49 protein-coding genes, 1 rRNA gene and 1 pseudogene are annotated in these 56,223 nt (G+C 71.7%); 27 read left to right on the top strand and 24 right to left on the bottom strand.

The annotated features are described in order from the left end of the window. Nucleotides 1–38: 38 nt before the first annotated feature. A 5S ribosomal RNA gene (gene rrf / locus SM611_RS36385) occupies nt 39–155 on the top strand. Nucleotides 156–427: 272 nt separating this feature from the next. Here rrf and SM611_RS36380 read toward each other — a convergent pair. Beyond that, nucleotides 428–1,402 carry a helix-turn-helix transcriptional regulator gene (locus tag SM611_RS36380; protein ID WP_371954957.1) on the bottom strand — a complete coding sequence of 325 codons (975 nt, stop codon included), beginning with the start codon at nt 1,400–1,402 and terminating at the stop codon, nt 428–430. A gap of 138 nt (nt 1,403–1,540) precedes the next feature. Between SM611_RS36380 and SM611_RS36375 the strand changes: the two genes are divergently transcribed. Both SM611_RS36375 and SM611_RS36370 read left to right on the top strand, forming a co-directional pair. After that, nucleotides 1,541–1,936 carry a RidA family protein gene (locus SM611_RS36375; protein WP_371954956.1) on the top strand — a complete coding sequence of 132 codons (396 nt, stop codon included), beginning with the start codon at nt 1,541–1,543 and terminating at the stop codon, nt 1,934–1,936. Nucleotides 1,937–2,145: 209 nt separating this feature from the next. Next, nucleotides 2,146–2,352 (top strand): DUF397 domain-containing protein, encoded by a 207-nt coding sequence (locus SM611_RS36370; protein ID WP_371954955.1) that lies wholly within the window; start codon nt 2,146–2,148, stop codon nt 2,350–2,352. 93 nt (nt 2,353–2,445) lie between these two features. Here SM611_RS36370 and SM611_RS36365 read toward each other — a convergent pair whose 3' ends face one another. Next, nucleotides 2,446–2,994 carry a 2-thiouracil desulfurase family protein gene (locus tag SM611_RS36365; protein ID WP_371954954.1) on the bottom strand — a complete coding sequence of 183 codons (549 nt, stop codon included), beginning with the start codon at nt 2,992–2,994 and terminating at the stop codon, nt 2,446–2,448. 165 nt (nt 2,995–3,159) lie between these two features. Between SM611_RS36365 and SM611_RS36360 the strand changes: the two genes are divergently transcribed. Beyond that, the gene (locus SM611_RS36360) at nt 3,160–4,362 is read left to right on the top strand and encodes a PP2C family protein-serine/threonine phosphatase (RefSeq protein WP_371954953.1); all 1,203 of its coding nucleotides are present in this window, start codon (nt 3,160–3,162) and stop codon (nt 4,360–4,362) included. Here SM611_RS36360 and SM611_RS36355 read toward each other — a convergent pair. The 4 genes from SM611_RS36355 to SM611_RS36340 all read right to left on the bottom strand — a co-directional run bounded on the left by SM611_RS36355 (nt 4,337) and on the right by SM611_RS36340 (nt 8,564). Continuing rightward, on the bottom strand, nt 4,337–5,155 hold the full coding sequence (locus tag SM611_RS36355; RefSeq protein WP_371954952.1) for an SDR family oxidoreductase: 819 nt from the start codon (nt 5,153–5,155) through the stop codon (nt 4,337–4,339). The genes SM611_RS36360 and SM611_RS36355 overlap by 26 nt on opposite strands. A gap of 133 nt (nt 5,156–5,288) precedes the next feature. Then, nucleotides 5,289–6,830 carry a flavin-containing monooxygenase gene (locus tag SM611_RS36350; protein WP_371954951.1) on the bottom strand — a complete coding sequence of 514 codons (1,542 nt, stop codon included), beginning with the start codon at nt 6,828–6,830 and terminating at the stop codon, nt 5,289–5,291. Between the two features lie 2 nt (nt 6,831–6,832). Further along, nucleotides 6,833–7,834 (bottom strand): AurF N-oxygenase family protein, encoded by a 1,002-nt coding sequence (locus tag SM611_RS36345; RefSeq protein WP_371954950.1) that lies wholly within the window; start codon nt 7,832–7,834, stop codon nt 6,833–6,835. Nucleotides 7,835–7,892: 58 nt separating this feature from the next. Beyond that, a complete protein-coding gene (locus SM611_RS36340) occupies nt 7,893–8,564 on the bottom strand; it encodes a TetR/AcrR family transcriptional regulator (RefSeq protein ID WP_371954949.1) in 672 nt (223 codons plus the stop codon). A 202-nt stretch (nt 8,565–8,766) separates the two neighbouring features. On the opposite strand from SM611_RS36340, the gene SM611_RS36335 reads away from it, so the two are divergent. From SM611_RS36335 to SM611_RS36325, 3 genes are all read left to right on the top strand, one after another. Then, complete coding sequence (locus tag SM611_RS36335; RefSeq protein ID WP_371954948.1) at nt 8,767–9,576, top strand: ABC transporter ATP-binding protein; 810 nt, start codon at nt 8,767–8,769, stop codon at nt 9,574–9,576. Further along, on the top strand, nt 9,573–12,083 hold the full coding sequence (locus SM611_RS36330; RefSeq protein ID WP_371954947.1) for an ABC transporter permease: 2,511 nt from the start codon (nt 9,573–9,575) through the stop codon (nt 12,081–12,083). Before SM611_RS36335 ends, SM611_RS36330 begins: the two co-directional genes overlap by 4 nt. A 110-nt stretch (nt 12,084–12,193) precedes the next feature. Beyond that, complete coding sequence (locus SM611_RS36325; protein ID WP_371954946.1) at nt 12,194–13,405, top strand: pyridoxal phosphate-dependent aminotransferase; 1,212 nt, start codon at nt 12,194–12,196, stop codon at nt 13,403–13,405. A 48-nt stretch (nt 13,406–13,453) separates the two neighbouring features. On the opposite strand, the gene SM611_RS36320 is transcribed toward SM611_RS36325, so the two are convergent. Beyond that, entirely contained in the window at nt 13,454–15,514 is a 2,061-nt protein-coding gene (locus SM611_RS36320) for an ATP-dependent DNA helicase (protein WP_371954959.1), read from the bottom strand. A 155-nt stretch (nt 15,515–15,669) separates the two neighbouring features. On the opposite strand from SM611_RS36320, the gene SM611_RS36315 reads away from it, so the two are divergent. Next, nucleotides 15,670–16,659, top strand: coding sequence for a DUF4192 domain-containing protein (locus tag SM611_RS36315; RefSeq protein ID WP_371954945.1), 990 nt, complete (start codon nt 15,670–15,672; stop codon nt 16,657–16,659). Nucleotides 16,660–16,816: 157 nt separating this feature from the next. On the opposite strand, the gene SM611_RS36310 is transcribed toward SM611_RS36315, so the two are convergent. After that, nucleotides 16,817–17,188: a hypothetical protein gene (locus SM611_RS36310; RefSeq protein WP_371954944.1), complete on the bottom strand. Its 372-nt coding sequence runs from the start codon at nt 17,186–17,188 to the stop codon at nt 16,817–16,819. Nucleotides 17,189–17,338: 150 nt separating this feature from the next. Here SM611_RS36310 and SM611_RS36305 point away from each other — a divergent pair, with 150 nt between their 5' ends. From SM611_RS36305 to SM611_RS36290, 4 genes are all read left to right on the top strand, one after another. Then, nucleotides 17,339–18,202 (top strand): polysaccharide deacetylase family protein, encoded by an 864-nt coding sequence (locus tag SM611_RS36305; RefSeq protein WP_371954943.1) that lies wholly within the window; start codon nt 17,339–17,341, stop codon nt 18,200–18,202. A 35-nt stretch (nt 18,203–18,237) separates the two neighbouring features. Further along, nucleotides 18,238–18,762, top strand: a complete 525-nt coding sequence (locus SM611_RS36300) for a DUF1707 domain-containing protein (RefSeq protein ID WP_371954942.1) — start codon at nt 18,238–18,240, stop codon at nt 18,760–18,762. Nucleotides 18,763–19,015: 253 nt separating this feature from the next. Then, nucleotides 19,016–20,383, top strand: coding sequence for an FAD-binding oxidoreductase (locus tag SM611_RS36295; RefSeq protein WP_371954941.1), 1,368 nt, complete (start codon nt 19,016–19,018; stop codon nt 20,381–20,383). A 75-nt stretch (nt 20,384–20,458) separates the two neighbouring features. Beyond that, nucleotides 20,459–21,724, top strand: coding sequence for a class I SAM-dependent methyltransferase (locus SM611_RS36290; protein ID WP_371954940.1), 1,266 nt, complete (start codon nt 20,459–20,461; stop codon nt 21,722–21,724). An 87-nt stretch (nt 21,725–21,811) separates the two neighbouring features. Here the strand turns inward: SM611_RS36290 and SM611_RS36285 are convergent, their stop codons facing one another. Both SM611_RS36285 and SM611_RS36280 read right to left on the bottom strand, forming a co-directional pair. Further along, a complete protein-coding gene (locus SM611_RS36285) occupies nt 21,812–21,964 on the bottom strand; it encodes a hypothetical protein (protein ID WP_371954939.1) in 153 nt (50 codons plus the stop codon). Between the two features lie 133 nt (nt 21,965–22,097). Next, a complete protein-coding gene (locus SM611_RS36280; protein WP_371954938.1) occupies nt 22,098–22,466 on the bottom strand; it encodes a DUF4267 domain-containing protein in 369 nt (122 codons plus the stop codon). 86 nt (nt 22,467–22,552) lie between these two features. Between SM611_RS36280 and SM611_RS36275 the strand changes: the two genes are divergently transcribed. Both SM611_RS36275 and SM611_RS36270 read left to right on the top strand, forming a co-directional pair. Further along, nucleotides 22,553–23,125: a TetR/AcrR family transcriptional regulator gene (locus SM611_RS36275; RefSeq protein WP_371954937.1), complete on the top strand. Its 573-nt coding sequence runs from the start codon at nt 22,553–22,555 to the stop codon at nt 23,123–23,125. 94 nt (nt 23,126–23,219) lie between these two features. After that, nucleotides 23,220–24,227, top strand: coding sequence for an ATP-dependent DNA ligase (locus SM611_RS36270; protein ID WP_371954936.1), 1,008 nt, complete (start codon nt 23,220–23,222; stop codon nt 24,225–24,227). Between the two features lie 26 nt (nt 24,228–24,253). Here the strand turns inward: SM611_RS36270 and SM611_RS36265 are convergent, their stop codons facing one another. Beyond that, a complete protein-coding gene (locus SM611_RS36265) occupies nt 24,254–25,138 on the bottom strand; it encodes an alpha/beta fold hydrolase (protein ID WP_371954935.1) in 885 nt (294 codons plus the stop codon). Nucleotides 25,139–25,299: 161 nt separating this feature from the next. Here SM611_RS36265 and SM611_RS36260 point away from each other — a divergent pair, with 161 nt between their 5' ends. Both SM611_RS36260 and SM611_RS36255 read left to right on the top strand, forming a co-directional pair. After that, complete coding sequence (locus SM611_RS36260; RefSeq protein ID WP_371954934.1) at nt 25,300–26,691, top strand: aspartate aminotransferase family protein; 1,392 nt, start codon at nt 25,300–25,302, stop codon at nt 26,689–26,691. Between the two features lie 147 nt (nt 26,692–26,838). Then, on the top strand, nt 26,839–28,086 hold the full coding sequence (locus SM611_RS36255; protein ID WP_371954933.1) for a cytochrome P450: 1,248 nt from the start codon (nt 26,839–26,841) through the stop codon (nt 28,084–28,086). Nucleotides 28,087–28,125: 39 nt separating this feature from the next. Here SM611_RS36255 and SM611_RS36250 read toward each other — a convergent pair whose 3' ends face one another. Beyond that, entirely contained in the window at nt 28,126–28,857 is a 732-nt protein-coding gene (locus tag SM611_RS36250) for an SDR family oxidoreductase (RefSeq protein ID WP_371954932.1), read from the bottom strand. Between the two features lie 113 nt (nt 28,858–28,970). On the opposite strand from SM611_RS36250, the gene SM611_RS36245 reads away from it, so the two are divergent. After that, entirely contained in the window at nt 28,971–29,813 is an 843-nt protein-coding gene (locus SM611_RS36245; RefSeq protein ID WP_371954931.1) for a helix-turn-helix transcriptional regulator, read from the top strand. A 22-nt stretch (nt 29,814–29,835) separates the two neighbouring features. Here SM611_RS36245 and SM611_RS36240 read toward each other — a convergent pair whose 3' ends face one another. Next, nucleotides 29,836–31,380 carry a long-chain-fatty-acid--CoA ligase gene (locus SM611_RS36240; protein ID WP_371954930.1) on the bottom strand — a complete coding sequence of 515 codons (1,545 nt, stop codon included), beginning with the start codon at nt 31,378–31,380 and terminating at the stop codon, nt 29,836–29,838. A 352-nt stretch (nt 31,381–31,732) separates the two neighbouring features. Between SM611_RS36240 and leuS the strand changes: the two genes are divergently transcribed. Further along, a complete protein-coding gene (gene leuS, locus SM611_RS36235; protein WP_371954929.1) occupies nt 31,733–34,201 on the top strand; it encodes a leucine--tRNA ligase in 2,469 nt (822 codons plus the stop codon). Between the two features lie 106 nt (nt 34,202–34,307). Here leuS and lexA read toward each other — a convergent pair whose 3' ends face one another. Next, the gene (lexA, locus tag SM611_RS36230) at nt 34,308–35,006 is read right to left on the bottom strand and encodes a transcriptional repressor LexA (protein ID WP_371954928.1); all 699 of its coding nucleotides are present in this window, start codon (nt 35,004–35,006) and stop codon (nt 34,308–34,310) included. 176 nt (nt 35,007–35,182) lie between these two features. On the opposite strand from lexA, the gene SM611_RS36225 reads away from it, so the two are divergent. The 3 genes from SM611_RS36225 (at nt 35,183) to SM611_RS36215 (ending at nt 41,466) form a co-directional block, all read left to right on the top strand. Further along, on the top strand, nt 35,183–35,518 hold the full coding sequence (locus SM611_RS36225; RefSeq protein ID WP_371954927.1) for a LysM peptidoglycan-binding domain-containing protein: 336 nt from the start codon (nt 35,183–35,185) through the stop codon (nt 35,516–35,518). Between the two features lie 281 nt (nt 35,519–35,799). After that, nucleotides 35,800–36,273, top strand: a complete 474-nt coding sequence (nrdR, locus tag SM611_RS36220) for a transcriptional regulator NrdR (protein WP_371954926.1) — start codon at nt 35,800–35,802, stop codon at nt 36,271–36,273. Nucleotides 36,274–36,393: 120 nt separating this feature from the next. Next, on the top strand, nt 36,394–41,466 hold the full coding sequence (locus SM611_RS36215; RefSeq protein ID WP_371954925.1) for a vitamin B12-dependent ribonucleotide reductase: 5,073 nt from the start codon (nt 36,394–36,396) through the stop codon (nt 41,464–41,466). Nucleotides 41,467–41,529: 63 nt separating this feature from the next. Here the strand turns inward: SM611_RS36215 and SM611_RS36210 are convergent, their stop codons facing one another. Beyond that, nucleotides 41,530–42,216, bottom strand: a complete 687-nt coding sequence (locus tag SM611_RS36210; protein ID WP_371954924.1) for a DoxX family protein — start codon at nt 42,214–42,216, stop codon at nt 41,530–41,532. A gap of 102 nt (nt 42,217–42,318) precedes the next feature. Here SM611_RS36210 and SM611_RS36205 point away from each other — a divergent pair, with 102 nt between their 5' ends. Continuing rightward, on the top strand, nt 42,319–42,780 hold the full coding sequence (locus SM611_RS36205; protein ID WP_371954923.1) for an OsmC family protein: 462 nt from the start codon (nt 42,319–42,321) through the stop codon (nt 42,778–42,780). Nucleotides 42,781–42,796: 16 nt separating this feature from the next. On the opposite strand, the gene SM611_RS36200 is transcribed toward SM611_RS36205, so the two are convergent. Further along, nucleotides 42,797–43,765: a pirin family protein gene (locus SM611_RS36200; RefSeq protein WP_371954922.1), complete on the bottom strand. Its 969-nt coding sequence runs from the start codon at nt 43,763–43,765 to the stop codon at nt 42,797–42,799. A 105-nt stretch (nt 43,766–43,870) separates the two neighbouring features. Between SM611_RS36200 and lplAB the strand changes: the two genes are divergently transcribed. Together lplAB and SM611_RS36190 are read left to right on the top strand one after the other, a co-directional pair. Next, nucleotides 43,871–44,920, top strand: coding sequence for a lipoate-protein ligase LplAB (lplAB, locus tag SM611_RS36195; RefSeq protein ID WP_371954921.1), 1,050 nt, complete (start codon nt 43,871–43,873; stop codon nt 44,918–44,920). A gap of 127 nt (nt 44,921–45,047) precedes the next feature. Next, nucleotides 45,048–46,475, top strand: a complete 1,428-nt coding sequence (locus SM611_RS36190) for a TerD family protein (protein WP_371954920.1) — start codon at nt 45,048–45,050, stop codon at nt 46,473–46,475. A 27-nt stretch (nt 46,476–46,502) separates the two neighbouring features. Here SM611_RS36190 and SM611_RS36185 read toward each other — a convergent pair whose 3' ends face one another. The 3 genes from SM611_RS36185 to SM611_RS36175 all read right to left on the bottom strand — a co-directional run bounded on the left by SM611_RS36185 (nt 46,503) and on the right by SM611_RS36175 (nt 48,901). Beyond that, nucleotides 46,503–47,135, bottom strand: a complete 633-nt coding sequence (locus SM611_RS36185; RefSeq protein ID WP_371954919.1) for an HhH-GDP family DNA glycosylase — start codon at nt 47,133–47,135, stop codon at nt 46,503–46,505. Between the two features lie 48 nt (nt 47,136–47,183). Continuing rightward, nucleotides 47,184–47,888 carry a ribonuclease HII gene (gene rnhB / locus SM611_RS36180; RefSeq protein ID WP_371954958.1) on the bottom strand — a complete coding sequence of 235 codons (705 nt, stop codon included), beginning with the start codon at nt 47,886–47,888 and terminating at the stop codon, nt 47,184–47,186. Nucleotides 47,889–47,971: 83 nt separating this feature from the next. Next, nucleotides 47,972–48,901 (bottom strand): haloalkane dehalogenase, encoded by a 930-nt coding sequence (locus SM611_RS36175; RefSeq protein ID WP_371954918.1) that lies wholly within the window; start codon nt 48,899–48,901, stop codon nt 47,972–47,974. 202 nt (nt 48,902–49,103) lie between these two features. Between SM611_RS36175 and SM611_RS36170 the strand changes: the two genes are divergently transcribed. Genes SM611_RS36170 through SM611_RS36160 form a run of 3 tightly spaced genes read left to right on the top strand, consistent with a single transcriptional unit; the run spans nt 49,104 to nt 52,641 of the window. Beyond that, a complete protein-coding gene (locus tag SM611_RS36170) occupies nt 49,104–51,662 on the top strand; it encodes an AAA family ATPase (protein ID WP_371954917.1) in 2,559 nt (852 codons plus the stop codon). Continuing rightward, nucleotides 51,659–51,892 (top strand): hypothetical protein, encoded by a 234-nt coding sequence (locus SM611_RS36165; RefSeq protein WP_371954916.1) that lies wholly within the window; start codon nt 51,659–51,661, stop codon nt 51,890–51,892. The genes SM611_RS36170 and SM611_RS36165 overlap by 4 nt, the downstream gene beginning before the upstream one ends. A gap of 53 nt (nt 51,893–51,945) precedes the next feature. Then, entirely contained in the window at nt 51,946–52,641 is a 696-nt protein-coding gene (locus SM611_RS36160; RefSeq protein WP_371954915.1) for a histidine phosphatase family protein, read from the top strand. Here SM611_RS36160 and SM611_RS36155 read toward each other — a convergent pair. The 5 genes and pseudogenes from SM611_RS36155 to SM611_RS36135 form a co-directional block, all read right to left on the bottom strand. Continuing rightward, nucleotides 52,638–53,486: a 5-oxoprolinase subunit C family protein gene (locus SM611_RS36155; protein ID WP_371954914.1), complete on the bottom strand. Its 849-nt coding sequence runs from the start codon at nt 53,484–53,486 to the stop codon at nt 52,638–52,640. The two genes, SM611_RS36160 and SM611_RS36155, sit on opposite strands and share 4 nt — an antisense overlap. After that, nucleotides 53,483–54,097 (bottom strand): 5-oxoprolinase subunit PxpB, encoded by a 615-nt coding sequence (gene pxpB, locus SM611_RS36150; RefSeq protein WP_371954913.1) that lies wholly within the window; start codon nt 54,095–54,097, stop codon nt 53,483–53,485. The genes SM611_RS36155 and pxpB overlap by 4 nt, the downstream gene beginning before the upstream one ends. Next, the gene (locus tag SM611_RS36145; protein ID WP_371954912.1) at nt 54,094–54,846 is read right to left on the bottom strand and encodes a LamB/YcsF family protein; all 753 of its coding nucleotides are present in this window, start codon (nt 54,844–54,846) and stop codon (nt 54,094–54,096) included. Before SM611_RS36145 ends, pxpB begins: the two co-directional genes overlap by 4 nt. Before the next feature lie 64 nt (nt 54,847–54,910). Next, nucleotides 54,911–55,279 (bottom strand): UCP033725 family protein, encoded by a 369-nt coding sequence (locus tag SM611_RS36140; protein ID WP_371954911.1) that lies wholly within the window; start codon nt 55,277–55,279, stop codon nt 54,911–54,913. Next, nucleotides 55,276–56,223 (bottom strand): annotated as a pseudogene (locus SM611_RS36135) (hypothetical protein); the annotation flags it as partial. The pseudogene SM611_RS36135 and the gene SM611_RS36140, both read right to left, overlap by 4 nt.

Genomic DNA, 56,223 nt, shown 5'->3' with positions numbered 1-56,223 from the left:
GATTTGCCCGCCCCCGCGTGGGGTGGTGCGTTGAGACGTTCGGTGGTTTTGGCGAAGGGGAAACACCCGGTCCCATCCCGAACCCGGAAGTTAAGCCCTTCAGCGCCGATGGTACTGCATGGGGGACTGTGTGGGAGAGTAGGACACCGCCGGACTCATATTGCAGGAAGGGCCCCGCCGACACCGGCGGGGCCCTTCCTCATTTCACCTGTACAAGGACCTGGGTCGCGTTGCCGGGCCGGCCGGTGAAGCCTTGCGCTCACGGTTGTGTTGGCGTCCATCGGCGTCGCGTGGGATGAGCTTTGGCCAGATCAGCCGTCTGAAGCGCTGCGTGCTGCGGCTGCTGTCGGTTTCGGCACGGTGTGGGCGGTGCGAAGGGTAGCGAGCAGAGGCCGATCGCGTTGCCGCCGGTGGTGATGGTGGAGGTTCAAGGGGAGTCCTCGTAGCGGGTGGCGATCGCGGCGGCGCGATTGTGCAGGGTGGTGCGCAGCCACTGCGGGGCCAGGGCTTCTGCGCTTGTGGAGAGCTGCCAGAGTGCCCATTCGGCGTGTCGGGAATCCTGGAAGGTCAGTTCCATTCGTAGTCGGCCGTCGGCGTCGGCATCCTCGGCGAGGACGGTCAGAGCGGTGGCCACCAGCTCGTCCCGCCTCGACGGGTGCAGCCGTACCAGCACGGCGACCTGGTCGCCACCGGTCCGGAATCGCGTGCTGCGTTCCTGCCACGCCTGGCCCAGGTCGACGCGGTCCGGTCGCTGTGCGGGTTCGTCGAGTTCCTCGGCGGCCAGGATCCTGGACAGCCGGTAGGTGCGGTCGTCGCCGGACCGTGTCGCCAGCAGGTAGCCCTGATCGCGGACGGTGACGAGCCCGATCGGGTCCACCGTGCGCCACTTCGGGGGCTGGTCCACGGCCGCGTAGTGGATGCGCAGTTTGTGTCCGGCGAACACCGCTCGCCGGACTTCGGCCACGATGGCGTCGGGCACGTCCTCGGCGGCCGTGCGGCGCGAGAGGAGGTCGGTGTCCGGGTCGATGAGCAGGCGCTGGGCCGCACCGGCGGCGGTGTCCCGATGGCTTTCGGGTAGCGCGTCGACCACCTTGAGCATGGCCGAGGCGAGAGCCGAGCCGAGGCCGAACGCCTGCGCGCCGCGCCGTGATCCGGCGATCAGCAGGGCGAGGGCCTCGTCGTGGTTCAGGCCGGTGAGCTCCGTCTGGAAACCGGGCAGCAGCGCGAAACCGCCGTACCGGCCGCGTTCGGCGTAGACCGGGACGCCGGCCGCGGACAGCGCCTCGATGTCGCGCAGCACCGTGCGGGTGGACACCTCCAGCTCGCGAGCCAGCGCCGCCGCGGACATCCGACCTTGCCGGCGCAGCAGCAGCACCAGCGAGACCAACCGGTCAGCGCGCATGCGAGAACGCTATCCGAATACATGACAGAGGATGTCGTGATTCGTTGGAAGGCTTATCGGCACGTCCCCGGCAGCCGGTGGTCATCGGGCCGGTGGTCGTACGCAACTGTCGACGAATCGAATGGAGCTGGTGTGGTCATGGAGCGAACGGCGGTCAACCCGTGGGCGTGGTCGGTGGAGATGGGCTACAACCAGGGGGAGATCGTCTCCGGGCAAGGCCGGACCCTGTACTGCTCCGGGCAGACCGCGATGAGCGGTGACGGCAAGCCCCAGCATGCCGGTGACATGGCGGCGCAGTTGGCGCTGAGCATCGACAACCTGGAGGCCGTGCTGGCGGAGGCCGGCATGTCCCTCGCGAACCTCGTCCGGCTCAACGTCTACGCGACCGACGTCGATCGGCTCTTCGAGCACTACGGCGTGCTGGCGTCGAGGCTGGGCGCCGCCGGGGTGGCGCCGACCACGACGATGCTCGGGGTGACGCGGCTGGCGATCCCCGACCTGATGGTCGAGCTCGAAGGGACCGCCGTCGCGTGATGTGACCCCGCCGCCTCCGGCGGCTGTGCCGGAGGCGGCATGAGGGCGGGATGGCACGTGGAATCGTCAGGTGCGGTATTGCTGCTGGTGAACGAAGGAGAGCGGGTTCCGATCGCGCCGGCGGGTGAGTTTTGAACGTCCCAAAACAGGTCTCTTGAATGAGCCGGGCGAGGGGGGTAGGAATTTTCGGGAATCCAGGGAGGACATGGATGAAGCGCCCCGCGCCCATGCGTGCCGCATGGCGTAAGAGTTCCCGAAGCAACGGCTCCAGTAACTGCGTCGAAATCGCCGGGCTGCCGGCCGGCATCGGAATCAGAGACAGCAAGGCGCCGGCACAGTCCGTGCTGGTCATCGCAGTGGGATGTTGGGCGGCGCTCGCCGATGCCATCAAGGCGGGGGAGCTCGATCTGAGCTGACCCGGGATTTTCGGCTATCCGTGGCACGTTGGGACGGCTCGGCGCACCCAAGCGCCGGCCGTCCGGTGAGGACTCGGTCGACCAGGGCGGCGGCTAATGGTGGGTGCCGCTCTTGTCGGCGGTGCCGTGCGGTGCCTTTTCCGGGTGGGACGCGCGTTCCAGGGCCGTCAGGTGGGCCTGGACGGCTTCCAGTTCGCTTTCGCTGAACACCGTGATGCCGGCGCGTTGGAGGAGGGCGGTCGTCACGCCCGTGCCGGGCCTTTTCGCGCCCGTAAAGGTGCCGTCGTAGATCCGGTGGCTGCCGCAGGACGGGCTGCCCTCCTTGAGGAGGGCCGTGCGTGCGCCGGTGCGGCGGGCGGTCTCCAGGGCCAGGCGTGCGCCGCGGAGGAACTCGTCGGTCACGTCAGTGCCCGTGCCGGTGAGGATGCGGGCCGTCCCGTCGAGGACGTCGCCGCCGGTGCCGCCGACGATTTCGGCGGGTGCGCGCGGAACGGCCAGGCCACCCGAAATTTCAGGGCAGAATGGGACAAGGCGTCCCTCCTTGCGCCAGCGTTCGAAGTGGCCGCCTGCGACTGGTTTGGCCGCGCCGTCGTAGCGGACGGGCCGTCCCGCCATGCAGGAGCTGACCAGGATGCGTTCCACGCCGTCCAGCGTACGTCGACCGCTCCGCCGGGGCGTCGCCTGTGATCCGCGTCACCACCAGGATCGGCGTTCCGACCTGGGGTAATAGTGGGCAGACCGGTGAATATTACAGACATAGGTGGCGGATTGGAGGACTCGGTGCGCGCAGCGATGAGCGCGGCCCGCATGCTCGAGAACATCCGTGCGATCACCGACGACGCGTTCGCCCATATGGACCTGGACGAGTTCCTCGACACGCTCCTCGAACGCGTGCAGGAGATCCTGGACGTGGACACCGCCGTCGTGCTGCTCCTCGAACGGCAGGGCCGGTTCCTGGTGGCGACGGCCGCCAAGGGCCTCGAGGAGGAGGTCAGCCAGGGGGCCCGCGTCCCGGTCGGGGAGGGGTTCGCCGGGCGCGTCGCCGCCGAGCGGCGGCCGGTCTACATCCCGGAGGTGGCGAGCGCCGGAGTGTTCAACCCGCTGCTCGTCGAGCGGGGGCTCCAGTCCCTGCTGGGCGTGCCGCTCATCGGCGGCGGCGCGCTCGTGGGCGTCCTGCACGTGGGGACGCTCGCGCCGCGCCGGTTCACCGCGGACGAGACCGAGTTCCTGGGGCTCGCCGCCTCGCGCGCCGCGATGGCGGTGCAGGCGCTGCTGAGCCGCGCCGAACGGGCCGGGGCCGTGGAGTTGATGCGCAGTCTCGTGCCGACCGCGCTTCCGGACATCCCCGGCGCCGAGCTGAGCGCGCGCTACCGGCCCGGCAAGGCGAGCGTCGGCGGCGACTGGTACGACGTGTTCACGCTCCCGTCCGGGGAGATCGGCATCGTCATGGGGGACGTGGCGGGGCACGGCCTTCCGGCCGCCGTCGTGATGGGGCGCATGCGCAGCGCGCTGCGAGCCTACGCCCTGGAGACGACCGATCCCGCCGAGGTACTGCACAAGCTCGACAGGAAGATGGAGCATTTCGAGCCCGACGCGACGGCGACCGTCGTGTACGCGGTGTGCCACCCTGACCTGAAGCAGGTCCGGGTGTCGTCGGCCGGCCATCTTCCGGTGGTGATCGCCATGCCCGGGGAGCCCGCGACCACCCTCGACGCCAAGCCCGACGTCCTCATCGGCCTGGCGGTCGAGCTTCCCCGCCGGACGCTGACCCTCGACCTTCCGCCGGGGGCGCTGCTGTGCTTCTACACCGACGGCCTGGTGGAGCGGCGGGACAGCTCGCTGAACACCGGCATCGACCGGCTGTGCGACGCGGTGTACGCCGGCCCGCCCGAGGAGGTCGGCGCCGCCGTGATGGCGGCGCTGATCGGCCGGGAGCGGGCCGACGACGATATCGCGCTGCTGCTCATCCGCCGGCTGGCCGAGGTCACTGACCGGCGCGGATCCGGTTGACGGCGAGCTGTGCGACGCGGACGGCGGCGCCGGGGTTGAGGCGGACGCCGCGCCACGCGAGGCGGCCGTGCGCGGGGGCGACGATGAGCGCCTGGTTCTTCGCGACGCCGCGCATGATGTCGCGGGCCAGCTTCTCGGCCGTGTAGAGCCGCGGGGACGCCTTGGCGATGTCGCCGGTCGCGTCGCCGCTCATCGGGGTCTCGGGCAGTTCGGGGTTGACGTTGTGCAGCAGCGGGGTGTCGACGAAGGACGGGCAGACGACGCTGACCTTGACGCCGCGTCCGGCCCCCTCGGCGCGCAGCCCGAGGGACAGGCCGACGACGGCGTGCTTCGTGGCGGTGTAGGGGATGCCGATCGGCATCGGGACGAGCCCGGCGAGCGACGCCGTGTTGACGATGTGGCCGCCGCCCTGCTCCAGCATGATCGGGTAGGCGGCGTGGACGCCGTGGACGACCCCCTTGAGGTTGATGTCGATGGCGCGGTTCCAGTGGTCGAGGCTGAGCTCCTCGGCCAGGCCGCCGATCGCGATGCCGGCGTTGTTGAAGACGAGGTCGAGCCGTCCGTGGTCGGCCGCGACGTGCTTGTAGAGGTCGATGACGGCCCCGGCGTCGGTGACGTCGAGGGCGGCGGAGGTCGCCTGGCCCTTGCCGAGCGTGTTCAGCCTGTCGGCGACCTGCGCGGCGCCTTCGGCGTTGATGTCGGTGACCACGACGGTGTCGCCGCGCGTCACCAGGGACGTGGCGATCGCACGGCCGATACCGGATGCGCCTCCGGTCACGATCGCGATGCTCATTAAGCGCTCCGCTCGATGGACCGCTGGTCCGGACCCGGAGGGGGAGCGGGGCCCGGACCGCGGTGGCTCATTGGATTTCGTGTTTAATTAGGGGGATTCTAGAGGTGCGTGCGACCCGCAGGTAGTCGTGCTTCTACAAGGCGGAGCCCGCCGTTTCGTCCCGCGCCACAGTGCGGTCGATCTGGAAGTCGCCCGGGTCCAGCCTGCGGGTCCGCAGCCAGAAGTTCAGCGTGGACGCCGGCCACGCCGCCCGGTTCACCCCGTTCCGGTCGAGGTACCAACTGTCGCAGCCCCCGGCGACCCAGACGGCGCCCTCGGACTTGCGCTGCACCCACTGGTTGAACCGGTCCTGCACGGACGGCTTCACCGAGATCCGCGCGCCGCCCGCCGCGTCCAGCATCGCCAGGCACTGCAGGACGTACCGGACCTGCGCCTCGATGATGAAGATCATCGAGTTGTGGCCGAGCCCGGAGTTGGGCCCGAGCAGCAGGAACAGGTTCGGGAAGCCCGCAACCGCGACGCCGAGATGCGCCTCGATCCCGTCCTTCCAGGCGTCCCGGATCCTCAGCCCGTTCCGGCCGACGATGTGCGCGCCGTCGAACGCGTCCGTCACATGGAAGCCGGTGCCGAAGATGATCGCGTCCACGTCGTGCGTACGGCCGTCCCGCGTGACGATCGAGTGCTCGCGCACCTCGGCGACGGCCTCGGTGGTCAGTTCCACGTTGGGCCGCATCAGCGCCGGATAGTAGTCGCTGGACACCAGCGTCCGCTTGCAGCCCATCGTGTAGTCGGGCGTCAGCTTGCGGCGCAGGTCGCGGTCTGGGACCTGCCGGGCGAGATGCCACTTGGCGAGCGAACTGGCCGCCCTGAGCAGCCGCGGGTTCTTGAACCCGAGGACGAAGCTCTCCTGCACCAGGTAGATGCCGTTGCGGTACCCCCGCTGGACGGCCGGGACGCGGCGGAACAGCGTCCGCTCCACGCCGGTGATCCGGCGGTCGGGCTTCGGGAGGATCCACGGCGGCGTCCGCTGGAACACCGTCAGGTGCCCGGCCCGCTTCGCGATCTGCGGGACGAACTGGATGGCGGACGCGCCCGTCCCGATCACCGCCACCCGCCTGCCGGTCAGGTCGTAGGAGTGGTCCCACTCGGCGGAGTGGAACGTCCGCCCCGCGAAGGAGGAGAGCCCGGGCAGGTCGGGGATGCTCGGATGGTGCAGCGGCCCCATCCCGGCGACCAGCGCCCGCCCCCGCACGACCTCGTCCCCGTTGACGGTCACCCGCCACGTGTCGGTCGCGTCGTCGTACTCCGCCCCGGTCACCTCGGCGTTGAACCGGATGTGCTGCGCCAGCTCGTACTTGCCGACGATGTCCTTGATGTACCGCAGCAGCTCCTCCTGCTCGGGGAACATCCGCGACCAGTCGGCCTTGGGCTCGAAGGAGTAGGAGTACAGCAGCGACATGATGTCGCATGCGCAGCCCGGGTAGGTGTTCTCCCGCCACGTTCCGCCGACCTCGTCCGCCTTCTCCAGGACGACGAAGTCGTGCACGCCGGCCTTCTTCAACCCGATCGCCATTCCGAGGCCGGAGAAGCCCGTCCCGACGATGACGACCTTGTACGGGCCGCCCGGGCCCGCCGCCGGCGTGACGACCGCCGGCGCGGGCTGCGCGTCCGCCATGGTCAGGCGGCCCTGGGGGCTTCGAGGGCGCGGCGCTGCTTCGGCTCGTCCCAGATCCCGAAGGCCTTCCAGACCTGCTTGCTCACCGGGCTGATCACGCCCAGCTCCGCCATCAGGTCGCGGATCTTGCCGACCGAGTTGGAGATCTCCGCCTGCGACACGTCGTTCTTGTAGGCGGCGCGGACGACGTCCTTCGGGATGTTGAAGTGCCGCACCATCGGCCCGGGCGGGGACAGCATGATGCGCGCCATCACGCCGAGCACGACCGGGGTCGCGACGCCGAGGATCCGGCGGCGCAGCGGGTTCATGTTCGGCACCCGGTGCTTCAGGTAGTGCCGGGCGAACGAGATGTGGCGGGCCTCCTCCGCGATGTGGATCTTCATGATGGTCTCTTCGAGCGGGTGCTTGATGTGCCCGCCCTTCAGGGACTTGCGCTGGACGTAGTCGATCGGGTCCTCGCCGCCGAGCACGAAGACGAAGAACATCTCCGTGTTGATCAGCGGGATCCAGGGGGCGGCCTGCGCGATGAGGCTGAGCGAGCGCGGCATGCCGCGGATCGGCATCTTCGTGCGGTTCACGAACTCCTGGAACATCATCCCGTGATGACATTCCTCGGTCGTCTCGTGGTAGACGTACCGGAACTCCGGCCGCCCGTTCGGCAGCCGGTAGGCGTAGTTGAGCAGCCCGCGCTTGAGCAGGTTCTCGAACTGCAAGCCGATCTTCATGGCGGTGGCGACGCGCCACAGCCCGATCTGCGCCTGGATCTCCGGCGGCTGCGACTGGTACCAGGCGGTCTCGCCGAGCCGGTCGAACGGGGGCAGGACCCAGCGCGGGTCGTTCTTGTCGACCTTGAACTCGGGGTCGTCCCAGGGGATGTCGGCGTAGGCCTCCCAGTGCTTCTCCACCGACGCCTTGTTCAGGCGGTCGATGACGCCGAGGTAAGACTTCTTGTCCTTGACCTGCTCGCGGAACTCGTCGGCGAGCTCGGTGGGGGCTTTCGGCATGTGGGGCGCTCCCTCGGGGGTCGTGCGGGCCGGGTGGGGCCGATGGTGCGGCTAGGGGTCAGAGGTCGGTTCGCCGGGCGTCCGGCTTGCCCTGTTCGGGGACGATGAGCTGCGCGACGTCCTTGACCTGGCGCAGTACGGCGGCATGGTGGCCGTCGGCGTCGTCGTCCAGCGCGTTCTGTATGGACAGCCCGACGAACATCGCGAACACGCCGCGCAGCATCGTCGGGGCGAAGTCGGGGGGCAGCGTGTTCTCCGGGAACAGCCGCTCGAACGTCTCCAGGATCACCTGCAGGACCCGCTCGTTCAGGTCGCGGCACAGCGGCCGAAGCTCGTCGTCGGTGCGGGCGGCCACGGCCAGCTCCGTCAGGGCCTTGGCCGGACGGCCGCGGAACACCTCCCACAGCAGGTCGAGGGCGCCCGAGACGTTGCGCCGTGCGGGCGGCAGCACCGCGAACGCCGTCTCGTACGCCAGCCGCTGCGCCTCCAGCAGATGCTCCAGCGCCGCCGCGACCAGCACCATCTTCGTCGGGTAGTGGTGCTGCTGCGCGCCGCGGGACACGCCGGCGCGGCGGGCCACCTCCGTGGTGGACGTCCCGGACCAGCCGAGGTCGACCAGGCACTCCACGGTCGCCTCCAGGAGCCTTGCCCGAGTGCGCGACCGGCGCTCCTGCTGGGTGCGGCGGCTCGAAGAGCCGTACCGGTGCCGTCGCCGGCCGCTTACTGCCATGGTCAGACCGTACGAGCGCACATACAAGCAAGCAAGCCTGCATGTATGTTGCCCGCATCACAATTGGACATCGGATCTCATCGGCTCGTCCGAGTACCGCGCCGGACGTAGCCGGGGCCGGCCGGCTGCGTCCGGGGGAGCAGCGCGGGTGCCTCTCCTGGCCCGACGACGGCCGCCCTACCGCCCGGCCACGATCCGGGGCATGGGAAACGCAGCAGAAGCAAGGCGAACGAACAGCGAAGCGAACGAGGCGGCGCCCGGCGCCGTCCCCCCGCGGGGAACCGCCGGCGGCGCCCGCACGCTCGGCCTCGGGAAGGTGTACGGGTCCGGCGACATGGCGGTCCGCGCGCTCGACGACGTCACCGTGGAGTTCCCGGCCGGACGGTTCACCGCGATCATGGGGCCGTCCGGCGCCGGCAAGTCCACGCTGATGCACTGCGTGGCCGGGCTGGAGGCCGCGTCGTCCGGCAAGGTCTACGTCGGCGGCCAGGAGCTCGGGGCGCTGTCGGACCGGCGGCTCACCCGGCTCCGGCGCGAGCGCATCGGGTTCGTGTTCCAGGCGTTCAACCTGATCCCGACCCTGACCGCGCGCGACAACATCGTCCTGCCGCTGACGCTGGCGGGCAGGAGCCCGGACACCGAATGGCTGGACACCGTCGTCCGCGTCCTGAAGCTGGGCGACCGGCTGACGCACCGCCCGTCGCAGCTGTCGGGCGGGCAGCAGCAGAGGGTGGCGCTGGCGCGCGCGCTCGTCACCCGCCCGCAGATCGTGTTCGCGGACGAGCCGACCGGCAACCTCGACTCCCGCACCGGCGCCGAGGTCCTGGCGCTGCTCCGCAACGCGGTGGACGACCTCGGCCAGACCGTCGCGATGGTCACCCACGACCCGGTCGCCGCGGGGCACGCCGACGCGGTCGTGTTCCTCGCCGACGGCCGCGTCGTCGACGTCATGAACGCCCCCACGCCCGACCGGGTGCTGGACCGCATGCGAGGGCTGGGAGACCACTCATGATCGGGCTCGTCTTCAAGGAACTGTGGGGGCGCAAGCGCAGGATGGCCGGCTCCCTGGTGGCCGTCTTCCTGGGCGTGACCTTCCTGACCGGAACGCTCGTCCTCGGCGACACGCTCGCGGCGAGCATCGACGGATACTTCTCCAAGGCGTACGGCAACACGGACGTGACCGTTCGGAACGCGACCAAGGTGAGCGACGCGCCGTGGGGCGCGCGCGGGCAGATCGACGCGTCCGTCCTGGACAAGGTCCGTCAGGTGGACGGCGTCGCCAACGCCGAACCCACCATCCAGGGGTCGGGGCAGCTGCTCGCCAAGGACGGCACCACGATCCAGTCGCGCGGCCCGCGGACCGCCGGCAACTGGGTGACCGATCCCGACCTCAACCCCTACCACCTCGTGTCGGGACGGGCTCCGCGCGCCCCCGACGAGGTCGTCGTCAACAAGATGTTCGCCGACGAGGGAGACCTGAAGGTCGGCGACCGGACGGCGGTGCTCACGCCGCGGAAGGTCCCGGTGACCGTCGTCGGGATCAGCAAGTTCGGGGACGAGGACGCCTTCGGCGAGACGTCCTTCACCGCGTTCTCCCTGGACGGCGCCCGCGAGCACGTCGCGATGGGCGGCGACCGCGTCAGCGGCATCGCCGTCCGGGCGGACGACGGCGTCGGCCAGGCCGAGCTGGCGTCGCGCATCAGGCCCGTCCTGCCCGCCGGGGCCGAGGCCATCACGAACAAGGCGCAGGTCGAGGAGGGCATGAGCCTCGTCGAGAGCGGATTCCTGCGCGTCTTCCGGATCGTCCTGGCGTCGTTCGGCGGCGTCGCCCTGCTCGTCGCCGCGTTCTCGATCCACAACACGTTCGCGATCACGATGGCGCAGCGGACCCGCGAGTCGGCGCTGCTGCGCGCCCTCGGCGCCGGGCGCCGCCAGGTCGTCACGATCGTCGGGTTCGAGGCCCTGGTCGTGGGCGGCGCCGCCACCCTCGCCGGGCTCGCCGGCGGGCTCGGGTTCGCGGCGCTGCTCCGGCAGCTGTTCACGCGGTTCCGCATCGGCATCGCGATGGAGGGGCTCACCGTCGCCGCCACCTCGATCCTCATCGCGGTGCCGGTCGGGCTGCTGGTCACCCTGGTCGCGGCGCTCGGCCCCGCGCTCAAGGCGTCGCGGGTGGCGCCGCTCGCCGCGCTGCGCGAGGTCGCGGCCGAGGCGTCCCGCCCGACGGAGACGCGGCTCATCGTCGGCGGCGTCTTCGCGGCGGTCGCCGTCGGGACCGTCGTGTTCGGCGCCGTCACCGAGCAGATGGCGATGGCGGTCGCGGGCGCGCTGGTCACCGTGGTCGCGATGGTCGCGCTCGGGCCGGTCGCCGCCCGTCCCGTCGCGGCGCTCCTCGGCGGACCCGCGGCGCGGCTGCGCGGCGTGCCGGGGACGCTCGCCCGCGACAACGCGTCCCGCAGCCCCGCGCGCACCGCCGGCGCCGCGACCGCCCTGATGATCGGCGTCGGCGTCGTCACGCTGATGACCGTGTTCATCGGGTCGCTGCGCGCGTCGCTGGAGGACGGCGTCGCCGGATCGTTCAAGGGCCCGATCGTCGTGAACGCGGGCAACAACGAGACCGGCGGGTTCAGCACCGCCCTCGTCCAGGAGGCGGCCGGTCTGCCGCAGGTCCGCGAGGTCGCGGGGATGGGCACGGGCAGCATGCGGGTGGACGGCTCACCGTCCACGGTCAGCGTGGCCGACCCGTCCAGCCTGCGGCGCGTCCTCGACCTGGACGTCAGGGACGGCGGCCTGACCGGCGCCGGCACGTTCGCCGTGTCGGCGAAGGCCGCGGACGACAAGGGCTGGCACGTGGGCACGCCGGTCGCCGTGACGTTCGCGGACGGCGCCTCGCAGAAGCTCACCGTGGGGGCCGTCTACCGGAACACGGACCTGACCGGCGACTACCTCGTCCCGCGGGCCGTGTGGGACGCCCACACCAGGCAGCCCCTGGACACGCGCGCCTTCGTCGAACTGGACTCCGGCGCGTCGGCCGCGTCCGCCCGGCAGGCCCTGACGGACCTCGCCAAGCCGTACGGGGCGCCCGAGGTCCAGTCGCGGGACGAGTTCGTCGCCGCGCAGACCGAGGAGATGTCCGGCTTCATCACCGTCGTCTACGGGATGCTCATCCTCGCCATCGTGGTCGCGCTGCTCGGCATCGCCAACACGCTGTCGCTCGCCGTCCACGAGCGGACCCGCGAGCTCGGGCTGCTCCGGGCGGTCGGCGCGACCCGCCCGCAGATCAGGTCGATGGTGCGGTGGGAATCGGTCATCGTGGCGCTGTTCGGCACCGGCGGCGGGCTCGGCCTCGGCGCGTTCCTGGGCTGGGGCCTCGGCACGGCCCTCGGCAACCCGTTCGCGCCGTCCGCCGTGCAACTGGCGGTCATCGCGCTGGTCGGAGCCGTTGCGGGCGCGCTCGCCGCGATCCGCCCGGCGCGCCGCGCGGCGCGGCTGGCGATCCTGTCCGCCATCTCCGCCCCGTGACCCGCAGCTCCGGTCCCCCGCGGGGGCGGGGGACCGGAGCGTCCAGCCCCGGCCACGGGCGCGGCGGGGCGCCGCGCGTTTCGCGGCCGTCTCGCGGTTATGGTGACTCCATGCAGGTCAACCAGTCGGGCAAGCTCATCAACGTCTGTTACGACATTCGCGGGCCGGTGCTGAAGCGCGCCAAGCAGTTGGAGAACGAGGGGCACAACATCCTCAAGCTGCACATCGGCAACCCGGCGCCGTTCGGGTTCGAGGCCCCGCCCGAGCTCCTCCAGGACATGATCCGCAACCTGCCGGAGGCGCACGGCTACAGCGACTCCAAGGGCATCCTCCCCGCGCGCCGCGCCATCGTGCAGCGCTTCGAGGACAACGGCGTCACCGGCATCGACGTCGAGGACGTCTACCTCGGCAACGGCGTGTCCGAGCTCATCGTCATGACCCTGCAGGCGCTCCTCAACGACGGCGACGAGGTGCTCATCCCCGCGCCCGACTACCCGCTGTGGACGGCGTCGGTCTCCCTCTGCGGCGGCACGCCCGTCCACTACCTGTGCGACGAGGACGACGGCTGGCAGCCGAGCCTCGACGACATCGAGTCCAAGATCGGCGACCGGACCCGCGCCCTCGTCATCATCAACCCCAACAACCCGACCGGCGCCGTCTACTCGCGCGAGATGCTGGCCCGGGTCGTCGAGGTCGCCCGCCGCCGGAACCTGATCATCTTCGCGGACGAGATCTACGACCGGATCCTGTACGACGACGCCGAGCACGTCCCGATCGCGTCCCTGGCGCCCGACCTGCTGTGCCTCACCTTCGGCGGGCTGTCGAAGAACTACCGGGTCGCCGGGTTCCGCTCGGGATGGGTCGTGCTGTCCGGGCCGAAGGAGCACGCCGAGTCCTACATCGAGGGCCTCGACATCCTCGCCAACATGCGGCTGTGCCCGAACGTCCCCGGCCAGCACGCCATCCAGGCCGCGCTCGGCGGCTACCAGAGCATCGACGACCTCGTCCTGCCGACCGGCCGCCTCGGCGAGCAGCGCGACCGCGCCTGGAAGCTGCTCAACGACCTGCCGGGCGTCAGCTGCGTCAAGCCGCAGGGCGCCCTCTACGTCTTCCCGCGCCTAGACCCCGAGATGTACCCCATCGAGGACGACATGCGCTTCGCCCTCGACCTGCTCGAACAGCAGAAGCTCCTCGTCGTCCAGGGGACCGGCTTCAACTGGCCGTCCACCGACCACTTCCGCGTCGTCACCCTCCAGTACGCCGACGACCTGGAGGACGCCGTGGGCCGCATCGGCGAATTCCTGAGCGCCTACCGGCGCTGACGCCTGCGCCGCCCGGCGCTGACGGCCTGCGCCGCCCGGCCAGGGGCGCTAGCCCTCCTCCGCCGCGGCGGCGTCCAGGCGGCGGAGGGCTCCGCGGACCACGGCGGGGTCGGTCGTGGCCCAGAACGGCGGCAGCGAGTTCTTCAGGAACCCGCCGTAGCGGGCCGTGGCGAGGCGCGGGTCGAGGACGGCGACGACGCCGCGGTCGTCCATCGAGCGCAGCAGGCGGCCCGCGCCCTGCGCGAGCAGCAGCGCGGCGTGCGTGGCGGCCACCGACATGAACCCGTTGCCGCCGCGCGCCGCGATCGCCCGCGACCGCGCCGACGACACCGGGTCGTCCGGGCGCGGGAAGGGGATGCGGTCCATGATGACGAGCTGCAGCGACGGGCCGGGGACGTCCACGCCCTGCCACAGCGACAGGGTGCCGAACAGGCACGTCCGCTCGTCGTCGGCGAACTGCTTGACCAGCAGGGACGTGGAGTCCTCGCCCTGGCACAGCAGCGGGTGGGACAGGTGGTCCTTCAGCTCGTCGGCGGCCTGCCGCGCGGCCCGCATCGAGGAGAACAGGCCGAGCGTCCGGCCGCCCGCCGCCTCGATCAGCTCGGTGATCTCGGTGAGGTAGGCGTCGGCGAGACCGTCCCGGCCGGGCTGCGGCAGATGCCGCGCGACGTACAGGATGCCCGCCTTCGGGTGGTCGAACGGCGAGCCGGCGTCCAGCCCGGACCACACGACCTCGGCCTCCCCGTCCTTCTCGTCCTTCTCCGTCGCGGTCTGCGCGAGGCCCTCGGCGGCGGTCTTGGCGTCCCTGGGGCCCTTCTCGTCCAGCGGCGGCAGGCCCCACTGGCGCGCGAGCGGCTCGAACGACCCGCCCAGCGTGAGCGTCGCCGACGTCAGGATCGCGGTGCGCCGCTCGAACAGGGTGGTCCGCAGCAGGCCGCCGACACCGATCGGCGCCACGTGCAGCGCCGGCGGACGCTTCGGCCGCCCGTCCTGGACGAACGGCTTCTCCAGCCAGACCACGTCGAACCGCTGCGCCATCTCGGGCTTGAACGCCTCCAGTATCCGCACGGCCGTGTCGTGCAGTTCCTCCAGCGATGACCGTGCGGCCTTGCGCGCGGCCATGTCGCCAGGGTCGGAGTCCTTCTTCTCCGGCCCGAGCCCCGTGAGGCAGGCGTGCGCGGCGTCCCGGACGACGGCGAGGGTGGTGCCAAGGGCGGACGACAGGACGTCCATGCGTCCTTGGGGCAGATCCTCGAGAAGGATGCCGAGCCCTTCGGCGGCCTCCTTCAACCGGTCCGCGACGGACTCCTCGAGCAGCCGCCCGCAACGCCGCGCCGCGGTCTCGACCCCGACCGCGCTCAGGTCCCCCGTGGCGACGGACGTGACCCGGTCGACCAGCTCATGCGCCTCGTCCACGATGACGACGTCGTGCTCGGGCAGGACCTGGAACTCCTCCAGGGCGTCGATGGCCAGCAGCGCGTGATTGGTGACCACGATGTGCGCCTCGCCGGCCTCCGCTCGCGCCAGCTCCGCGAAGCACTCCGTGCCGTGCGGGCACCGCTGCGCGCCCAGGCACTCCCTCGCCGTGACGGCCACCTGCCGCCACGCCTGCTCGTTCACGCCCGGGACCAGCTCGTCCCGGTCGCCGGTGCCGGTCTCCTCGGCCCACTCGTTCAGGCGCTTGACCTGCCGTCCCAGCGAGGAGAGCTGCTGGGGGTCGAAAAGGCTCGGCCCGTCCTCCTCCTCGGGCACGCCCGTCTGGACGCGGTGCAGGCACAGGTAGTTGCGGCGGCCCTTGAGGATCGCGAACTTGAGCTCCGTCCCGAGCAGCGGCCCGAGGGCCTCCGCCAGCCGCGGCAGGTCGCGGTCGACGAGCTGGCGCTGCAGCGCGATCGTCGCCGTCGAGACGACCACGGTCGTCTGCTTCTCCACCGCGTGCCGGATCGCGGGCACGAGGTACGCCAGCGACTTCCCCGTCCCCGTCCCCGCCTGCGCGGCGAGGTGCTCCCCGGACTCGATGGACTTCTCCACCGCCCGCGCCATCTCGACCTGTCCCGGGCGCTCGGCGCCCCCGATGGACGCGACGGCTGCGGCGAGAAGGGTCGCCATGTCCGGAATCTGGGTGTCGCTGGAGGTCAGCAGATCAGGGGCGGGCACGCCGCCCAACGCTACCGCCCGCGGCGGACACCCGCGTCCCGCCGCGAGTTATCCACAATCGCGGGACCGGTCGCGGCGCCGGTACCGGGGCTGCGACCGTCGACGGCATGGCACCTCTCGTGATCCGCAGCGCCCAGGACGCCATCGCGGCCGTCCCGTACCTGCTGGGCTTCCACCCGTCCCGCAGCCTCGTCGTCATCGGCTTCGAGGGCCGCGACCACGGCACCTGCGCGATCCGGCTCGACTTACCGGCGGCGGAGGCCGCCGGGCGTGTCGCCGCGCTCCTGGCGGCCAACGGCTTCACCCGCTCGCTCCTGCTCGGGTACGGCCCGGCCGCCGAGGTGGCGGAGTCCGCCGCCCCCGTGCGCGCGGCGCTGTCGTCCGCGGGCGTCCCCGCCGCCGAGGCGATCCGCGTCGCCGACGGCCGCTGGTGGTCGCTCACCTGCCACGACGACTGCTGCCCGCCCGAGGGCACCCCGTACGACATCTCCGCCAGCGTGGTCGCCGCGCGGGCGACCTTCGCGGGCCACGTCGCCCTGGCCGACCGCGCCGAACTCGTCCGCTCCGTCCAGCCCCTCGAAGGCCCCGTCCGCACCGCCATGCGCCGCGCCACCGCCCGAGCCGAGCGGCGCCGCCTCGCCCGCGTCCCCTCGCCCGCCACCGCCGGCGAAGACGTCGCCTACCTCCTCGCCCTGCTCACCCGCGCCCGGAACGGCAGCCCGCCCACCGACGACGAGGTCGCCCGGCTCGGCATCCTGCTCACCGACCTGCGTCTGCGCGACGAGGCGTGGATCCGCATCGACGAGGAGGCCCCCGCCGCCGACATCGCCTTCTGGCGCGACGTCCTCCGCCGCGTCGAGGACGCCTACGCCCCTGCCCCCGCGTCCCTCCTGGCCTTCGCCGCCTACTCCACGGGCGACGGCGGGCTCGCCAACGTCGCCCTCCAACGCGCGCTGGACGCCGACCCCGGCTACTCGATGGCCGCCATCCTCCGAGAGGTGATCAACGCCGGCATCCCACCGTCCCAACTCCGCTTGCGCATGACCTCCGACCAACTGGCCGCCGCCTACGACGACCCTCCACAAAAAGCCAGCTGACGACCCCACGCCCGCCCCTGCATGGAGCAGAAGGAACCCGCAGAAGAACTCATGCACGCGCCGCGTCCCCCGCGTCCAGCGAAGGCCGGCCGACGACCTCGGCCGCGCGTCCCCTGCGGCGCATCCGTCTCCGCAACTGGTGCGGGTGGTGGGTGGGTCAGGGGGCCACCGCTTCGCCGGGGGTGCCGGGGTCTATCCGGCGGCCGGGATTGCGGGCGTTCCAGGCGCGCATGCGGGGCGGGTAGCCGACGACCTGGACGTCGTAGACGGGGAGGCCCAGGCCGCGGGCGACCTTGCCGATGACCTTGGGGGAGCCGACGCGGCGGCGGGTCCACTCGCCGTCGTGCGCGACGGCGACGGCGGTGGTGTCGGTGGCGAACGTCTCCGGCTCGACGAAGAACTCGACGCCGCGGCGGGAGCGGGCGAAGGCGATCAGCGCCTCGATGTCGGTGTCGGTCGCCTCACGGTCGAGCTTCGTCACCGTGGACCCGCGGTTCTTGCGGATCCCGAACCGGTCCCGAAACCTCATCGTCCATCCCCGTCGTCTCGTGCGGAAGCGGTGTACGACGATAACGACATCTCGGGCGCGCCGGTTCCCGACACAGCGGCGGAATCCCGGGCTGGCAAGGGCGTGCGCCCTAGACTGGCGGACCTTGGGGGATCAGCAGCGGGGGTGTTGATGGACGGGCCGAACCTGGTCCGGCGGGGGGCCGCCGCCGTGCTCGCGGCCGCCGTGTTCGGGGGGTTGAGCACGTGGACCCCGGACCCCGGACGGGTGGAGCTCGCCGCCGCGCCCGTCCCGGCGCGCGAGCGACCGAAACCGAAACCGAAGCCGGAATCGAACGCGAAACCGAAGCCGGAATCGACGCCGAAGCCCCCGCCGCCGGACTGCTCACGGGTGAAGTGCGTGGCGCTGACGTTCGACGACGGGCCGGCGGAGAGCACCGGGGAACTGCTCGACGTCCTCGCGGCCAAGAACGTCAGGGCGACGTTCTTCCTGGTGGGGGAGAACGTCGTGAAGCATCCGGAGCTCGTCCGGCGGGAGCTCCAGGCCGGGCACGAGATCGGCGACCACAGCTACACGCACGCCGACCTCGGGACGGCGTCCAAGACGACGGTCATGTCCGAGCTGACGCGGACGCAGGACGCCATCCGGCGGGCGGCCGGGTTCACGCCGGTGCTGCTCCGGCCGCCGTACGGGTCGGTGTCGAAGCGGCTGACGAAGCTCGCGAGAAGCATGGGCCTGGCGCAGGTGCTGTGGACGGTCGACCCGCTCGACTGGGAGCACCGCGACACCGGGTACGTGGAGAAGCGGGTGCTGAAGCGGGTGAGGCCCGGCTACGTCGTGCTGATGCACGACATCCACCCGACGACGGTGCGGGCCGTCCCGCGCATCATCGATCGGCTGGCCGCCGAGGGGTACGCGTTCGTGACGGTGTCGGAGCTGTACGGGGGGCGGCTCGTCCCCGGGAGGGAGTACGGCCGGACTGGGAGGACGATGCGGCAGGGGGAGGATTCAGGGGCGGCTCAGGGTCTTCCCTGATGGTCCGGCGGCGGGGCCGTGTCCAGCATGGAGACATGGACACCAGCGGAGACCTGAGGGTTTCGGACGCCGAGCGCGAACCTGTCATCCAGCGTCTTCAGGACGCGTACGCCGAGGGGCGGCTCGACGAGGACGAGTTCGACATGCGCGTGCAGCTGGCGATCACGGCCAGGACGCGCCGGGACCTGGGGGCCGTGACGCAGGACCTGGTCCCCGCGCCGGCCCGGCTCGTCGCCTGGGACGGCGGGTCGCCGACGGGCGGGCCGCCGACGGGCGAGGACCGGATGCTCGCCGCGGCGGCGCACGCCGTGGCGGTCCCGACGCTCTTCGTGGGGCCGCTCGTCCTGATGCTGCTGAGCGGCAAGCGGTCGGAGTACGTCCGGCGGCAGGCGGCGGAGGCGGTAAACTTCCAGCTCACGCTGCTGCTGGTCACGATCGTCACGCTCGGGATCGGCGGGGTCGTGTACGCGGTGGCGTGGGTGCTGGCGGCGGTCGCGGCGGTCTTCGCGCTGACCGGCCAGACGTTCCGCTACCCGTGGATTCTGCGCCTGGTGAAGTGACGCCGCGCGCGTCCCTGGCGTCCGTGCGGCGATGCCGTCGCGGGTGATGCGTCCCGGCGGGTTTGTCGGCATGCACCTCCGGGGAAAGGTTGACGTGGCCGCCCTGTAGCGGTTCTGTCGCCTCCAGGAGACGAAACGACGCCGATGTATACGCCTGTGGCTTTATTCCCCTCCCGACCTGTGACACCTGCAACGTCCGAATTACGTGGACCGTGCATGGGATGATCGATTAACTGTGTCCGGGGAGGGGTAGATGACGGAGCTTGCGGTCAAGGGCGACCACCAGCGGGCGGTCGACGCGCTCAGAAGATCCTACGAGGCGATCCCGGCGGGCACGCCGGTGCGGCTCGCGAAGCGGACCTCGAACCTGTTCCGGTGGCGCGACCCCACGGACGCGCCTGGCCTGGACGTGTCCGGGTTCGACAAGGTGCTGAGCGTCGACGCCGCCGAGCGCACCGCGCAGGTCCAGGGCATGACGACCTACGAGGACCTCGTCGACGCGACGCTGCCGCACGGGCTGATGCCGACGGTCGTCCCGCAGCTGAAGACGATCACGCTGGGCGGGGCGGTGACGGGGCTCGGCATCGAGTCGACGTCGTTCAGGGACGGCCTGCCGCACGAGGGCGTCCTGGAGATGGAGGTCCTCACCGGCAACGGCGAGATCGTCACGGCGACGCGCGACAACGAGCACGCCGACCTGTTCTTCGGGTTCCCGAACTCCTACGGGACGCTCGGCTACAGCCTGCGGCTGAAGATCGAGCTGCGGCCGGTCAGCCCGTACGTCCGGCTGCGGCACCTGCGGTTCGCCGGCGCCGCCGAGCTGGCCAAGGCGATGGGCGAGATCACCGAGTCGGGCACGTTCGAGGGCGAGTCCGTCGACTTCATGGACGGGACGGTCTTCAGCGCCGGCGAGCAGTACATCACGCTCGGCTTCTTCGCCGACTCGGTGCCGTACACGTCCGACTACACCGGCCAGCAGATCTACTACCGCTCGATCCAGGAGCGGTCGGTCGACTTCCTGACGGTCCGCGACTACATCTGGCGCTGGGACACCGACTGGTTCTGGTGCTCGGGCGCGTTCGGCGTGCAGAACCCGGCCGTCCGGCGGCTGTGGCCCGACAGGTTCAAGCGCTCCGACGTGTACCGCAAGCTCGTCGCCTACGACCGCCGGTACCACGTCGTCGCGCGCGCGGAGCGGTGGCGCGGCCTGCGTCCCCGCGAGGACGTCATCCAGGACATCGAGGTGCCCGTCGAGCGGCTGCCCGAGTTCTTGGAGTTCTTCCACGACAAGGTCGGCATGAGCCCGATCTGGCTGTGCCCGCTCCGGGCGAAGGAGCGGTGGCCGCTGTACCCGCTGGAGGTGGGGCGGCCGTACGTGAACGTGGGCTTCTGGGGGACGGTCCGGATCCCGCCCGGCCAGATCCCCGAGTACCACAACCGTCTCATCGAACGTAAGGTCGCCGCCTTGGACGGGCACAAGTCCCTCTACTCGACCGCCTTCTACGGCCGGGATGAGTTCTGGCGCTACTACGACGGGGAGACCTACCGGCGGCTCAAGGGGACCTACGACCCCGGCGAGCGGCTGCTCGACCTCTACGACAAGTGCGTGCGCGGACGCTGACATGCGGCCGCCGTATCGGGGGAGCCCAACGGGCCGGCAGGCACCGGCCGGGGCGGAGAGACAGGAGGGAACAAGATGACGCTGGCCAGGGTCTTCGAGCGGCTCGCCGGGGCTGAGGCGCCAGTGGAGTTCACGGCGTACGACGGATCGCGGGCGGGGGTGCCCGGCGCCGACATCCGGTTCGACGTCCGTTCGCCGTACGCGGTGTCGTACCTGCTGCACTCGCCGGGCGCGCTGGGCCTCGCCCGCGCCTACGTCACCGGGATGATCGACGTCGACGGGGACATGATCAAGGCGCTGACGACGATGCAGCAGGTGCTGAGCGACGTGACGCCGCGGGACAAGGCGCGGATCGCGGGCGCGGTCCTGGGCGACCCGCTGCTGCGCGGCGCGGTCTCCCGCCGGCTGGACCCGCCGCCGCAGGAGGCGCCGTTCAGCCGGATCCCGTCGTGGCTGCGGCACTCCAAGAAGCGCGACGCGAAGGCGATCTCCCACCACTACGACGTGTCCAACACCTTCTACGAGTGGGTGCTCGGCCCCTCCATGGCGTACACGTGCGCGTGCTACCCGCACGCGGACGCGACGCTGGAGGAGGCGCAGTTCGCCAAGCACGACCTGGTCGCCAAGAAGATCGCGCTCAAGCCGGGGATGCGGCTGCTGGACGTGGGCTGCGGCTGGGGCGGCATGGTGATGCACGCCGCGAAGGAGTACGGCGTCAAGGCGCTCGGCGTCACGCTGTCGAAGCAGCAGGCCGAGTGGGCGCAGAAGGCGATCGCGGACCGGGGCCTGTCCGATCTCGCGGAGGTCCGCCACATGGACTACCGCGACGTGACCGAGACCGGCTTCGACGCGGTCAGCTCCATCGGCCTCACCGAGCACATCGGCAAGGCGAACCTGCCGTCGTACTTCTCGTTCCTGTACGGGAAGCTGCGCAAGGGCGGGCGGATGCTGAACCACACCATCACGCGTCCGGACAACACGGCCCCGTCCCGCAAGGAGAACGGGTTCATCAACCGCTACGTGTTCCCGGACGGTGAGCTGGAGGGGCCCGGCTACGTCCAGATGCAGATGAACGACGCGGGGTTCGAGATCCGGCACCAGGAGAACCTGCGCGAGCACTACGCCCGCACGCTGACCGCCTGGTGCGAGAACCTCGACGAGCACTGGGACGAGGCCGTCGCCGAGGTCGGCGAGGGCATCGCCCGCGTGTGGCGCGTCTACATGGCGGGCTGCGTGCTCGGCTTCGCCCAGAACTGGATCCAGCTGCACCAGACGCTCGGCGTCAAGCTGGACGACGACGGCACGAGCCACATGCCGCTGCGTCCCGACTGGGGTTCGTGACGCGCGGACCGTTCCCGAGGGCGAGCCGGCCGGATCATCCGGCCGGCTCGTCGCCGTTTCAGGGCGGGCGTTTCACGGGCGGCCGTCTCAGGCGCGGGCGTCGTCCCAGGCCGCGCTGCCGAGGAAGTAGGTGTCGTAGACCTCCTGGACGTCCAGGAGGCTCTCGGGCGGCACCGCCCCGTAGGCGATGCGCTCCAGGTGCCGGAAGTACTCGAACCGCTCGACGCCCGGCGTGATCACGATGAGGATGTCGGCGTCCTCGCCGGGCCCGCGGAACGGACGATGACGGACTCGTCGAAGTCCGGCGCGATCAAGGACATGTTCACTCCCGGTGCAGAACGGACGATCAGAGAACGCTTGCCGGAACGCGCGGTCAGACGGCGAAGAGCAGGGCAGCGCTGAGCAGGACGACGACGGCGGTGGCGAAGTGGATGCCGAAGGCGGTGGCCTTGGTCCCGCCGTGCCGCAGGACGATGAGCGTGTCGCCGAGCGGTGCGAGGGCGACGACCAGCATGTACCAGCCCGCGGCGTGCGCGCCGGCGAAGGCGATCAGGGCGAGGCCGAGGACGCCGAACGTCAGGTCGCGCAGGCCCTTGATCTCCAGGTAGGCCGTGCCGCCCTCCGCGGAGGGGACGCCGTAGCCGGCCGCCGCCGGCCGTGGCGAGATCAGGAAGCGCGCGCCGATGAAGGCGACGAACAGGGCGAGCGCGGTGGCCAGGGCGTAGGCGGTGATGCTGAGCATGATCTCTCCGATGCTAGCGGTGCTAGGAACAAGAACGACGCTAGCATAGCGATGGCAACTTCGCTAGCACTGCTAGAATCGCTGCCATGTCGATCCAGACGCGCCGGGAGCGTGAGCGGGCCGAGCGGGAGCGGTTGATCGTCACGGCCGCACGGGAGCTGGCCGAGGCCGAGGGGTGGGACGCGGTGACGACGCGGCGGCTCGCCGCGGAGATCGAGTACAGCCAGCCCGTCCTCTACCGCCACTTCAAGGGCAAGGACGCCATCATGGCGGCGGTCGCGGTCGAGGGGTGCGCCGAGCTCGCGGCGGAACTCCGCGAGGTGCGCGCCGGGTCCGCGGGCCCGGCGGAGGCCCTCGCGAACGTCGCCGCGTGCTACGCCGGCTTCGGCGACCGCAGGCCCGCCCTCTACGACGCGATGTTCACCCACGCCGTCGACCTGCCGTTCGCGACGCCCGAGGCGCCCGCCCCGCTGCGGGAGGCGTTCGGCGAGCTGCGCGACACCCTCCGGCCCTTCGCCGGCGAGGACGACCTGGAGGTGCTCACCGAGACCTTCTGGAGCGCGCTGCACGGCCTCGTCACCCTGATGCGCGACGGCCGCATGCGCCGCGAGCACCACGAGCGGCGCCTCGCCGTCCTGATCCGGCGCTTCTCGAACTGACCTCCCGCCGGTCAACATTCGTCCTGTCCCGATATCGGCGCAGGTCAGCGCGGGTAGTCGTGCACCAGGAGCGCGCGAGGGGGGACGGACGGCCATGCACATCCGGTCCCCGGTCAAGCCGATGCTGGCCACGACGGTCGACCGCGTCCCGCCGCCGCAGTCGTGCCCGGGCGGCTGCCGGTACGAGCCGAAGTTCGACGGGTTCCGCGCGGTCGCGATCGTGGACGAGGCGGGCGCGGTGCACCTGTCCTCGCGCCGCCGGGTCCGGTTCAACGACGCGTTCCCCGAGGTCGTGACGGCCGTCCGCGAGCGGGTGCCGCCGGGCACGGTCGTCGACGGCGAGATCGTCCGCTGGGGGCCGGACGGGCGGCTCGACTTCGGCGCGCTGCAGCGCCGGCACGTCGCGGGACGCCGCCGCGGCGAACTCGCGCGGGCCGAGCCGTGCCACTACGTCGTCTTCGACGTCCTCGAATCGGACGGCGCCGACCTGCGCCCGGAGCCGCTGCGCGAACGGCGCCTCGTCCTGGAGGCGCTGCTCGGCGACGAGCCGCCCGGCGCGCTGGTGGTCGTCACGCCGCAGACGCCCGACGTCGAGGAGGCGCGGATCTGGTTCGACGCCCTCGCGGGCCAGGGCATCGAGGGCCTGGTCGTGAAGGACGCCGACGGCCCCTACCTGGAGGGGCGCCGCCGCTGGTGGAAGGTGAAGCGCCGCGTCACCGCCGAGGCGGTCGTCGGCGGGGTGACCGGCACGCGGCAGGCGCCCGAGTCGCTGATCCTCGGCCGCTACGACGCCGAGGGACGGCTCCGCGTCGTCGCGCGGACGACCCCGCTGGCGCCGGCCGCCCGCACCGGCCTCGCCGCCGTCCTGCACCACGCCGGGCCGGACCATCCGTGGCCGCCCGAGCTGCCCGCCGGGTTCGCGGGCGGGCCGTACGGGGCGCATCCGCCGATCCGCTACGTGCGGACCGAGCCGGAGGCCGTCGTGGAGTTCAGCGGCGACGCCGCCGTCGAGGGCGGGCGATGGCGGCACGCCGTCCGCTACGTCCGCCTCCGGACGGACCTGTCGCCGGCCCAGGTCCCCGCGTTCGGCACCGTGCCCTGACCGCGGCCGTCCTCAACGCGCGGCGTCTAGGCCGAGGCGAGCCATTCGAGGATGCGGGCGTTGACCTCCGCCGGGTTGTCGAGCTGGAGGAAGTGGCCGGCCTCCGGGACGAGCCGGGCGCGGGAGCCGGGCGGCAGCGCGGCCTCGACCGCGCCCATGTCGACCACGTCGGCGCCGAGGCAGCCGTCGTCGGCGCCGTGCAGGTAGAGGACGGGCAGCTCGCCCACGGCGGAGGCGGCCTCCTGCTCGGCCGCGTAGCGCTCGATGAGGCGGGACGGGTCGAGCATCGCGCGGTAGTAGCCGATCGCCGCCTCGACGTTGGCGGGCGTGGCGAGGCAGTCCATGACGTGGTCGACGTCCTCGGTGCGGTCGCGGCCGTCCTGCGGTGACCAGTCCCGCCAGAGGCCCTCGACGAATGCGCGGTTCAGCGCCATCCCGGCGAGCGGCGTCTGGAAGACGAAGATGTAGAAGGAGCGCTTGAGCTGCTCGTAGTCGAAGAACGCGGTGCCCATCACCGACATCGGCGGGACGGACATGGCGACGACCTTCCGCCACCGGCCGGGGGCGACGTTGGCGGCGCCGTAGGTGGTGAAGGCGCCCCAGTCGTGGCCGATGACGACGGCGTCGGAGCCGCCGCCCAGGGCCTCGTGCAGGGCGACGGCGTCGGCGGCGAGCGCGCCGGTCTGGAAGGCGCCGTCCGCCGGGACGGACGTGGGCGCGTAGCCGCGCATGAACGGGGCCACCGCGCGGTATCCGGCGGCGGCGAGCTCGGGCATGAGGTGCCGCCAGGTGTGCGGGGAGTCGGGGAAGCCGTGCAGGAGCAGCGCCAGGGGGCCGTCCGCGGGGCCCGCCGTGAGGTATCCGAAGTCGAGCCCGTTCGCCCTGACCGATCCGGTCGTGATGTCGCTCATGTCCGCCTCCTCGGTTCGCGGCGCACGCTACCCGGCGCCGCCGCGGGGCCGGCAGTCGGGGCGGCTAACCTTCGGATATCGGTGTCTCACTATCTATTTACAGCGGATTCCGCACTCACTTAGCATCGAGACAACTGGATCGATCGCACTGAGGGAACGTGATGACGGAGCCGGACGTGACCAGCCAGCAGCACGACACGATGCAGAGGGCGGCGCGCGACCATCTGTGGATGCACTTCGCGCGCCACGCGGGGTCCCAGGGCGGCGCCGAGATCCCCATGATCGTCCGGGGCGACGGCCCGTACGTGTACGACTCGGCCGGCCGCCGCTACCTGGACGGGCTGTCCGGGCTGTTCACCGTCCAGGCCGGGCACGGCCGGGAGGAGCTGGCGCAGGCCGCGGCCAAGCAGGCCGCCGAGCTGGCCTACTTCCCGATCTGGTCGTACGCGCACCCGAAGGCCGTGGAGCTGGCCGAGCGGCTGGCCGGCCTCGCGCCCGGCGGCCTGAACCGCGTCTTCTTCACCACCGGCGGCGGCGACGCGGTCGAGAGCGCCTGGAAGCTCGCCAAGCAGTACTTCAAGATGACCGGCAAGCCGGCGAAGCACAAGGTGATCAGCCGCGCGGTCGCCTACCACGGCACCCCGCACGGCGCGCTGTCGCTGACCGGGCTGCCCGACCTGAAGGCCCCGTTCGAGCCGCTCGTGCCGAGCGCGTTCCGGGTGCCGAACACCAACATCTACCGGGCGGCCGAGCACCGCGACGACCCGGAGGCGTTCGGCCGCTGGGCCGCCGACCGCGTCGAGGAGGCCATCGAGTTCGAGGGCCCGGACACGGTCGCCGCCGTGTTCCTGGAGCCGGTGCAGAACGCGGGCGGCTGCTTCCCGCCGCCCCCCGGCTACTTCGAGCGCGTCCGGGAGATCTGCGACCGGCACGACGTGCTGCTGGTGTCGGACGAGGTGATCTGCGCGTTCGGCCGCCTCGGCACGATGTTCGGCGCGCAGCGCTACGGCTACACGCCGGACATCATCACCTTCGCCAAGGGCGTGACCTCGGGGTACGCGCCGCTCGGCGGCATGATCGTCACCGACCGCCTCTTCGAGCCGTTCCGGCACGGGACGGAGATGTTCGCGCACGGCTACACCTTCGGCGGCCACCCGGTGGCGGCGGCCGTCGCGCTCGCCAACCTCGACCTGTTCGAGCGCGAGGACCTGACCGGCCACGTCACGCGCAACCGGGACGCGTTCCGGGGCACGCTGGAGCGCCTCCTCGACCTGCCGATCGTCGGGGACGTCCGCGGCGAGGGCTACTTCTACGGCATCGAGCTGGTGAAGGACCGGGACACCCGGGAGACGTTCGGCGACGACGAGTGCGAGCGGCTGCTGCGCGGCTTCCTCGACAAGGCGCTCTACGAGGCCGGGCTGTACTGCCGCGCCGACGACCGCGGCGACCCGGTCGTGCAGCTGGCGCCGCCCCTGGTCTGCGACCAGTCCCACTTCGACGAGATCGAGCAGATCCTGCGGTCGGTGCTGACGGAGGCGTGGGCCCGGATATGACCGGGACGCCGGGTCCGGGGCGTTCCGGGCCCGGCAGGGCTAATGTGAGGCGGGTCACCATCTCGATCAGTGTGCGTTCATGGCTTTACTCTGAGAGGCTACATGTAAACCGAATGGCGTTCGGAAAGTGACGAGGTGGTGGGGCGCGTGCTCAAGGTCGAGGACATCAACCTGACCGACTGGGAGTTCTGGCGGCGGCCGCACGAGTACCGGCACGAGGCGTTCAAGGCCCTCCGCTGGCACTCGGAGCTGGTGCACTTCGAGGAACCCGACATCGTCATCATGCCGCAGGGGCCCGGCTACTACGCGCTGACCCGGCACGCCGACATCGTCGAGGCGTCCCGCCGCCCGCAGGACTTCTGCTCCGGCAAGGGCGCCATCAGCATCCCGGACATGCCCGGGGACATGCACGAGTACTTCGGCTCGATGATCAGCATGGACGACCCGCGGCACGCCAAGATCCGCCGGATCGTGTCCCGGGCGTTCTCCCCGCGCATGATCCAGCGGTTCGAGGACAAGGTCGAGAGCGTCGCGGGCGAGATCGTCGAGAACATGGCGGCGGGCGGCGGCACCGGCGACTTCGTCTCCGACGTCGCCGCGCGCCTCCCGCTGCGGATCATCTGCGACATGATGGGCATCGGCGAGGAGCACTACCAGACCGTCCTGGACGCCACCAACGTCATCCTCGCCGGGAACGACCCCGAGTTCGTCCCGTCCGGGAGCGCCGAGCAGATGGCGATGGCGCTGCTCGGCGCGGGCGAGACGCTCAAGGGCATCGTCGAGGACCTCGGCCGGCAGCGCCGCGAGAAGCCCACCGACGACCTGACGTCCGCGCTGGTGAATGCCAACGTCGACGGTGAGTCCCTCAGCGACCAGGAACTCGGTTCCTTCTTCATCCTGCTGGTCGTCGCGGGCAACGAGACCACGCGCAACGCCATCGCGCACGGCCTCGACCTGTTCACCCGCAACCCCGACCAGCGGGCGCTGCTCACCGCGGACTTCGACGGCCGCATCGCGGGCGCGATCGAGGAGATCGTCCGGTACGTGTCGCCGGTCATCTGGATGCGCCGCACGGCCACCCGCGACACCATGCTCAACGAGCACGAGATCAAGGAGGGCGACAAGCTCGTCCTCTACTACTGGTCGGGCAACCGCGACGAGTCGGTGTTCACCGAGCCGGACAAGTTCGACATCCTGCGCGACACCAGCTCGCACGTCGGGTTCGGCGGGCCCGGTCCGCACTTCTGCCTCGGGGCCCACCTGGCCAGGCGCGAGATCACCGTGATGTTCCGCGAGCTGCTGCGCCGGACGCCGGACATCCGCGCCTCCGCCGAGCCCGACCGGCTGGAGTCCAACTTCATCAACGGGATCAAGCGCCTGCCCTACACCTTCTAGCCACCACCGGCTAGCCGCCACCGGCCGGTCGGGCTCCTGTCACCAGGGGAGGGGGCCGTCCTCGGCGAGATACGCACCCGTCGGGCCGTCCGCGCCGAGCACGGCCACTCCGGCGATCACGGAGGCGCCCTGCGCGGCCGTCCGGTGCCCGGCGTGCTCGTTCAGGTCCGTCGCGCAGTAGCCGGGCGTGGCGGCGTTCACCGTGACCGAGGTGCCGGCCAGTTCCTTGGCATAGGCGACGGTGACGGCGTTCAGCGCCGACTTGGACGCGTTGTAGGGCAGCAGGTTCACGCCGTGGACGGCGCTGGACGGGTCGCTGTGCAAGGTCAGCGACCCGAGCTCGCTGGAGACGTTCACGATCCGCCCGGCGGGGGAGCGGCGCAGCAGCGGCAGCATCGCGTTGGTGACCGCGACGACGCCGAACACGTTGACCTCGAACGCGGCCCGGACCAGGTCCGGCGCCGTCCGGCTCGGCGCGTGGCCGGTCGCGCCCGTCGTCGTGATCCCGGCGTTGTTGATCAGGATGTCGAGCCGTCCGAACTCGGCGTCGATCAGCTTGGCGGCGGCCTCGACGGTCCCGGCGTCGGTGACGTCGAGGCGGACGAAGCGGGCGTCGATCCCCTCCCCGCCCAGCGCGGCCGCCGCCCGCTCGCCGTGCTCGGCGGAACGGGCCCCGAGCAGGACGGTGATCCCGTCCCGGCCGAGGATGCGGGCCGTCTCCAGGCCGATGCCCTTGTTGGCCCCGGTGATGAGTGCGATCTCGGTCGTCATGCCGTCCAGCCTCACCGGCGGCTCCGGCGCCGAGGAGAGACCGGCCGAGGCTGGGACCGGCGGTACCACCCTCGGCCTGGCGGCGCCGCCGCGCCGTCGGACATGCTGGACGCATGGACCGCAAGGAGATGGCGGCGTTCCTGCGCTCCCGCCGCGCCCGCATCCGCCCCGCGGACGTCGGGCTCCCCGGCGGGACGCGGCGCCGCACCCCGGGCCTGCGCCGGGAGGAGGTCGCCCAGCTCGCGGGCATGTCGGTGGACTACTACATACGGCTGGAGCAGGGGCGCGGCCCGCGCCCGTCCCGGCAGATCCTGGGCGCGCTGGCACGTGCGCTGAGGCTGACCGACGACGAGCGCGGCCACCTCTACAACCTGGCGGGCGAGCCGCCGGAACCGCCGAACGGACCCTCGCAGGACGTCCCGCCGGGCATCCTGCACCTGCTGGAACGGCTCGACGACACACCCGCCTACGTGCTGAACGCCCGGGGGGACATCCTCGCCTGGAACCCCCTCGCCGCGGCGCTCATGACCGACTTCGCCGCGATGGAGCCCCGCGACCGCAACGTCGTCCGCTGGATGTTCACCGGCCCCGCCGCCGAGCGGTACGAGACCGACGAGTACGTCAGGGAACTCGCGCGCGAGCTCGTCGCGGACCTGCGCGCGGCGTCCGGCCGCTACCCCGGCGATCCCGGCATCGCCGGGTTGGTCGCCGGGGTCTCCGCCCGCAGCCCGCTGTTCGCCCGCCTGTGGGACGAGGGCGAGGTCGGGATCAGGCGCGGCGGCCGCAAACTCATGACGCATCCCGTCGCCGGCGCGCTGGAGATGCACTGCGACGTGCTCTACGTGCCCGAACGCGACCAGCGGGTCGTCCTCTACACCACCGCGCCGGGCACGCCGTCCCACGAGGCGATGAAGCTGCTGCGCGTCGTCGGGACCCAGGACCTCAGCGTGCGCTGAGGCCCCGGCCCCCGCCCGCCGGCTAGCGCAGCTCGCGCTTGAGGATCTTGCCGGTGGCGGTCATCGGCAGCTCGTCGCGGAACTCCACGATCCGCGGGTACTTGTAGTTGGCGAACTGCTCCTTGCCCCACGCGACCAGCTCGTCCTCGGTGACGGTGGCGCCCGGCTTGCGGATCACGTACGCCTTGATCTCCTCCCCGTGCGAGGGGTGCTCGACGCCCACGACCGCGGCCAGCGACACGTCCGGGTGGGTCAGCAGGACCTCTTCCAGCTCGCGCGGGTACACGTTGTAGCCGCCCCGGATGATCATGTCCTTGGAGCGGTCGATGATGTAGTAGTAGCCGTCCTCGTCGCGGCGGGCCACGTCGCCGGTGCGGAACCAGCCGTCCCTGATGGACGACTCGGTCGCCTCGGGCCGGTTGTAGTAGCCCTTCATGATGTTGTGCCCCCGGATGGCGATCTCGCCGGGCCCCTCGCCCTCGATCTCCTTCCAGTCGTCGTCGATCAGCTTCATCTCGACGCCCCAGACGGGCAGGCCGATCGAGCCGGGCTTGGTCGGGCGGTCCGGGCGGTTGAACGAGGCGACCGGCGACGTCTCCGACAGGCCGTAGCCCTCCAGGACGTCCACGTCGAACTTCTGCTTGATCCCCTTCAGGACCTCCATCGGCAGCGCCGACCCGCCCGACACCGCGACCCGCAGGTTCTCCTTGATCGTCGCGACGTCCTCGGCGGACGTGTCGTCGGTCAGCAGCCCCCAGTACATCGTGGGGACGCCGGCGAAGATGTTCACCTTCTCCTTCACCATCAGCTCGACCGCCTGCCTGGCGTCGAACCGCGGCTGCATCACCAGCGTCGCGCGCCGGTAGAAGCCCACGTTCATCACGCAGGTCTGCCCGAAGATGTGGAACAGCGGCAACGTCACGAGCGAGGTGTCGTGCAGCGTCCGGTAGAAGAGCGTGTCGTCCACCATGGCGTTGGACAGCAGGTTGCTGTGCGTCAGCTCCGCGCCCTTGGGCTGCCCGGTCGTCCCGCTGGTGTAGATGATCACGGCGGTGTCGTCCGGCCCGGTCAGCGCGGTGTCGAACGTGCCCGGCTGCCCGGCGAGGGCCGCCCAGAACAGCTCGGCGCCCTCGATCGGCGATTCGGTCGCCGCCGGGTTCGCGGGCAGCAGGAAGTAGTGCTCGCACCCGTCGGCCTGCCCGAAGCCGGCGTACCCCATCTCGCCGAGCGGCAGCTCGGGCGTCCCCTCGAAGCAGAAGAGCGCCTTGGCGTCCGAGTCGTCCAGGTGGTAGGCGATCTCGCGCGGCTTGAGCAGGACGTTCAGCGGGACGACGACCGCGCCCGCCTTCAGCGCGCCGAAGTACACCATCGGGAAGTAGGGGAGGTTGGGGGTCGACAGGGCCACCTTGTCGCCCGGTCCGATGCCCCGCGACCGCAGCAGGTTCGCGACCTGGTTGGCGACCGAGTCGATGAACGCGTAGGAGAGCCGCAGGTCGCCGAACACCACGGCGTCCCGGTCGGGCGTCTCCCTGGCGGCGTCCTCCAGCAGCACGGACAGGTTGAGCATGGTACTCCTCGCGCGGAAAGGTGACCGGCCGGTTAGTTACCGCCGAGTCTACGAACGGTTCCGCACATCTTGCTGTACTGGACCACGTGAAGGCCATCTTTTCCGGCGCCTTGACGTGCCGTTTCACCGTTCCGCCCCGCCGGCGCGGCGCCGTGCGCGGTTAACCACCGGCGGAAGGGCTTGCGGCTGCGCTACTCTTGATGTATGTCAGCCAGGCTGCTCCTCGAAGGACCGCGTTGACGCACTGACGTCAGCGCGGTGGCCCCTCCTGTGCGAGGGGCCGTTTCATGTCGGCGGACGGCCCAGGCCCGAGAAAGCACGAGCCCAGAAGCACGAAGCGGAGTCTGTAAGCGTGAGCAGCGACGAGCAGTACGACCCACGGGCGGTTCAGGACAAGTGGCAGGCCCGCTGGGCGGAGCTCGACCCGTTCGCGGCCGATGAGAAGGACACCGGCACCGAGCGGCGCTACGCGCTGGACATGTTCCCCTACCCCAGCGGCGACCTGCACATGGGGCACGCCGAGGCCTTCGCCATCGGGGACGTCCCCGCCCGCTACTGGCTGCAGCGCGGCTACAACGTCCTGCACCCCATCGGGTGGGACTCCTTCGGCCTGCCCGCGGAGAACGCCGCCATCAAGCGCGACTCGCACCCCGCCGAGTGGACGTACGCCAACATCGAGACGCAGGCGGCCTCGTTCCAGCGGTACGCGCCGTCGTTCGACTGGTCGCGGCGCCTGCACACGTCCGACCCCGAGTATTACAAGTGGACGCAGTGGCTGTTCCTGCGCTTCTACGAGCGGGGCCTGGCCTACCGCAAGGGCGGGCACGTCAACTGGTGCCCGAAGGACCAGACCGTCCTGGCCAACGAGCAGGTGGTCGGCGGGCACTGCGAGCGGTGCGGCGCGCTGGTCGAGAAGCGCGTGCTGACCCAGTGGTACTTCAAGATCACCGACTACGCCGACCGGCTGCTGGACGACATGGCGCAGCTGGAGGGCAAGTGGCCCGAGCGCGTCCTGCTGATGCAGCGCAACTGGATCGGCCGCTCCACCGGCGCCGACGTCGACTTCGTGATCGAGGGGCGCGACGAGCCCGTCACGGTCTACACCACCCGCCCCGACACCCTGTACGGCGCCACGTTCATGGTCGTCGCCGCCGACGCGCCGCTGGCCGAGGAGATCTGCCACCCCGACCACCGGGCCGCGTTCGAGGCCTACCGCGAGGAGGTCTCGCGCGAGAGCGAGATCGAGCGGCTGTCCACCGAGCGCGAGAAGACCGGCGTGTTCCTGGGCCGCTACGCGGTCAACCCGGTCAACGGCGAGCGGCTGCCGGTCTGGGCGTCGGACTACGTGCTGGCCGAGTACGGGCACGGCGCGATCATGGCCGTCCCCGCGCACGACCAGCGCGACCTGGACTTCGCGCTGAAGTTCGGGCTGCCCGTCCGCGTCGTCGTCGAGACCGGGCTGGACGACCCCGCCGAGACCGGCGTCGCCACCCCCGGCGACGGCGCCATCGTCAACTCCGGGCCCATCGACGGGCTGACCAAGACCGCCGGCATCGCCCGCATCACCGAGATCCTGGAGGAGCGTGGCACCGGCCGCGCGTCCGTCAACTTCCGGCTGCGCGACTGGCTGGTGTCCCGGCAGCGGTTCTGGGGCTGCCCGATCCCGATCGTGCACTGCGAGGCGTGCGGCGAGGTCCCCGTCCCGGACGATCAGCTGCCGGTGCGGCTGCCCGAGGGCCTGCGCGGCGCCGACCTGGCCCCGAAGGGCACCTCGCCGCTGGCCGCCGCGTCCGACTGGGTCAACACCGAGTGCCCCAAGTGCGGCGGCGCCGCCACCCGCGACACCGACACCATGGACACGTTCGTCGACTCGTCCTGGTACTACTTCCGCTACTGCTCGCCCGGCTACGAGGGCGGCCCGTTCGACGTCGACCAGGTCCGCCGCTGGATGCCCGTCGACCAGTACACCGGCGGCGTCGAGCACGCCATCCTGCACCTGCTGTACAGCCGGTTCTTCACCAAGGTCCTGTACGACATGGGCATGGTCGAGTTCACCGAGCCGTTCCGCCGGCTGCTGAACCAGGGCCAGGTGATCAACCAGGGCAAGTCGATGTCGAAGTCGCTGGGCAACGGCGTCGACCTGGGCGAGCAGATCGGCGAGTTCGGCGTGGACGTCGTCCGGCTGGCGATCCTGTTCTCCGGTCCGCCCGAGGACGACATCGACTGGGCGGACGTGTCCCCGCACGGCATGTCGAAGTTCCTGTCCCGCGTGCACCGGATCGCCGCCGAGGTCTCGTCCGCGCCGGGCGCCGACCCCGCGACCGGCGACACGGCGCTGCGCCGCGTCACCGCCCGCACCGTCGACGAGGCCACCACGCTGGTCGAGACGGAGCGGTTCAACGTCGCGATCGCGCGGATCATGGAGCTGGTCACCGCGACCCGCAAGGCCATCGACTCCGGCCCCGGCGCCGCCGACCCGGCCGTCCGCGAGGCCGCCGAGACGATCACGGTCCTGCTGTCGCTGTTCGCGCCCTACACCGCCGACGAGGCGTGGGAGCTGCTGGGCCGCACCGCCCCGGTGATCCGGGCGGGCTGGCCGTCGGCCGACCCGGCGCTGCTGGTGGAGGAGTCGGTCACCTGCGTCGTCCAGATCGCCGGCAAGGTCCGCGACCGGCTGGAGGTGCCGCCCGGCATCGCCGAGGAGGAGCTGGAGCGCCGCGCGCTGGCCTCCGCCAGGGTCCAGGACGCGCTGGGCGGCGCCGAGATCATGAAGATCATCGTCCGCGCCCCCAAGATCGTCAACATCGTTCCCAAGCGCTGACCGCCGGCCCCGCGCCCCCACCCGGGGGCGCGGGGGAGGCTCGCGAGCGCCGGAGGGCATGCCGACGGGCCGCCGGAGAGCCTCCGGCGGCCCGTCGGCATGCCCGCTACATCTTGCGGAGGACGGCGACGACGCGGCCGAGAACGGACGCCTCGTCGCCGGGGATCGGCTCGTAGGCGGAGTTCTGCGGCATGAGCCAGATGTGGCCGTCGCGGCGCTTGAACGTCTTCACGGTGGCCTCGCCGTCGATCATGGCGGCCACGATGTCGCCCTGCTCGGCCACCGGCTGCTGCCGGACGACCACCCAGTCGCCGTCCGCGATCGCGGCCTCGATCATCGAGTCGCCGGTGACCTTCAGCAGGAAGTGGGTGCCCTCGCCGACGAGCTGCTTGGGCAGCGTGAACACGTCCTCGACGGCCTCCTCGGCGAGGATCGGGCCGCCGGCGGCGATCCGGCCGACGAGCGGGACGTAGGCGGGCGCGGGCTGCGCCGTGGCCGGCTGGCCACCCGCGGCCTCGAAGGCGTCCTCCTCGGTGCGCACCGGCGTCGTGCCCGGCACCCGCACCTCGACCGCGCGCGGGCGGTTGGGGTCGCGCCGCAGGAAGCCCTTGCGCTGGAGCGACCGGAGCTGGTGCGACACGCTGGACGTGCTGGTCAGCCCCACGGCCTCGCCGATCTCGCGCATCGACGGCGGGTATCCGCGGCGCTGGACCGAGTCGCGGATCACCTCCAGCACCATGCGCTGCCGCTGCGTCAGGCCCGTCTCGTCCATCGGCCCGTCGGGCAGCTCCCGGACCTTGCTCATCGCTAGTCGCCTCCCGGGCGCCTCGATCGGTCACTCCTTGTCATGAGACGCTATCGCGTCCCGGCCTAATGATCAAACAATTGTTCGAAGATGTACTCGCTTTTCGCGGCCGCCTCCTGGTAGAACATCGTACAGGCGTTCGATCGAAAATTCATTCGACGTCGAGGAGGGGAGAGATGTCCGGTTCACCGCACAGTGACCGTCCCCCGATCCGCCTGACCCGCCGCGGCCGCGTCGTCCTGGTGGCCTTCACCGCCGCCGTCACCCTCGTCGGGCTCTGGCTCACGGTCGGGCCGGGCGCCTTCGCCGGCTCGGGCGGAGGGCGCGACGGCACGGACCGTCCCGCCAGGACGGTCGTCGTCGAACCCGGCGAGACCCTGTGGGTCATCGCGTCCGCCGCCGACCCGGGCGCCGATCCGCGCCGCACCGTCCAGCGCATCATGGACCTCAACGGCCTCGGGGGCGATCCCACCCTCCGGCCCGGCCAGGAGATCCGCCTGCCCGCGGAGTGACCGCGCGGCGGGCCGCCCCGAGTGCGGCGCGACCGCGTCCGACCAGGCGATCCGTGCCCGCCGCGGACGTCGTGTGGCGACACGCCCGGGATGAAATCGGAGACGCGTGAGGTGACCTGCGCGGACGCGGCGGATGTGACCGGAGAGGCTCCCGATCAGGTTGCGAAGCCCTGCGGTGAGCCGTACGGTTGACCACAACATCTAGTAGTCACATCGATGTAGTTCCCTATATATGGCACTCACATCGGTGTAAGTCGTTTACGTCAGGGGAGGTATCGAGCGTGCACTGCCCGTTCTGCCGCAACCCCGACACCAAAGTGATCGACAGCCGTGCCACCGACGACGGCGGCGCCATTCGGCGGCGGCGCTCGTGCGCGGAATGCGGCAAGCGATTCACCACGCAGGAGAATGTGCTCGTCATGGTGGCCAAGCGCAGCGGGGTCACCGAGCCGTTCTCCCGGGAAAAGATCATCGCCGGGGTGCGCAGGGCCTGCCAGGGCCGCCCGGTCGACGAGGATGCGCTCGCGAAGCTGGGACAGCGGGTCGAAGAGGCGATCAGATCGTCCGGATCCGCGGAAATCCCCTCGCACGAGATCGGCCTCGCGATTCTGGGGCCGCTCGGCGAACTCGACGAGGTCGCCTATCTGCGATTCGCCTCGGTCTACCGGAGCTTCGAGTCGCTGGACGACTTCGCCAAGGAGATCGAGGCACTGCGGAAGGCCGGTTCCTCGGGGGAGCCCGGCCCGTCCCGATAGGGGCGGTTCCGGCACCACACATCAGCACATTGAAGGCGCCTCCGCACGGGCATGTCCCATGCGGCGGCGGAGTTGTTCCTGAACAGGGTCCGGCGGGAGGGCCCGAGAAGGGGGAAGGCCATGACGGAGACGGTGAGCGGCTCGGCGGCGCGGCGCGGCAAGGGGGGCCGCAAAGGGCTGAAGATCGAGCGCATTTTCACCACGCCCGGCGTGCACCCGTACGACGAGATGCGCTGGGAGCGTCGTGACGTCGTCATGACCAACTGGCGCGACGGCTCGGTGAACTTCGAGCAGCGCGGCGTCGAGTTCCCCGACTTCTGGTCGCTGAACGCCGTCAACATCGTCACGTCCAAGTACTTCCGCGGCGCGGTCGGCACCCCGCAGCGGGAATGGAGCCTGAAGCAGCTCGTCGACCGGGTGGTGCGGGTCTACACCGAGACCGGCGTCAAGGAGGGCTACTTCGCCTCCGAGCAGGACGCCGAGATCTTCGACCACGAACTGAAGTACGCCCTCGTCCACCAGCTGTTCAGCTTCAACTCGCCCGTCTGGTTCAACGTCGGCACGAAGTCGCCGCAGCAGGTGAGCGCCTGCCTTCCCTATGAGTCGCTGGTGAGCACACCCGCCGGCCTCATCCCGATCGGCAAGCTGGTCGAAGACGACGCCGTCGGCACCAAGGTCTACGACGCGACCGGCCTCACCCGCATCGTCGCCACCAAGGCCAACGGTGTCCGCGACGTCCTCCGAGTCCACACCAAGGCCGGTTATACCTTGGACGTCACCCCTGACCATCTGGTCTGGAAGGCGACCGGTGAAGGCACGGGACGTTTCGTCCCTGCGGGCGAACTCGCCGTCGGCGACCAGGTCGAATGGCATCGGCGCGACGCCTTCGGCGAGGCCGAGATCTCTCCGCGTGAGATGTCGGAGGCCGCCCTCGCCGGGTGGCTGCAGTCCGATGGTTTCGTGGGACGGTACGAGACCGGCACGAACCGTTCGCTGACCATCGAGGCCATGACCGTGACCGACGCCGAACTCGAGTGGGTCGGCGGTCACCTGGACGTGGTGTTCCCCGGCGTCCACCGTCACGAGCGCGGTGTCGAGACGAAGGGCGCCGCTCTCGACCGCCGCCGGACCCGGCTCCACGGCAAGGTCCTAGAGGAGTACGTCAACGACTGGGGGCTGCTGGCCCGGGGCATCGACATGACCGTCCCCGAGCGCCTCTTCACCGCGCCGCTCCCGGTCGTCGCCTGCTATCTCCGCAGCATCTTCCAGGCCGAAGGCTTCGTGTCCGAGCGCGAGACGTCCACGGTCATCGAGGTCGGCATGATCTCCGAGCGGCTGATTCGGGGGATGCAGCGCCTGCTGCTGCGTTTCGGCGTCTTCTCCCGAGTCGGCGTCAAGCAGCCCAACCGGTCGGACCAGAAGCCGCTCTGGACGCTGCGCATCCAGAGTGGCGGCGACCGCCGTGTCTTCGCCGACGAGATCGGTTTCATCGACCCGGCCAAGGCGCTCAAGATGCACCAGGGCTTCGAGAAGCCGGGGCGTCCGGCGCACCCGACCAAGCGGTTGGAGATCGCCAAGATCGAGAAGCTCGGTGCGATGGAGGTCTACGACATCCAGACCGAGAGCGGCGAGTTCCTCTGCGACAACATCCGGGTGCACAACTGCTTCATCCTGTCCGTCGACGACACGATGGAGTCGATCCTCGACTGGTACAAGGAGGAGGGCGTCATCTTCAAGGGCGGCTCCGGCGCCGGCCTGAACCTCTCCCGCATCCGCTCCAGCCGCGAACTGCTCTCCTCCGGCGGCACCGCCAGCGGCCCCGTCTCCTTCATGCGCGGCGCCGACGCCTCCGCCGGGACGATCAAGTCCGGCGGCGCGACCCGCCGCGCCGCGAAGATGGTCGTCCTGGACGTCGATCACCCCGACATCCAGGAGTTCATCGAGACCAAGGCGCGCGAGGAGGACAAGATCCGCGCGCTGCGGGACGCCGGGTTCGACATGGACCTCGGCGGCAAGGACATCGGCAGCGTCCAGTACCAGAACGCCAACAACTCCGTCCGCGTGTCGGACGAGTTCATGCAGGCCGTGGAGTCCGGCGGCGAGTTCGGGCTGCGCGCCCGGATGACCGGCGAGGTCATCGAGACCGTCAAGGCCAGGGACCTGTTCCGGTTGATGGCCAAGGCCGCGTGGGAGTGCGCCGACCCGGGCATCCAGTACGACGACACGATCAACGACTGGCACACCAACCCCGAAACCGGACGTATCACCGCGTCCAACCCGTGCTTCCCCGCAGACCAGCGGGTGGTCACCGACAAGGGCCTGGTCCGCATCGGCGACATGGTGCGCCGCGCCGCGATCGGGGAGACCTACGGGATCTACACCAACGACGTGACCTCCGAGTCCGACGCGCAGGACCGTATCGTCGCGACCGACCCGGTGCGCTACATGGTGACCGGCACCAACGAGATCCTCGAACTGCGGTTCTCGGACGGCTCGCGGCTGCGTTGCACCCCGGGTCACCGTGTCTGGACGGCCAACCGAGGCTGGGTGCACGCTGAGGAGTTGACCGGGGACGACCGGGTAGTCCGGTCCTTCCACCGCGCGAGCCGGGCGGGGGCGACGGGTGAGATGCCTGTGGCCGCGCTTCACGCGGCGCAGGCGGCAGCGTCCCGGCACGCGCTGGAACTGCCGGAGAAGTGGGACGAGGAATTCGCTCACTACCTTGGGTGGCTGACCGGTGACGGATGTGTCACCGATGTCAACGCGATCACGGTCTACGGCACTGAGCGGGAGCAGGAGACCGTGATGCCGAGGCATGAGGCGCTCCTGCGTCGCATTACCGGTAGCGAGCGCAAGCCCAGCGTCCAGGCGAACGGTACGCAGCAGCTTCGCGTGGGTCACGAGGCATTCCGCGCCTTCCTCCGCGCTCTCGGCGTCTCGGACGGAAAGGCCCCCGAGAAGACCGTCCCGGCCGCTGTCTACGAGGCGCCGGAAGCGGAACTCGTGGCGTTTCTCCAGGGACTCTTCGACGCGGACGGGTGCGTCGTCAGCATGGAGAACGGCACCCGCTACGTCGGGCTCGGCAGCCGGTCCGAGGAACTGCTCCTCGGCGTCCAGGAACTGCTCGCGTCGCTGGGCATCTCCGGGCGGATCTACCGGACGGGGCTCAAGAAGGAGAGCTTCCGCTACACCCGTAAGGACGGGAGCGAGGCGACCTACGGGTCGAACGGGCCGAGCTTCGACCTGCGGGTCAGTGGCCAGGGCATGGTGGAGTTCGCAGCGGTGGTCGGGTTCGGACTGCAGGCGAAGCAGGCCGCGCTGCTCGGCATCCTCGACACGACGAAGCGCTACAAGAAAGACCTCTCGGTCCGCATGGTGTCCCGCGAGTCCAAGGGCTTCGAGACCACCTACAACCTCACCGAGCCCCGCAACCACTCCTACATCGTGAGCGGGTTCGTGGTCGCGAACTGCTCGGAGTACATGAGCCTGGACAACTCGTCCTGCAACCTGGCCAGCATCAACCTGCTGAAGTTCCTCACCGAGGCGGGCACGTTCGACGTCGCGAGGTTCGTCAAGCTCACCGAGCTGGTCATCACGGCGATGGACGTCTCGATCACGTTCGCCGACTTCCCGACGGAGAAGATCGCCGAGACGACCCGCGACTACCGGCAGCTCGGCATCGGCTACGCCAACCTGGGCGCCCTGCTGATGGCGACCGGGCACGCCTACGACTCCGAGGGGGGACGCTCCCTCGCCGCCGCGATCACGTCGCTGATGACGGGCGTCGCCTACCGGCGCTCGGCCGAGCTCTCCGGCGTCGTCGGCCCGTACGCCGGCTATGCCCGCAACGCCGAGGCGCACAAGCGCGTCATGCGCAAGCACGCCGCCGCCAACGACGGCATCCGCACGCTGGACGAGATGGACAAGGCCGTCCACGCCGCCGCCGCCAAGCAGTGGGCGGAGTGCCTGAAGGCCGGCGAGAAGCACGGCTACCGCAACGCGCAGGCGTCGCTGCTCGCGCCGACCGGCACCATCGGCCTGATGATGGACTGCGACACCACCGGCATCGAGCCCGACCTGGCGCTGATGAAGTTCAAGAAGCTCGTCGGCGGCGGGTCCATGCAGATCGTCAACCACACGGTGCCGCGCGCCCTGGAGAAGCTCGGCTACCAGCAGGAGCAGATCGAGGCGATCGTCGAGTACGTCGCCGAGCACGGCCACGTGGTGGACGCCCCCGGCCTGCGTCCCGAGCACTACGAGGTGTTCGACTGCGCGATGGGCGAGCGGGCGATCAGCCCGATGGGGCACGTCCGGATGATGGCGGCCGTGCAGCCGTTCCTGTCCGGCGCGATCTCCAAGACGGTCAACATGCCCGAGCAGGCCACCATCGAGGACATCGAGAAGGTGTACTTCGAGGGCTGGCGCCTCGGCCTCAAGGCCCTGGCGATCTACCGCGACAACTGCAAGGTCGGCCAGCCGCTCTCCGCCGCGGGCAAGAAGGAGAAGGCGAACGAGGAGCCCGCCGAGGCGCTGGCCCCGCGCCCGATCCGCCGGCGGCTGCCGAAGCAGCGCCCCGCGACCGTCACCCGCTTCTCCGTCGCCGGCGCCGAGGGCTACATGACCGCCTCGTCCTACCCGGACGACGGCGTCGGCGAGGTCTTCCTCAAGCTCGGCAAGCAGGGCTCCACGCTCGCCGGCGTGATGGACGCCTTCTCCATGGCGATCTCCATCAGCCTGCAGTACGGCGTCCCGCTGGAGACGTGGGTGGAGAAGTTCACCAACATGCGGTTCGAGCCCGCCGGCATGACCGACGACCCCGACATCCGCATGGCGACCTCGGTGATGGACTACATCTTCCGCCGCCTCGCGCTGGACCACCTCCCGTACGAGGAGCGCGCGGAGCTCGGCATCCTCACCGCCGGGGAGCGCGCGATGCAGGCCAACGGCGAGGACCCGGCCGCCCTGCACGCCGAGGACGAGGTCGACCACGAGTCGCTCGCCCAGTCCGCCGCCATCACCCGTCCGTCCGCCCCGGCTCCGGCCGCCGAGGCGCACTCGTCCGTCGAGGTGATCGAGAGCCGCCAGGGCCGCACCGCCGACGCCCCGCTCTGCCTCACCTGCGGCACGAAGATGCGCCCGGCGGGAAGCTGCTACGTCTGCGAGGGCTGCGGCTCCACCAGCGGCTGCAGCTGACGAACGAACGGTCGGCCCCCGGTGAGCGCGCGGTGCGCTCTCCGGGGGCCTCGGTGTACCGGGTCAGGAGGACGTGGTCTTGTCGTCGCCGCCGGGCTTGATCGGCTGGGTGGTCGAGGCGCGGCGGCGCTGGGCGGACTTGCGGGGGCCGGCGACCAGGGTGTCGTCCTCGGTCCCTTCCGGGGCGGCGGGCTTGGCCGGCGGGTCGGACGGCGCCGGCTCGGCGGGCTTCGGGCCGCGGCGGGGCTTCTTCGCGGGCTTCAGCTCGGCCTGGCGGAGCGATTCCACGAAGCTGGCGGCGTCGTCCTCGTCGTCGTCCGGGCGGCGCAGGCGTTTGGCGATGACCCACTGGTCGAGGGTCAGGCGGCCCCCGCCGCCCGCGGCGAACAGGAGGCTGGCCATGCCGAGGGCGAGGACCAGCTCGTAGCCGTTCTGGACCGCGCCCTCGTCCACCACGAAGAGGCCCTGGTCGGCGTGGACGAAGATGAACGCGCCCGCCATGTCGACGAACAGCAGGACGCCGGTGACGGGCAGGCCCAGACCGGCGATCAGCGCGGCGCCGCCGAGCAGTTCCACGAAGGCGGAGTAGACGGCGGCGGCGGTGGGGAGCGGTACGCCGAGGTCGCCGAACGAGCGGCCGGTCGCGGTGATGCCCGCCTCGATCTTCTGCCAGCCGTGCGCCATGAACACGATGCCGACGCCAAGCCGCGCCAGGACTGCCACGATGTCGTAGAGCGGCCGAGAGCGCATGCCGTCGACTCCTTCAGCACGGGGATGGGCCCGGTTTGACGGAGAGTATGACGGGATGGTGGGAGATATCGCGAACGCTGCAGGTGAGGTTAGGGTCGACGGGTGAAGAGCCACCAGTACGACGTGTCGGTGACCTGGACGGGGAACACCGGGTCCGGGACGAGTTCCTACCGCGCCTACGAGCGGGCCCACGAGGTGCAGGCGGCGGGCAAGCCGCCGATCGCGGGGAGCTCCGACCCCGGTTTCCGCGGCGACCCGTCCCGGTGGAATCCGGAGGAGCTGCTCGTCGCCTCCCTGTCGCAGTGCCACATGCTGTGGTTCCTGCACCTGTGCGCCGTGGAGAAGGTCGTGGTAACGGGCTACGAAGACCGTCCGCGCGGCGTGATGGTCGAGTCGGCGGACGGCGGCGGGCGTTTCGAGGAGGTCGTGCTGCGTCCCCGGGTGGCCCTCGCCGACCCGGAGCAGGCCGGGCGGGCCGCCGAACTGCACGAACGAGCCCACGAGCTGTGCTTCATCGCGAACTCGGTCAACTTCCCCGTCCGCCACGAGGCGACCTTCGAATAGCCGTACGCGGGGACGGTCAGCGCGTGCGGCCGCGGGCCTTCAAGCGCGTCGGCGGCAGGGCGGGCGCGGGGAGGCGGGCGCCGTCATAGCCCTCGACGGCGCCGAAGCGGTCGCCGGTCGCCCAGTCCTCGCGGGCCTGGGCGATCTCCTCGCCGGTCCGCGCGATGAAGTTCCACCACATGACGAGCTTCTCCGCGAACGGCTCGCCGCCGAGCAGCACGAAGCCGCCCGGCCCGTCGGCCGCCCGCACCGGCAGCTCGCGGCGGCCGCAGCCGAGGTAGAGCATCGACCCTGGCTCCACCCGCTCGCCGTCGATCTCCAGGACGCCGGACATGGTGAGCGCGGCGTACTCGAAGTCGGGCTCGACCGGTACGCGCGCGGCGGCGCCGTCCTCCAGCGTGATGTCGGCCCCCATGATGGGGCTGAACGTCGAGCCCGGAGAGGCGGCCCCGTCGAGTTCGCCCAGCAGGAGGGTGGCGGTCAGTCCGGGCGCGGCCACCACCGGCAGGTCGGCGTGGTACTCCCAGGCCGGCTCGGTGTGCCGGTGGACGTCCGGGAGCGCGACCCAGAGCTGCGCACCGTGCAGGATCGGGGAATGCCCGCGCGGGGACTCCTCCGAGTGCGCGATGGCCCGTCCGGCGGTCATCAGCCCGAGCTCCTTCGGGCGGATCGTCCGCAGGCTGCCGAGACTGTCGCGGTGCAGCACCTCGCCGCCGTGCAGCCAGCTCACCGTCTGCAGCCCGATGTGCGGATGCGGCGGCACCCGCATGCCGGGCTCGTCGGTGATGTCGTCCGGACCGTAGTGGTCGACGAAGCACCACGCGCCCACCATCCGCCGCCCCAGGCTGGGCAGCAGCCGCCGGACGACCGTGCTCTCGCCCAGCGGGACCCGCCGCGGCGGCAGCAGCTCGTGGACGGGCCCTCCCTCCACGTCTTCGCGTCCGCCGCATTCGACCGCACCCGGCCGGACATCCAGATTGCTCACCTGAACCGTCCCTCCCCGCAAGACCGTCCCTTAACGATGCCCCATCGCCGTCGCCGTCGAACCTCACGGAATGGGGCGTCCGGGCGCCGGGTTCTCATGTACGTGATGCACGGTGAGTACAAGGTCCCCGGCGGCAAGCTCGTGGTCGCCGATGTCGACGTCGCCGACGGCCTGCTGCGCGCCCCGAGGATCAGCGGCGACTTCTTCCTGGAACCGGACGAGGCCCTGGACGCGATCAACGCCGTCCTCGACGGCCTTCCCGCCGGGCTGGAGGCGAAGGCGATCGGGGCCCGCGTCCAGGCCGGCCTGCCGCGCGGCACGGTCATGCTCGGCATCACCGCCGAGGCCGTGGGCGTCGCGGTGCGGCGCGCGGTGGCGCGGGCGTCGGACTGGCGCGACCACGACTGGCGGCTGATCCACGAGCCGCCGCAGGACCCGGCCCTGCACATGGCGATCGACCAGGTCCTGGCGGAGGAGGTCGGCGCCGGGCGCCGCCCGCCGACGCTGCGGGTGTGGGAGTGGGCGTCGCCCGCCGTGGTCATCGGCAGCTTCCAGTCGCTGCGCAACGAGGTCGACGCGGAGGCGGCACGGCGGCACGGCGTGGACGTGGTGCGGCGCATCAGCGGCGGCGGCGCGATGTTCATCGAGCCCGGCAACACGATCACGTACTCGCTGTACGCGCCGGAGACGCTGGTGGCGGGCATGTCGTTCGCGGAGAGCTACGCCTTCCTGGACGACTGGGTGCTGGGCGCGCTCGGCGAGCTCGGGATCAGGGCCTGGTACCAGCCGCTCAACGACATCACCTCCGACAACGGCAAGATCGCGGGCGCGGCGCAGAAGCGGCTCTCGGCGGGCGCGGTGCTGCACCACGTGACGATGGCCTACGACATCGACGCCGACAAGATGCTGCAGGTGCTGCGGATCGGCCGGGAGAAGATCTCCGACAAGGGCATCGCCAGCGCGGTGAAGCGGGTGGACCCGCTGCGGCGGCAGACCGGCCTGCCCCGCGAGGAGATCATCGACCGGATGATCGCCCACTTCCGCACCCGGTACGGCCTGACGGGCGACCGGGTCGGCGAGGACGAGATGCGACTGGCCCGCAAGTACGTCACGGACAAGTTCAGCACCCGGGAGTGGACGGCGCGCGTCCCCTGACCGCCCTCGAGACGGCTCGCCGAACGGAACCTTGGGGTGCCGCCGTGCGTCCTCCTCTCGTGGCAGGTCGCGGCGGCCGCGCGGCACGCCCTAGGTTGGGGACGTCGGCCGATGATGAGGAGCGTTCATGTCGATGCAGAAGGGCGCCAATACCGCGGTGCCGGTTCCCGCGGTGCGGGTCGAGCTGGGCTGGCAGGCCGGTCCGGGCGTGCCGGACGCCGATGCGTCGGCGCTCCTGGTGACCGAGAGCGGCCGTGTCCGGTCCGACGACGACTTCGTCTTCTACAACCAGCCGGCGCACGCGTCCGGCGCGGTGCGGCACGAGGGCAAGCAGCAGGGGCCGACGGTCCTGGACGTCCTGTCGGTGGACCTCGGCCGGGTCGAGCCGGCCATCGAGAAGGTCGTCATCGCGGCGTCGTCCGACGGCGGGACGTTCGGCCAGTTCCAGGGCCTGTACGTGCGCGTGGTGGACGCGGCGGGCGGCGCGGAGGTCGCCCGGTTCGACAGCCAGGGCGCCACCTCGGAGACGGCGTTCGTCCTCGGTGAGCTGTACCGGCGGCAGGGCGCGTGGAAGTTCCGCGCGGTCGGCCAGGGCTACGACTCGGGTCTCGCCGGCCTCGCCACCGACTACGGCATCTCGGTCGACGACCCCGGCCAGGCGCCGCCGCCTCCGGCCGCGCCGCCGCCCCCGGCCCCGCCCGCGCAGCCGCAGGCCCCCGCGCCGCAGCAGCAGTACGCGCCTCCGCCTCCGCCTCCGCCGCCCGGCGGCCAGTACGCGCCGCCGCCGCCCCCCGGCCAGTACGCGCCGCCGCCCCCTCCGGGCCAGTACGCGCCTCCTCCGCCGGCGGGCCAGTACGCGCCGCCTCCTCCCGGGCAGTACGCGCCGCCGCCCCCGCCCGGCGCGGCCGCGCCGCAGCCGCAGGGAGGCAAGATCTCCCTGACGAAGAACGCGCCGTCGGTGTCGCTCACCAAGCACGGCGCGACGGGCGGCCACATGCGGGTCAACCTCAACTGGACGGCGCGCGAGGGCGTCGCGAAGGGACGGCTCGGCAAGCGCCGCCGCGGCGTCGACCTCGACCTCGACCTGTGCTGCCTCTGGGAGCTGCAGGACGGCCGCAAGGGCATCATCCACGCGATCGGCGACATGGGCGCGCTGGACCGCGCGCCGTTCATCAAGCTCGACAAGGACGACCGCACCGGAGCGATCGAGTCGGGCGAGAACCTGCACATCAACCTCGACCACACCAAGGACTTCAAGCGCATCCTGGTGTTCGCCGAGATCTACGACGGCGCTGACGACTTCCGCGGCCTGGACGCGATCGCCACGCTGTTCCCGGTGGGCGCGCCGCCCATCGACATGCGGATGGACGACTGCGTGGACGCCTCCCGCGACGCGGTCCTGGCGCTCATCGAGAACGTGAACGGCGAGCTGGTCGTCCGCCGCGAGGGCCGGTTCATCCTGCCGCCGCCGGGGCGTCCGCGCTGGGGCAAGATGGCGGTCGACCAGGCGTACGCGTGGAACCTGGAGTGGGTGGCCTCCCGCGGCAAGGACTGACCGCTGGCCGTCCTCGCGCCCGGAAAGTCAGGCGGCTTTCACGTGGTCGGCCAGCTTCTTGTCGTGGGCGACGCGGACGAGCGCGGCGGTGAAGCGGGCCAGTTCCTTCTCCGGCACCTTCCCGGCTAGCTCGCCGGCGTCGGTGGGCAGGCCGAGCCGCTCGGCGCCCTTCTTCACCTGGTCGTCGATGTAAGGGCGGAGCCAGGGCCAGATGGCCTGCGCCTCACGGCAGAAGATGTCCACGCCGGTCGGCCCTATGCCGGGGAACTCCTGGAGCAGGCCGGCCGCCTTCCCGGGGTCGCGTTCGGCCTCGATGGCGAGACGGCGCAGATCTCCCTGGTACCTGTCCTGGGCGATCTCCGCCGTGTCGCCCAGCCGGGACGAGGTGCTCTCGTCGTAGCGGACGTAGTGGCCGCGTCCCAGGGCGTCCACCCGGTCCTGCCACGACAGCCTGCCCATCCCGCGCGCGGTCCCGCCGCCGGCCTCGAACAGTTCGCGGGCGGCGGCGACCGCGATGTCCGACGAGATGCGCGCGCTCAGCAGGTTGGCCAGGACGAGGAGCTTGAACAGGGCGGCCGGCTGGTCCTTCAGCGTGATGCCGGCCTCCTCGGCGAACGTCCGGCCGGACTCGTGCAGCAGCTTCTTCACGACGGCGTCCATGGCATGTACCTCCCGTGGACGGCGCCTACCCGGCAGGGAGCGGATGACTCACAGGAGGCTGAGCTGTCCTTCGCCGGCGAGCGGGTCGCGGTGCTTCTTCAGGTGCCGCCACCGGGGGAGGTCGTCCAGGTAGGACCAGGACATCCGGTGGTGGGGCGTGGGCCCGTGCTCCTCCAGCGCCTTCTGGTGGACGGGCGACGGGTAGCCGGCACTGGAGGCGAACCCGTAACCGGGGAACTCGCCGTCCAGCCCTGCCATCAGCCGGTCCCGGTGGACCTTCGCCAGGACGGAGGCGGCGGCGACCGTGACGGACCTCTGGTCGGCCTTGATCTCGCATCGGACGCGCCAGGACGGGCCCAGGAAATCGTGCTTGCCGTCGAGGATGACGACGTCGGGCCGGACGGGCAGCGACTCCAGCGCGCGTACGGCGGCGCGCCGCAGCGCCTCGGTCATGCCGACCTCGTCGATCTCCTTTGGGGACGAGGCGCCGATGGCATGCCCGGCGAGCCATGCGGGCAGCAGACCGGCGAACGACTCGCGATGCGCCTCGGTGAGCAGTTTCGAGTCGGTCAGCGCGATGGTCTTCCTGCCACGTCCACGCAGGACGGGCGGCGGGCTCAGGTCGGTGACGGCGGCGCACACCACGACGGGTCCCGCCCAGGCGCCCCGCCCGACCTCGTCCACCCCGGCGATCCTGACCGGACGCGCCGCCCGGAGCTCCTCCTCGATCTCGTAACCGGCGACCCGCGAGATCTCCTTGGGGCCGGCCGAGGCGGGGCCGATCCCCGGCAGGGCGTCGGTCGGGCCGGTCGGGCCGGTCGGGTCGGTCGGGTCGGTCAAGGAGACTCCTCAGGAACGCATGAACGCATGAACGCCGCGATCGCGTGGCCGAGCCGTTCCCCGTCGTCCTCCTGGAGGAAGTGGCCCGCGCCGTCGATCGTAGGGTGCACGACGCCCTGCGCGCCCGGAACCAGCTGCCTGAACAGCGGCGCCATCGCGCCGGTGATGGGGTCCTTGTCGCTGAAGGCCACCAGGAACGGCTTGTCCCACGCGCGCAGGACGTCCCAGGCGTCGCGGTTGGGCTGCGCCTCCGGGTCGTCGGGTTCGGCGGGGACGAGCGCGGGCATGGCGCGCGGCCCCGCTTTGAACGACTCGTCCGGGAACGGCGCGTCGTAGGCGGCGCGCACGTCGTCCGCCAGTTGGGTGCGGCATCCGGCGGCGATGTTGCGGGCGATGTCGAACTCGGCCGCCGTACGGACGGACTGGCGGAACTTCAGCCATGTCTCCGGCATCGGGAAGTCGCCGGTGGGGAGACCGGTGTTCGCGACGACGACGCGCGAGAAGCGGTCCTGGTGCGCGGTGACCAGGCGGAGCCCGATCAGGCCGCCCCAGTCCTGCCCGACGAGCGTCACGTCCCGCAGACCGAGGGCGTCGAAGACCAGGGAGCGCGTCCACTCGATGTGGCGTGCATAAGTGTGGTCGGTCATCTCGGCGGGCTTGTCGGAGCGGCCGAAACCCACCAGGTCCGGCACGACCACGCGCAGCCCCGCGTCGGCCAAGACGCGCATGACGCGGCGGTAGAGGAACGACCAGCTCGGCTCACCGTGCAGGCACAGCACCACGGGGCCGTCGGACGGGCCCGCCTCGACGTAGGCCATCCGCAGGGTTCCGTCGCCGTCCTGGGCCGGGACGTCGGCGTAACGCGGCTCGTACGGGAAGTCGGGGAGGTCGTGGAAGCGATCGTCGGGCGTACGCAGGATCCGCATGCGCCCAATCATGGCAGCGGCCTTTCCGTTACGGATTCGGCCGGTGTCGGCAGCGGAGCCGGACTCGCACTTTTGGACAGTACGAATGTCCTGGTCTCGGGTCCGGGGCGCGCTGGGCCCGCCCCAGGCAGGCCGTGCGGAGACCAACGAACCGCGCTCGGGGAGTCCCGTTCCGGGCGGTCCTGCGCTTTACTCGCTTCTGATGGCTTTGTTCGGCAGGTCCCGCTCCCGCCCGGCGAAGGACGCCGCGGCGCGGGATCTTTTCGAGCGCCTGCGGGTGCGCTACTTCCACATCACCCCGGGGCTGCGGTTCCTGGGCGGGCTGCTGCTGATCGCGCTGGTGTCGGCCGCCGCGGTCGTCCTCGACGGGCCCGCCCTGGTCGCGGCGGCGGGCACCGCCCTGCTGCTGGTCGTCCTCCACCTGACGCTGCGCTCGCCCACGGGCATGGGGGTCGTCGCGGTCCTCGCGTCCTGGCTGGGGGTATCGGTGCCCTTGGGCAGGCTCTACCCGGACGGCGGCGACCTCACCTACCTGAGCCCGACACTGCTTCTGGCCGCGCTCGCCCTGCCCGTCGCGGTGGTCGCGTTCCGCCTGCGCGGGTACGCGCCCTGGCGCACGACCCTGCTCGCCCTGGCCGCCGCGGGCGCGGCGACGGCGGCGGTCGCCCAGCTGCTCCCGGAGGCGAACGCCGCGCCCGGCTGGGCCGCCGTGCTGGCCGTCCTCGCCTACCGGTGGGACCGGGCGCGCCGGACGGTGCCCGCCGAGGCGTACGAGACCGGCTGGGTGCAGGAGCAGGCGAGCCCGAAGGGGGACGCCGTGCCAGGACCGCGAAAGAACCCGCCCAACCTCGACAAGCCGGACAGGCGCGATCGGCCGGGCCGGTCCGACCGGCAGACCCCCGGCACCGGCGGGGCGGCCGGGGCGGCCGCGCAGACGGCCCACGAGCAGCGCGCCGCGGCGCAGGCCGCCGAGGCCGCGCCCGCGCCGGAGCGGCCGACGCACCCCGCGCGCCGGACGGACGCCTCCCCGGACATCTCCGTCGCCGACGCGCTCGCCGAGCTGGAGAACATGATCGGGCTGGAGCCGGTCAAGCGACAGGTCCGCTCGATCGCCGCGTCCATCGAGGCCGCGCACATGCGGGCCGCCGCCGGCGTGCCCACCGAGAAGCCGATGCGGCACTTCGTCTTCGTCGGCCCGCCCGGGACGGGCAAGACGACCGTCGCGCGCGTGCTGGCCAAGATCTTCTACGCGTTCGGGCTGCTCCCCGAGCCGGCGCTGGTCGAGGCCCAGCGCGCGGACCTCGTCGGCGAGTTCCTCGGCGCCACCGCGCTCAAGACCAACCGGCTCGTCGACTCCGCGTTGGGCGGGGTCCTGTTCGTCGATGAGGCGTACGGCCTGGTCAACTCCGCCGAAGGGCAGCCCGACCGGTTCGGTGACGAGGCCGTCCAGACCCTGCTCAAGCGCGCCGAGGACGACCGCGACAACCTCGTCATCATCCTTGCCGGGTACGACGCCCAGATGGCCGAGTTCCTCGACTCCAACCCGGGGCTGGCCTCGCGGTTCGGCACGCGCGTCCACTTCCCGTCGTACCGTCCGTCCGAGCTGCTGCGGATCGCCGACTACCACACGGGGCTTCGCGAGGACCGGCTCGATCCGGAGGCCCGGCGGCGGCTGGCCGTGCGCTTCGAGGAGGTCGAGCGGCGCGGCATCGTCGACGAACTGGGCAACGGCCGGTTCGTCCGGTCGCTGACGGAGGCGGCGGCGCGCGCGCGGGACGTGCGGGTCGTCGACGCGGTGTCCGGGGTCTCGGGCACGCCCAGCGCCGACGACCTGGTCACCCTCCGCGCGGAGGACGTGGAGACCGCGTTCGCCGAGGTCACCGAGCGGTACCGCGGCTACGCCGAGACGCCGACGCTGGACGAGGCGCTCGGCTCGCTCGACGCGATGATCGGGCTCGAACCGGTGAAGCGGCAGGTCAGGGAGATCGCCGCGCAGCTGAAGGTCGCCCGGATGCGGCAGGAGCAGGGCCTCGTCACCCGGCCGCCGACCCGCCACTTCGTCTTCACGGGCCCGCCCGGAACCGGCAAGACCACCGTCGCGCGCGTGCTCGGCGGCATCTTCGCCGCGGCGGGGCTCCTCGCCCGTCCCGAGGTGGTCGAGGCCCAGCGCGCCGACCTCGTCGGCGAGCACCTGGGGGCGACGGCCCTCAAGACCAACAAGGTGGTCGATGCGGCGCTCGGCGGCGTCCTGTTCGTGGACGAGGCGTACGCGCTCAGCAACCCGGGCTACTCCGGCGGCGACGCGTTCGGCGCGGAGGCGGTGCAGACCCTGCTCAAGCGCGCCGAGGACGACCGCGACCGGCTCGTCATCGTCCTCGCGGGCTACGAGGCCGACATGGACCGGTTCCTCGCGTCCAACCCCGGGCTCGCCTCACGGTTCGACGTCCGCGTCGACTTCCCCTCCTACGGGCCGGACGAACTGCTCCGCATCGCCCAGCTCATCGCCGGGCAGAACAGCGACCGGTGGGAGGACGACGCCCTGGACGACCTCGCCCTCGTCTTCCAGCGGGTCTGCGGGACGGGCCGGATCGACGAGTTCGGCAACGGGCGCTTCGCCCGCACCATGTACGAGAAGGCGTGCGCGTGCCGGGCGCTGCGGGCCGCCGACCTCGGCGACCGGGCCACCGCCGACGACCTCACGCTCCTCACCCCCGGTGACGTGCGCAACGCGTTCGCCGACCTCGCCCATCGCCTGGCGTGACGAAACGGGCGTTCCGTCCGAGGTCTGCTTGGACGAGCACCGCGACGAACTGCTCGCCACCGCGCCCAGCACGTCCGTCCGGCTGGATCTCGCCGGTCGTTCTACATGGGGGTCGTGTAGCGGGCGTCTGGGAGCAGCGGAACGGCGATGTGGAGGTGACCGCGTTCGGGGACGTCCCGGCCGGTCCGCTCAAGGACGAGATCGACCGGGTGGCCCCGCTGCTGTCCTGACCGGCGCGGGGCCGGTCGCGGGCCGCCCGGGAACGATCGTCTAGGGTGCGTCCGTGGACGAACGGGAGGAGCCGGTCGAGTACCGGCAGACGCGCTACAGGGCGCCGGAAGGCGCGACCGAGCTTCTTCTGATCAGGCACGGGGCCTCGGCGCCGGCCCGTGCCGACCGGCCGTTCCCGCTCGTGGACGGCCACGCCGACCCCGAACTCGCCGCCGAGGGGCGGGAGCAGGCCGAGCGGGTCGGCGAGCGCCTCGCCGAAGAGAAGCTCGACGCCATCTACGTGACCTCCTTGCGCCGCACCGCGGAGACGGCCGCGCCCCTGGCGCGCCGCCTCGGCCTGGAGCCGCGCGTCGAGGCGGGCTTGCGCGAGGTCCACCTGGGGGAGTGGGAGGGCGGCCTGTTCCGGCAGAAGGTCGCCGAGCAGGACCCGGTGGCGCGGCGGATGTTCGCCGAGGAGCGGTGGGGCGTCATCCCCGGCGGCGAGGACGACGAGGCGTTCGCCGCGCGCATCGAGAAGAGCATCACCCGGCTCGCGGCGGCGCACGCGGGCGGGCGGGTCGCGGTGTTCACCCACGGCGGGGTGATCGCGCAGGCGCTCGCCGCCGCGACCGGCGCCCGGCCGTTCGCGTTCCTCGCCCCGGACAACGCGTCCATCTCCCGGCTGGTGCGGCTCGGCGACCTGACGTCCGTCCGGGGCTTCAACGACGTGTCCCACCTGGACTGGTCCGCGCCCGCGCCGCTGACCTAGCGGCGGAAGCGGACCTTCTGCCCCGGACGCAGCTGGGCCGCGCCGGCGACGTCGGCGGACGCGAGGACCGCGATCACCGGGTACCCGCCCGTGGTCGGATGGTCGGCCAGGAAGACGATGGGCAGCCCGCTGGGCGGCACCTGGATCGAACCGGCGGCCATGCCCTCGCTGACGAGTTCGCCTTCGCGCGCGCGTGCGAGGGGCGGCCCCACCAGCCGGACTCCCACGCGATTGCTGTCGGGTGAAACGTCGTAGGACGTGGACGTGAGCGTCGCCAGGGCGTCGTGCGTGAACCAGTCGTCGCGTGGACCCGGCAGGATGCGCAGCACCGGAGTCTCCGGGATGGGCGGTGCGGGCGCGACGTCCACGCCGATGTCGGGTAAACCGTTGGCGGAACCGACCGGCAGCCGGTCGCCCGGCGAGAGCACCGGCGGGCCCAGTCCGGACAGCAGGTCGGTCGAACGGCTTCCGAGAACGCGATCGACCTCGATACCGCCCCGGACGGCGAGATAGCCGCGGAGCCCGGACGACGGCGTGCCCACCTCCACCAGGGCGCCGCCCGCCACGAAGCACGGCGCGTTCGTCCCATGGGGACGGCCGCCGATCCGTACGGACACGGGGGCGCCCGTCACGGCGATCCAGGCGCGCCGGTGGAAACGCAGTGCCGCGCCGCCGAGGGTGAACTCCACGCCCGCCGCGCCCTCGGGGTTGCCGACCAGCCGGTTCGCCAGCCGGAACGCGCGCTCGTCGGCGGCGCCCGACCGCGGGACGCCGAGATGGGCGCGGCCCGGCCTGCCGAGGTCCTGGACGGTCGCCAGGGGCCCCGGCCGCACGACCTCGATCAAGAACGCTCCCCGGGGACGAAGCGGACGCGCGCGCCCGGCCGCAGCAGCGACGGCGGATCGCGGGTGACGTCCCACAGCCGCAGGCCGGTGTGCCCGAGCAGCCGCCACCCGCCCGGCGATCGGGACGGGTAGACCGCCGCGTACGGCCCCGCGATCGCGACCGACCCGGCGGGGACGGCCGTCCGGGGCGAGTCGCGGCGCGCCACGTGCAGCGCCGGGTCGAGGCCCGTCAGGTAGCCGAAGCCGGGGGAGAAGCCGACGTAGGCGACCGTGTACGCGCCGCCGGAATGCCGGCGGACGACCTCCTCCCGCGACAACCCGGTGAGGCCGGCGACCTCGTCGAGGTCCTCGCCGTCGTAGACGACGGGGATCTCCACCGGCTCCGCGTCGCCCTCCGCGTCGTCCGGCAGCGGCAGGCGGGGAAGGCGGGCGGCGAGGACGTCCAGGTCGGCCGACGGGTCGGCGACCACGAGAACGGTCTGCTCGCCTGGCACGACGTCCACGACGCCCGGGAGCGGGTCCTCCCGGAGGGCGGCGTTGAGCCGGTGCGCGGTGGCCAGGTCGCCCGTCTCGACGAGCAGGGCCGCGTCACCGGCCCGCAACACCTTCACGCGAACGGCTCCAGCACGACACCGGCCGCGGACAGCGCCGAATGCACCGACCGCGCGAGCGCCACCGCGCCCGGAGTGTCGCCGTGCACGCAGACGGAGCGGGCCTTGAGCGCGACCTCGCTGCCGTCCACCGCGACGACCGTGCCGTCCACCGCCATCCTGACCGCCCGCCGGACGACGGCCTTCTCGTCGTGCACGACGGCGCCCGGCTCGCGGCGGGACACCAGCCCGCCCGACGGAGTGTAGGCGCGGTCGGCGAAGCACTCCGCGACCACGGTGAGCCCTGCGGCGACGCCGTGCACCGCGGAGCCCGGAAGGGTCAGCAGCGGCAGCGACGGGTCGTAGGCGCGGACCGCGTCGGCCACCGCGCCCGCCTGGACGGCGTCACGGGCGACCCTGTTGTAGAGCGCGCCGTGGGGCTTGACGTAGGCGACGCGCCCGCCCTCCGTCCGCGCGATCCCGTCCAGGGCCGCGAGCTGGTACAGGATCTCGGCGGTCAGCTCGGCGGGGGCCACGTCCATCTCGCGGCGTCCGAAACCGGCCAGGTCCCGGTAGGACACCTGCGCGCCGATCACCACCCCGCGCTCGACGGCCGCGGCGCACACCCGCCGCATGATCAGCGGGTCGCCCGCGTGGAACCCGCAGGCCACGTTCGCGCTGGTGATCACGTCGAGCAGCGCCAGGTCGTCGCCCAGCTCCCAGATGCCGAATCCCTCGCCGAGGTCGGCGTTGATGTCGATGACCGCCATGTCCAAGACCTATCACCGTCACCCTTCACCGGTCCGCCCCCGGTCCGCCATGGGCCGGCACGGTTCAGACGGTCTCCTCGTGGAGGTCCTCGACCTCGTGCCTGGACGCCCACGCCTGGTACACGCCGCGGTCGAACAGCTCCAGCCCGAGCCCCTCGGCGACCGGCGCCTTACCGCCGCAGTACTCCACGCGCAGCCAGCCGTCGTGCTCGCCGAGCACCACGAACGGCTCGCCGCGCCAGACGCAGTGCGTGGTGACGTACTGGAGGCGGTCGACCTCCGCCAGAGGCACCACCTGGACGTACCGGTCGGGCGAGACCTGCCGGAACCCGTCGGCGTGCCGCCGGGCGTAGATCCGCACCTGGTCGCCGTCCGGGCTCGCCTCGTACTCGGCGCCGCGCCAGCCCGCGTAGAACCCGTGCCGGATGCTCATCCCCGTCCTCCCGGCAGCTTGACCAGCCACCTGCGCAGATCGGCGTCGTACACCGCGACCAGGGCCTCCGCGCCGCGCGCGTCCAGCCGGTACAGCTCGGCCCCGTGCGGGAGCCGCTGGCTCTCGATCTTGAACTCGGGGATGGCGGGGCCGTCGCCCGGCGCGTACCCGGAGCCGGGGAACGGGGCCCGCTCGATCACCCATCCGCCCGGGATGATGCCCATGCTCCACTCGTCGATCCCGCCGAGCGGGCGGCGGAACAGCGGCGGCTTCACCGCCGGCCACCGGATCATGAAGACCTGCTCGTCCGCGTGCGTGAAGGGCGACCCCTCGTACATCAGCCCGAGCGCCCGGATCATCCCCCCGGGGGATCTGATGTCCAGCACGTCCTGCAACCGGTGCACGTAACCGGCGACCAGGTCGTAACCGCCTTCCAGGTAGTGCTGCACGTGCTCGGGCCGCACCACCTTCTGCATCACCACCAGCGGGGAAGCCGCGTCGCGGGGTGCGTCCTCGGACGTCAGGTCGCCGGGCCGAGCGTCGGCCGGGACGTCCTCGCGCCCGGGGACGACCTCCTCGCGCCTGGGGACGGTCTCCTCCGGCTTGGGGGCGGGCGCGTCCCGCTTGCCCTGGCCGTAGAGCGGCGCGACGGGGAGGCCGTGCGGGTCGCTCGGCGTCTCCCGGCTCGCCGGGGTCTCCGGACGGCGCCGCGGCGGCGCCGGCGGGCGCGCGGCAGGCGGCTGCGGGGACGGCGGGGCGGGTGGAGCCGGTGCCGCGTTCCGGGCGGCCGGAGCCTGCGGGCGCGGAGCGGGCGCCGGACGGGGAGCAGGCGCCGGGCGCCGCACGGGCGCCGGGGCCTGCGGTGCGGGCGCGCGAGCGGGGGCCGGAGCGGGTGCGGCGGGTGCGGCGGGCGCGGGCGCGGCGGGAGCGGGCGGGGCCGGGGG

Origin of the sequence: Actinomadura monticuli, assembly GCF_041463655.1 — a bacterium.
Lineage (GTDB): Bacteria > Actinomycetota > Actinomycetes > Streptosporangiales > Streptosporangiaceae > Spirillospora > Spirillospora monticuli.
This window is presented reverse-complemented; position numbering and strand designations above follow the sequence as displayed.

Bases quoted from the DNA above. Each gene is read 5' to 3' on its own strand.
- SM611_RS36380 (WP_371954957.1), bottom strand. From the start codon at position 1,402: ATGCGCGCTGACCGGTTGGTCTCGCTGGTGCTGCTGCTGCGCCGGCAA.
- SM611_RS36375 (WP_371954956.1), top strand. From the start codon at position 1,541: ATGGAGCGAACGGCGGTCAACCCGTGGGCGTGGTCGGTGGAGATGGGC.
- SM611_RS36370 (WP_371954955.1), top strand. From the start codon at position 2,146: ATGAAGCGCCCCGCGCCCATGCGTGCCGCATGGCGTAAGAGTTCCCGA.
- SM611_RS36360 (WP_371954953.1), top strand. From the start codon at position 3,160: ATGCTCGAGAACATCCGTGCGATCACCGACGACGCGTTCGCCCATATG.
- SM611_RS36355 (WP_371954952.1), bottom strand. From the start codon at position 5,155: ATGAGCATCGCGATCGTGACCGGAGGCGCATCCGGTATCGGCCGTGCG.
- SM611_RS36350 (WP_371954951.1), bottom strand. From the start codon at position 6,830: ATGGCGGACGCGCAGCCCGCGCCGGCGGTCGTCACGCCGGCGGCGGGC.
- SM611_RS36345 (WP_371954950.1), bottom strand. From the start codon at position 7,834: ATGCCGAAAGCCCCCACCGAGCTCGCCGACGAGTTCCGCGAGCAGGTC.
- SM611_RS36340 (WP_371954949.1), bottom strand. From the start codon at position 8,564: ATGGCAGTAAGCGGCCGGCGACGGCACCGGTACGGCTCTTCGAGCCGC.
- SM611_RS36335 (WP_371954948.1), top strand. From the start codon at position 8,767: ATGGGAAACGCAGCAGAAGCAAGGCGAACGAACAGCGAAGCGAACGAG.
- SM611_RS36330 (WP_371954947.1), top strand. From the start codon at position 9,573: ATGATCGGGCTCGTCTTCAAGGAACTGTGGGGGCGCAAGCGCAGGATG.
- SM611_RS36325 (WP_371954946.1), top strand. From the start codon at position 12,194: ATGCAGGTCAACCAGTCGGGCAAGCTCATCAACGTCTGTTACGACATT.
- SM611_RS36320 (WP_371954959.1), bottom strand. From the start codon at position 15,514: ATGGCGACCCTTCTCGCCGCAGCCGTCGCGTCCATCGGGGGCGCCGAG.
- SM611_RS36315 (WP_371954945.1), top strand. From the start codon at position 15,670: ATGGCACCTCTCGTGATCCGCAGCGCCCAGGACGCCATCGCGGCCGTC.
- SM611_RS36310 (WP_371954944.1), bottom strand. From the start codon at position 17,188: ATGAGGTTTCGGGACCGGTTCGGGATCCGCAAGAACCGCGGGTCCACG.
- SM611_RS36305 (WP_371954943.1), top strand. From the start codon at position 17,339: ATGGACGGGCCGAACCTGGTCCGGCGGGGGGCCGCCGCCGTGCTCGCG.
- SM611_RS36300 (WP_371954942.1), top strand. From the start codon at position 18,238: ATGGACACCAGCGGAGACCTGAGGGTTTCGGACGCCGAGCGCGAACCT.
- SM611_RS36295 (WP_371954941.1), top strand. From the start codon at position 19,016: ATGACGGAGCTTGCGGTCAAGGGCGACCACCAGCGGGCGGTCGACGCG.
- SM611_RS36290 (WP_371954940.1), top strand. From the start codon at position 20,459: ATGACGCTGGCCAGGGTCTTCGAGCGGCTCGCCGGGGCTGAGGCGCCA.
- SM611_RS36280 (WP_371954938.1), bottom strand. From the start codon at position 22,466: ATGCTCAGCATCACCGCCTACGCCCTGGCCACCGCGCTCGCCCTGTTC.
- SM611_RS36275 (WP_371954937.1), top strand. From the start codon at position 22,553: ATGTCGATCCAGACGCGCCGGGAGCGTGAGCGGGCCGAGCGGGAGCGG.
- SM611_RS36270 (WP_371954936.1), top strand. From the start codon at position 23,220: ATGCACATCCGGTCCCCGGTCAAGCCGATGCTGGCCACGACGGTCGAC.
- SM611_RS36265 (WP_371954935.1), bottom strand. From the start codon at position 25,138: ATGAGCGACATCACGACCGGATCGGTCAGGGCGAACGGGCTCGACTTC.
- SM611_RS36260 (WP_371954934.1), top strand. From the start codon at position 25,300: ATGACGGAGCCGGACGTGACCAGCCAGCAGCACGACACGATGCAGAGG.
- SM611_RS36250 (WP_371954932.1), bottom strand. From the start codon at position 28,857: ATGACGACCGAGATCGCACTCATCACCGGGGCCAACAAGGGCATCGGC.
- SM611_RS36245 (WP_371954931.1), top strand. From the start codon at position 28,971: ATGGACCGCAAGGAGATGGCGGCGTTCCTGCGCTCCCGCCGCGCCCGC.
- SM611_RS36240 (WP_371954930.1), bottom strand. From the start codon at position 31,380: ATGCTCAACCTGTCCGTGCTGCTGGAGGACGCCGCCAGGGAGACGCCC.
- lexA (WP_371954928.1), bottom strand. From the start codon at position 35,006: ATGAGCAAGGTCCGGGAGCTGCCCGACGGGCCGATGGACGAGACGGGC.
- SM611_RS36225 (WP_371954927.1), top strand. From the start codon at position 35,183: ATGTCCGGTTCACCGCACAGTGACCGTCCCCCGATCCGCCTGACCCGC.
- SM611_RS36215 (WP_371954925.1), top strand. From the start codon at position 36,394: ATGACGGAGACGGTGAGCGGCTCGGCGGCGCGGCGCGGCAAGGGGGGC.
- SM611_RS36210 (WP_371954924.1), bottom strand. From the start codon at position 42,216: ATGCGCTCTCGGCCGCTCTACGACATCGTGGCAGTCCTGGCGCGGCTT.
- lplAB (WP_371954921.1), top strand. From the start codon at position 43,871: ATGCACGGTGAGTACAAGGTCCCCGGCGGCAAGCTCGTGGTCGCCGAT.
- SM611_RS36190 (WP_371954920.1), top strand. From the start codon at position 45,048: ATGTCGATGCAGAAGGGCGCCAATACCGCGGTGCCGGTTCCCGCGGTG.
- SM611_RS36185 (WP_371954919.1), bottom strand. From the start codon at position 47,135: ATGGACGCCGTCGTGAAGAAGCTGCTGCACGAGTCCGGCCGGACGTTC.
- SM611_RS36175 (WP_371954918.1), bottom strand. From the start codon at position 48,901: ATGCGGATCCTGCGTACGCCCGACGATCGCTTCCACGACCTCCCCGAC.
- SM611_RS36170 (WP_371954917.1), top strand. From the start codon at position 49,104: ATGGCTTTGTTCGGCAGGTCCCGCTCCCGCCCGGCGAAGGACGCCGCG.
- SM611_RS36145 (WP_371954912.1), bottom strand. From the start codon at position 54,846: ATGGCGGTCATCGACATCAACGCCGACCTCGGCGAGGGATTCGGCATC.
- SM611_RS36140 (WP_371954911.1), bottom strand. From the start codon at position 55,279: ATGAGCATCCGGCACGGGTTCTACGCGGGCTGGCGCGGCGCCGAGTAC.